The organism is Streptomyces sp. NPDC006140, from assembly GCF_040628815.1.
Classification (GTDB): domain Bacteria; phylum Actinomycetota; class Actinomycetes; order Streptomycetales; family Streptomycetaceae; genus Streptomyces.
In genome coordinates, this window is the sequence record NZ_JBEXTS010000014.1 from 169,542 (window position 1) to 224,604 (window position 55,063).

Sequence of the window (55,063 nt, forward strand, 5' to 3'; positions counted from 1 at the left end):
ACCTCATCCGCCCCGGTCAGAGGCTCACGGTAGGGGTCGAAGCGGACGAGGAGTAGCCGGTGGGACAGAGCGGAAACGGCGGCGGAAGTCGCCCCGAAACCGCGCGAGTTCGCGTCATGTTTCGCGGCGAATGTCCCGTATAAGTGCGGTGAGAGATAGATCTCAGAAGCCCTGATCGTCTTTGAAATTCCGGCGATCACGTGCCTACGGTCATGACCGCTCGCCACCGCGAGCCCCGGCTGCCGCAACGCCGAATCCTGCCAGCGGCCGCACGGGAACAGTCGTCGCGTCAAGCGCCGTAGGCAGGAGCGGGGGACCCAAGGTAGGCGCCCGACCGGACAGTTGTGCCGGAAGGGCTCGGGGTGAAGCCGCGTCCCGGGAGGGACGCGGCCGGGCAACTCAACCGGCCCGAACCCGACAGCTCACCTCGCAGGCGTCGGTGAGGGGATCCATCCATGCTGTTTTCCGGCAAGGGCAAGCACCGTCGTCCGTCCAAGGCCACTCGCGCCATCGCCGTCGCCGGTGTCGCCGGCGCCGCCGTCGCCGCTCCGCTGATGGCGGCCGGCAACGCCTCCGCCGCCACCGCCTCCGAGTGGGACGCCGTGGCCCAGTGCGAGTCCGGCGGCAACTGGTCCATCAACACCGGCAATGGCTACTACGGCGGTCTGCAGTTCTCCGCCTCCACCTGGTCGGGCTACGGCGGCACCAAGTACGCCTCCACCGCCGACCAGGCCACCAAGGCCCAGCAGATCGAGATCGCCGAGAAGGTCCTCGCGAGCCAGGGCAAGGGTGCCTGGCCGGTCTGCGGCAAGGGCCTGTCGAGCGCCGGCTACACCGGCGGCGGCTCCACGCAGAGCAGCGGCTCCACGGAGACCCGCCAGACCGAGCAGCAGGCGGCCTCCCGCTCCGAGGAGCGCCCGGCCCAGACCCAGAAGAGCCAGAAGACCGTCACCACGCCGACCGGCAAGAAGGTCAAGAAGGGCGACGGCGAGTACAAGGTCGTCAAGGGTGACACCCTCAGCTCGATCGCGACCGAGCACAAGGTCGAGGGCGGCTGGGAGAAGCTGTTCGAGCTGAACAAGGACATCGTCACCGATGCCAACCTCATCTACCCGGGCCAGCAGCTGCACCTGAAGTAAGCAGCGGCCTGCCCCCGTCCCCACGGGCTCCCCGCCCCGGCGCGTGTTCCCCCGTACGCGCCGGGGCGGGGTCTTTTCTGCCCCGGGCTCTCCGCCCGATCTTTCGGCCGGTCTTTGCAACCCCGCTTTGTTCCGTTCGGAAACAATTTACTCTCGGTTCTGTCCATGGGATGGGCGACCCGGTGGCCGATCGCCCGGAGCCGGTTAGGCTCATGTCGCGAGCCACCACGGCCCGCACCTCGCCGGGTCCACGCGACCCGCGTACCCGCGTCACATGAAGAAGGAGATGCTCGTGCCGTCCATCGACGTCGTCGTAGCCCGGGAAATCCTGGACTCCCGAGGCAACCCCACGGTCGAGGTCGAGGTCGGCCTCGACGACGGCAGCACCGGTCGTGCCGCCGTCCCGTCCGGCGCCTCCACGGGCGCCTTCGAGGCCATCGAGCTCCGCGACGGCGACTCGAACCGCTACCTCGGCAAGGGTGTGGAGAAGGCCGTCCTCGCGGTCATCGAGCAGATCGGCCCGGAGCTGGTCGGCTATGACGCCACCGAGCAGCGCCTGATCGACCAGGCCATGTTCGACCTGGACGCCACCGACAACAAGGGCTCGCTCGGCGCAAACGCCATCCTCGGCGTCTCGCTCGCCGTCGCCCACGCCGCCTCCGAGGCCAGCGACCTCCCCCTCTTCCGTTACCTGGGCGGCCCGAACGCGCACCTGCTGCCGGTGCCGATGATGAACATCCTGAACGGCGGCTCGCACGCCGACTCCAACGTGGACATCCAGGAGTTCATGATCGCCCCGATCGGCGCGGAGTCCTTCTCCGAGGCGCTGCGCTGGGGCGCCGAGGTCTACCACACGCTGAAGAAGGTCCTGAAGAGCAAGGGCCTGGCCACCGGCCTCGGCGACGAGGGCGGCTTCGCCCCGAACCTCGGCTCCAACCGCGAGGCCCTCGACCTCATCCTCGAGGCCATCAAGGAAGCCGGCTACACCCCGGGCGAGCAGATCGCCCTGGCGCTCGACGTCGCCGCGTCCGAGTTCTACAAGGACGGCTCCTACACCTTCGAGGGCAAGACCCGCTCGGCCGCCGAGATGACCGAGTACTACGCCGAGCTGGTCGAGGCGTACCCGCTGGTCTCCATCGAGGACCCGCTGTTCGAGGACGACTGGGAGGGCTGGAAGACCATCACCGACAAGCTCGGTGACAAGGTCCAGCTCGTCGGCGACGACCTGTTCGTCACCAACCCCGAGCGCCTCGCCCGCGGCATCGAGGAGGGCGCGGCCAACGCGCTCCTGGTCAAGGTCAACCAGATCGGCTCCCTGACCGAGACCCTGGACGCCGTCGAGCTGGCCCAGCGCAACGGCTTCAAGTGCATGATGTCCCACCGCTCCGGCGAGACCGAGGACGTCACCATCGCCGACCTGGCCGTCGCCACCAACTGCGGCCAGATCAAGACCGGCGCCCCGGCCCGCTCCGAGCGCGTCGCCAAGTACAACCAGCTGCTGCGCATCGAGGAGATCCTCGACGACGCCGCGGTGTACGCCGGCCGCTCGGCCTTCCCGCGCTTCAAGGGCTGACCCCGGCCACAAGAGGCAGCGTCGTACGTACGTCCCCGTACCCGGTCCCGTACCGTGTCCGGGGACGTACGCGCGTATGACGGCGGAGCGGGAGGCGGACACATGGCCGTGAAGGACCGGGACCGGTTCTCCACCGCGACCAGGATCCGGCTGCTCGGTGAGCAGACCGCGGCCCGGGTCTACCGCTCCCAGACCAAGCGGCAGGCCCGCCGCTCCCGGCTGACCGGCCGGGCCGCGCTGCTCGCGCTGGTGATGTGCTCGCTGATCGTGGCACTGGCCTACCCGATGCGGGAGTACGTCTCCCAGCGCGCGGAGATCGACGACCTGCAGCGCGAGCAGCAGCAGGCCCGCCAGCGCGTCGAACGGCTGCGCGACATGAAGGCGCGCTGGCAGGACGACGCCTACGCCGAGCAGCAGATCCGGCAGCGGTTGCACTACGTCATGCCGGGGGAGACGGGGTTCATCGTCGTCGACCCGCACGCGGCGCAGCAGTCGCGCGCCGACCTCGGGGCGGCCGACCGTCCCTGGTACGCGAACATCTGGGACGGGGTCGACAAGTCCGACGCCTCCGACCAGTAGATGTGACCCCAGAAAACGTGACCCCAGAGAAAGACAGCCTGAAGACAGTCATGGAAACGCCCCCGCCGACCACTCCGCGCACCGAGCCCACCGACGCGGACGTCGAGGCCTTCAAGCAGCAGCTCGGTCGGCCCCCGCGCGGCCTGCGGGCCATCGCGCACCGCTGCCCCTGCGGACAGCCCGACGTCGTCGAGACGGCCCCGCGGCTGCCGGACGGCACGCCGTTCCCCACGCTGTACTACCTGACGTGCCCGAAGGCGAACTCCGCGATCGGCACGCTGGAGGCGAACGGCGTGATGAAGGAGATGACCGAGCGGCTGGCCTCGGACCCGGAGCTGGCGGCCTCCTACCGGGCGGCGCACGAGGACTACATCCGGCGCCGTGACGAGATCGAGGAGCTGAAGGACTTCCCCAGCGCCGGCGGCATGCCGGACCGGGTGAAGTGCCTGCACGTGCTGGTGGCGCACTCGCTGGCCGCGGGCCCCGGGGTGAACCCGCTGGGCGACGAGGCGCTGGCCATGCTGCCGGAATGGTGGCGCAAGGGCGCCTGTGTGACGACCGCCGAGGAGGATGCCCAGTGACCCGTGTCGCCGCCGTGGACTGCGGTACGAACTCCATCCGGCTGCTGGTCGCCGACGCCGACCCGGCCACCGGCGAGCTCGTCGACCTGGACCGCCGGATGACGATCGTCCGGCTGGGGCAGGGCGTCGACCGCACCGGCCGGCTCGCCCCCGAGGCACTCCAGCGGACCTTCGCGGCGTGCCGCGAGTACGCCGGGATCATCAAGGAGCACGGGGCGGAGCGGCTGCGGTTCGTGGCCACCTCCGCCTCCCGGGACGCCGAGAACCGGGACGAGTTCGTCCGCGGGGTGCTGGACATCCTGGGCGTCGAGCCCGAGGTGATCTCCGGGGGCCAGGAGGCCGAGTTCTCCTTCACCGGCGCGACCAAGGAGCTGGCCGGGCGCGACCACCTGCCCAAGCCCTACCTGGTGGTGGACATCGGCGGCGGTTCCACCGAGTTCGTCGTCGGCGAGGACCAGGTCCGGGCGGCCCGGTCGGTGGACATCGGCTGCGTCCGCATGACCGAGCGGCACCTGGTCCGGGACGGCGTGGTGAGCGACCCCCCGACCGAGGAGCAGATCGCGGCGATGCGGGCCGACATCGAGGCCGCGCTCGACCTCGCCGAGGAGACGGTCCCGCTGCGCGAGGCGCGGACGCTGGTGGGCCTCGCCGGGTCCGTGACGACCGTGTCGGCGATCGCCCAGGAGCTGCCCGAGTACGACTCGGAGGCCATCCACCACTCCCGGGTCTCCCGCGAGCGGGTCCGCGAGATCACCGAGTGGCTGCTGCGCTCCACGCACGCCGAGCGGGCGGCCGTGCCGTCCATGCACCCGGGCCGGGTCGACGTGATCGGGGCGGGGGCCCTCGTCCTCCTGTCGATCATGGAGCGCATCGGCGCGGAGGAGGTCGTCGTCAGCGAGCACGACATCCTCGACGGCATCGCCTGGTCGGTGGCCTAGCCCGCTTCTGAGCAGGCATGGATCACGAATGAGCGCGTTCGAGGGGTCCTCAGGGGCCCCTCGGCGACAGCCCGTCGGAAAAGTTCGTGAAGTTCTTCACAAGGAATTCGGCCCTCCCGGGCGACGAGAAGGGCCGCGTTGACCCGTCCGGGGGCCGAACGGCCCTTTGAACATGTTCAGAAGCATGGTATGGAGGGGTCCGGGAAGGAGCCCGGAACCGGACTCCGGGAGGGACTCACAGGGGCTCTTTCCACCCAGAGAGGCAGCTCACGCGGCATTGACAACGGTCCGGGGTGCACAAACGATCCCGGTTGTCACCATGACGTGGATCACGCGGGCCGCGGAGGATAACACACACCCTGCGCAAGCTTGTGAAGGGGCGCACGAGCCACCCCCCTGAAGCGGGTGGATACTCGATGGCATGAGCACCACGGAGCGTCCCAGGATCCTCGTAGTAGGCGGTGGGTACGTAGGCCTGTACGCAGCTCGGCGCATCCTCAAGAAGATGCGTTACGGCGAGGCGACCGTCACGGTCGTCGACCCCCGGTCGTACATGACCTACCAGCCCTTCCTCCCCGAAGCCGCCGCCGGCAACATCTCCCCGCGCCACGTCGTCGTCCCGCTGCGACGCGTGCTGCCCAAGGCGGAGGTCCTCACCGGCCGGGTCACCACCATCGACCAGGACCGCAAGGTCGCCACGGTCTCCCCGCTGGTCGGCGAGGCCTACGAGCTGCCCTTCGACTACCTGGTGATCGCGCTCGGCGCGGTCTCCCGCACCTTCCCGATCCCCGGCCTCGCCGAGCAGGGCATCGGCATGAAGGGCATCGAGGAGGCCATCGGCCTGCGCAACCACGTCCTCGAGCAGCTCGACAAGGCCGACTCCACCACGGACGAGGAGATCCGCCGCAAGGCCCTCACGTTCGTGTTCGTGGGCGGCGGGTTCGCCGGTGCGGAGACCATCGGTGAGGTCGAGGACATGGCCCGCGACGCGGCCAAGTACTACAAGAACGTGTCCCGTGAGGACATGCGCTTCATCCTGGTCGACGCCGCCGACAAGATCCTCCCCGAGGTCGGCCCCAAGCTCGGCAAGTACGGCAAGGAACACCTCGAGGGCCGCGGTGTCGAGGTCTACCTGTCGACCTCCATGGACTCCTGCGTCGACGGCCACGTGGTGCTGAAGAACGGCCTCGAGGTCGACTCCAACACGATCGTCTGGACCGCCGGCGTCAAGCCCAACCCGGTCCTGTCCCGCTACGGCCTGCCCCTCGGCCCGCGCGGTCACGTCGACTGCGAGACGACCCTCCAGGTCAAGGGCACCGACTACATCTGGGCCGCCGGCGACAACGCCCAGGTCCCGGACCTGGTCGGCCGCAAGGCGGGCAACGAGAACGCCTGGTGCCCGCCGAACGCCCAGCACGCGCTGCGCCAGGCCCGCGTCCTCGGCGACAACGTCCTGTCCGGCATGCGCGGCTTCCCGCAGAAGGACTACGCGCACGCCAACAAGGGCGCGGTGGCCGGCCTCGGCCTCCACAAGGGCGTCGCGATGATCGTCATGGGCAAGATGAAGATCAAGCTCAAGGGCCGTCTCGCCTGGTACATGCACCGTGGCTACCACGGCCTGGCGATGCCGACCTGGAACCGTAAGATCCGCGTCTTCGCCGACTGGACCCTCGGCATGTTCCTCAAGCGCGAGGTCGTCTCGCTCGGCGCCATCGAGACGCCGCGCGAGGAGTTCTACGAGGCCGCCAAGCCGGCCCCGGTCGCCGCCGCGCCGAAGGAGAAGACCGAGGAGAAGGCCAAGGCCTCCTGACCTCCGGTCGGACATCCGCCTGACGAAGGGCCTCCCGCCATCCGTGGTGCGGGAGGCCCTCCGGCGTGTTTTGCCCATACATGACGCGTGCCGGGGACTGCGCCGAAGCCCCGCAGGTGTTTACGTGGTGTCGGACATTCCGGGATTCCCCGTCACGGAGGTGTACACCATGGCAGACGCCGCGCCGCGGCTGCAGGGCCTCTTCACACAGTTGCTGGGAGCACCGCTCCCGGTGCGCATCCGCGCCTGGGACGGTTCGCAGGCGGGCCCGCCGGGCGCGCCGACCCTGGTCGTACGCAACCGCCGCGCCTTGCGCCGCCTGCTGTGGAAGCCGGGCGAACTGGGCCTGGCCCGCGCCTGGGTGGCGGGCGACCTCGACATCGAGGGCGACCTCTACACCACGCTCGACCTGCTGGCCGGCCTGATCTGGGAGCGCGGCGAGGACGCCCGCACCCTCGCCCAGGCCCTGCGCGACCCCGAGGTCCGCGCCGCCGTACGCGGACTCGTCAAGCTCGCCGGCCCTCCGCTGCCGCCCGCACCGCCCCGCGAGGAGACCCGCAGCCCTCGCCGCCACCTGCACACCAAGCGCACCGACAGACGCGCCATCAGCCACCACTACGACGTCGGCAACGACTTCTACGAGATCGTCCTCGGCCCGTCCATGGTGTACTCCTGCGCCTACTGGCCAGCCCCGGACAGCACCCTCGAACAGGCCCAGCGCGACAAGCTCGAACTCGTCTGCCGCAAGCTCGGCCTGAAGCCCGGTCAGCGGCTGCTCGACGTCGGCTGCGGCTGGGGCTCGATGGCCATCCACGCCGCCCGCGAGCACGGCGTGAGCGTCGTCGGCGTCACCCTCTCCCAGGAGCAGGCCGCCTACGCCCGCAAGCGCGTCGCCGACGAGGGACTCACCGACAAGGTCGAGATCCGCGTCCAGGACTACCGCGACGTCCGCGACGGGCCGTACGACGCCGTCTCCTCCATCGGCATGGCCGAGCACGTCGGCGCCGGCCGGTACCTGGAGTACGCCGCCGACCTGTACGACCTGCTCAAGCCCGGCGGGCGGCTGCTGAACCACCAGATCGCCCGCCGCCCGCAGCGCGACGAGTCGACGTACAGCGTCGACGCGTTCATCGACTCCTACGTCTTCCCCGACGGCGAGCTCCAGCCCGTCGGCAGCACCGTCACCCTGCTGGAGCGGGCCGGCTTCGAGGTGCGCGACGTCGAGTCGATCCGCGAGCACTACGCCCTCACGCTGCGGCAGTGGGTCGCCCGCCTGGAGGCCGACTGGCAGCGCGCCGTCCGGCTCACCAGCCCCGGCCGCGCCCGCGTCTGGCGCCTGTACATGGCCGCCTCCGCGCTCGCCTTCGAGCACAACCGCATCGGCGTCAACCAGGTCCTGGCCGTGCGCACCCCCGAGTCGGGGGAGTCCGGCATGCCGCTGCGCGCCCGCACCTGGAACTGAGAACGAAGCAGGGCCCCCTTTCCCGGCGGCGGGAAAGGGGGCCCTCCTGGTGTCTGCCGTCCGCTACTCGGCCTTGATCGCCTCCAGCATGTTCAGCCGAGCCGCGCGCCGGGCCGGCCACAGCGCCGCGAGGACGCCCACCGTCGCGGCCAGCAGGAGGAAGACGCCGATCCGCGCCCAGGGCAGGACCAGCTCGTACGTCGCCATCTTGGAGGCCAGCAGCTCCCCGGCCGCCCAGCCGAAGAACACGCCGAGACCGATGCCCAGCACCGCGCCGAACAGCGAGATCACCAGGGACTCCAGGCGGACCATCCGCTTGATGCCCTTGCGGTCCAGGCCGATCGCGCGGAGCATGCCGATCTCCTGGGAGCGTTCGAAGACCGACATGGCCAGGGTGTTGATGACGCCGAGGACCGCCACGATCACCGCCATGGCGAGCAGGCCGTAGACCATGTTCAGCATCAGGGTGAACATCTGCGCGATCTCGTTGGAGATGTCGTCCTTGGACTGCACCTTGATGGCCGGGTTGGTGCCGAGGGCCTTCTCCAGCTTGTCCTGCACCGCGCCGGAGGCGCCGTCGGAGGTCTTCACCATGACCTTCATGTTGTACGGGTCCGACTCGTGCGGGGCGAGGGTCTTCTCGTCGAGCAGGATGCCGCGCAGGAAGTCGTTGCTCTCGTAGGTCCCGGCGACCGTCAGCCGCTCCTTCTTGCCGTCCCCGAAGGAGACGGTGAAGCCGGAACCGGCCTTCCAACCGTAGGACTTGGCGGTCTCGCTGTCCACGACGACGTCCGTGCCGCCGACCTTGAGGGAGCCGTCGTCGACCTTCGGGCCGATCAGGTCGCCGAGCGCGGCGCCGTTGACGCCGGTCAGGTACTCGCTCTGCCCGTCGATCCGGGACTCGGCGTTGAGCATCGGGCTGGTGGCGGTGACGTCACCGGCCTGCTTCAGCTTCTTCTCGACGTCCGGCGACAGCGGGTTGCCGTTCGCCATGGACACCACGTAGTCGGCCTTGATCGACGCCGACGCCATCTTCTCGATGGCCTGCTGCAGGCTGCCCGCCATCACCGTCATCCCGGTGATCAGGGTCAGGCCGATCATCAGCGCGGAGGCGGTGGCGGCCGTACGGCGCGGGTTGCGCACCGAGTTCTGCCGGGCCAGCTTGCCGGAGACACCGAAGGCGCGCAGTGCCGGCGCCGCGGCGGCGATCAGCGGGCGGGACAGCAGCGGGGTCAGGATGAACACGCCGATGATCAGCAGCACCGCGCCGAGGCCCATCGGCATCTGGCCGTCCGAGCCGTCCATGGTCGTGGCGACCAGGACCACCGCGACGCCCGCGGCCGAGACCAGCGCGCCCAGCGTGTTGCGCAGCACCAGCGACTTGGTCGTGGCCTTGGCGTGGACGCTGTTCATGGCGGCCACCGGCGGGATCTTCGCGGCCCTACGGCCCGGCAGCCACGCCGCGAGCATGGTCACCAGGATGCCGACCGCGAGCGCGGCGAGGATCGTCGCGGGCTTGATCACCAGCGGCCCGTCCGGGACGGTCGCGTCGAACGTGCCCATCAGGGAGCGCAGTCCGGCCCCGATGCCGATGCCCGCGAGCAGACCGGCCACGGCGGCGACCGCGCCGACCACGAACGCCTCGATGAGCACCGACCGCGTCACCTGCCGGCGCGAGGCGCCGACCGCCCGCATCAGCGCCAGCTCCCTGGTGCGCTGGGCGACCAGCATGGTGAAGGTGTTGGCGATGATGAACGTGCCGACGAACAGGGCGATGCCGGCGAAGACCAGCAGGGCCGTCTGCATGCCGCTCATCGACTCGGCGATCGACTTGGCCTGGTCGTCGGCGAGCTGCTTGCCGGTGGTGGTCGAGACGGTGCCCTTGGGCAGCGCCTTGTCCAGCTCCGCCTTCAGCGCGGCCTGCGAGACGCCCGGCTTCGCCTTGACGACGATCTGGTCGTAGACGCCCGGCTTGCCGAGCAGCTTCTGGGCGGTCGCGGTGTCGAACAGGGTGAGGCTGCCGCCGGCCGCGACGTTGCCGTCGTCGGTGGTGAAGATGCCGGTGATCTTCGGCGTCAGGACCGGTCCGTCGACCGACATGCGCACGGTGTCACCGACCTTGTAGCCGGCGCGCTTCGCCGTCTCGGAGTCGATGAGGATCTCGCCGCGGCCCTTGGGGGCGTGCCCGCTGACCAGGGGGTAGCGGGGGTCCTTGGTGCCCCAGTAGTTGCCGCCCTGCGACTGGAAGCCCTCGCCGATCAGCTTGCCGTGCTTGTCGGCGATGGCGGTGAAGTTCTGCACGACCCCGATGGCGGAGGCGGCACCGGGCACCCGCTCGCTCGTGTCGAGCGTCGCCTGGGTCAGTTCGTGGAGCTTGCCGATCCGGTCGCCCTCGGATTCCTGGTACTCCGCCGTCACGGCGACGTCGACCTGGTCGAAGCCCTTGGCGGAACTCTTCTGGAACGCGTCGGAGATGGTGTTGGTGAAGACCAGGGTCCCCGACACGAAGGCCACGCCGAGCATCACGGCGAGCACGGTCATCAGGAGCCGGGCCTTGTGCGCGAGCACGTTGCGCAAGGCGGTACGGAACATGGGTTCTTCTTCTCAGTCCTGTCGGTCCTGACGGGGGATCAGCTGGTGCGGCCCTTGGCGTCGAACGCCTTCATGCGGTCCAGGACCGACTCGGCCGTCGGGCGGTACATCTCGTCGACGATCCGGCCGTCCGCCAGGAAGATCACCCGGTCCGCGTAGGCGGCGGCCACCGGGTCGTGGGTCACCATCACCACCGTCTGGCCCAGCTCCCGCACGGAGTTGCGCAGGAAGCCCAGCACCTCGGCGCCCGAGCGCGAGTCGAGGTTTCCGGTGGGCTCGTCGCCGAAGATGATCTCCGGCCGGGAGGCCAGCGCGCGGGCCACGGCGACGCGCTGCTGCTGGCCGCCGGAGAGCTGGGAGGGCCGGTGGCCGAGCCGGTCCGCCAGGCCCACCATCCGGATGACGGAGTCCAGCCACTGCTGGTCCGGCTTGCGGCCCGCGATGTCCATCGGGAGGGTGATGTTCTCCAACGCGGTCAGGGTCGGCAGCAGGTTGAACGCCTGGAAGATGAAGCCGATCTTGTCCCGGCGCAGCTTGGTCAGCTGCTTGTCCTTCAGGGAGCCCAGCTCGGTCTCGCCGATGCGCACGGACCCGGAGGAGAACGTGTCGAGACCGGCCACGCAGTGCATCAGGGTCGACTTGCCGGAGCCGGAGGGGCCCATGATCGCGGTGAACTCGGCCTGCCGGAAGTCGACGGAGACCCGGTCCAGGGCGACCACCTGGGTCTCACCCTGTCCGTAGATCTTCGACAGATCCGTGGCGCGCGCGGCCACGGTGGTGGCCCGGTCGGCGAGGGATGCGGTGGTCACGGGATGGCACTCCTGACGGGACGACGGTGTTGGGGAAGGACGTGTTCCATCGTCCGGGTGCCACACCGCCGTGTAGTCACCCGTTGTTCCGGTTCCGGGGGCCGACTGCGGGCTGACCCAGCCGGGCAGTGTCATACCTGGGGATGACGAACGCCCCTGAGGGGTCCCCGGTTGTCGGAGGCCGCGTGCGCGTCGTGTCGAGAACAGGTGGAGTGCCCTCGTTCGGGCGGTGAAATTCCGTCATTCCGCATACACGGCCGACGGCCGCGCGTAAGGCTATTGGCAAGTGCGGATGGCGCGTTCCGTGTGCTGATGCACCCTCAGACGTCAATAAAATAAGACAACATCGGTCCGCCCTTCCGCTGTTCGGGGGACCCGTCCCGATAGTCTCGGAACCTCGATGCGGAGCCCATGGCCTGCCCGGATGGTGGAATGCAGACACGGCGAGCTTAAACCTCGCTGCCCCTTCGCGGGCGTGCCGGTTCGAGTCCGGCTCCGGGCACCTTCCGATCCCTGTGTGGTCCATTGAGAAGTTCGCGGCGTGCCCGTTGACAGCGGTCGCATGCCGTCAGACACTCACATCCAACAATGGTGAAGAAAATTTCACCACACGAACGGATGAGAAGAGGGCGTCCGATGCGCACCACCGTCGGCATCATCGGAGCCGGCCCCGCCGGCCTCCTCCTCGCCCGGCTGCTGCACAACGCCGGCATCGACTCGGTCGTCCTGGAGAGCCGCGACCGCGACTACGTCGAGCGGCGACAGCGGGCCGGGATCCTGGAGCAGGGCACGGCCGACGTGCTGCGCGCGGCCGGCGCCGGGGCCCGCATGGACCGCGAGGGACTGCGCCACGACGGCATAGAGCTGCGCTTCGACCGCCGCCGCCACCGCGTCGACTTCCCCGCCCTCACCGGCGGCCGGTCCGTGATGGTCTACGCCCAGACCGAGGTCTGCAAGGACCTCATCGCGCTCCAGCTCCGGGAGGGCGGCCCGCTGCTCTTCGAGGCGGAGGCGCTGGCCGTGGAGGACGCGGGCACCGACGCCCCCCGCGTCCGCTTCCGGCACCAGGGCCGCGAGGACGTCCTGGAGTGCGCGTACGTCGTCGGCTGCGACGGCTTCTGGGGCGTGGCCCGCCAGGCCATCCCGGCCGCACTGACCCAGGTCTTCGAACGGACGTACCCCTTCGGCTGGCTCGGCATCCTCGCCGACGTACCCCCCTCGCACGACGAGCTGGTCTACGCCCGCCACGACCGCGGCTTCGCCCTGCTGTCCATGCGCTCGCCGTCAATCTCCCGCCTCTACCTCCAGGTGCCCGACGGCACCGACGCCGAGGCCTGGAGCGACGAGGCGATCTGGGACGAACTGGAGCGCCGCTTCGAAACGGCCGACGACTGGCGCCTGGAGCGCGGCCCGATCACCCAGAAGTCGGTCACCCCCATGCGCTCCTACGTCCACGAGCCCATGCGCCACGGCCGCCTCTTCCTCGCCGGCGACGCCGCGCACATCGTGCCGCCGACCGGGGCCAAGGGGCTGAATCTCGCCGTCGGCGACGTCGTGACGTTCGCCCGGGCCCTGATCCACCAGCAGGAGACGGGCTCACCGGAGCTGCTCGACGCCTACTCGCCGACCTGCCTGCGCCGCGTCTGGCAGGCCGAGCGGTTCTCCTACGACATGACGACCCTCCTGCACCGCACCCCCGACGCGAGCCCCTTCGACGACCGGCTCCAGCTCGCCCGGCTGGAGCGCATCGCCTCCTCCCGCGCCGCCGAGACCGACCTGGCCGAGGGGTACACGGGCTTCCCGTTCGGGTGACGTAGGGCCGGCGTCAGCGGATGATCTCCGACCGGTTCCGGACGTGTCGCAGCTTGGTGATGAATGAGCCCCTCCGGTGAGGGGAATCACGAAGCGGCGTAGCGTGTTGCGCAGCACGACGAGGGAAAGATCCTCCCCAAGCAGTAGGGTCATTCCTTTGCCTACCTATTACTCTTGAGCCAAGGCCACGCAGTGTGGCCATGGAGGAGTGAAATGAGGAGCAGAAACCCGGTCTTCTCGCGACGGGGGTTCAGCCGCGACAACGGCTACGCGGGCTTCAACACCGCGCCGCAGGCCGGGGGTCCCGCTGTCGCCACCCAGGGCAACCCGTACGCGCAGCCGACGGGCAACCCGTACGCGCAGAACCCGTACGCGCAGAACCCTTACGCCCAGCAGGACCTGCAGTACGGCGCGCCGCCGCAGGCCCCGGCCACCACCGGCCGGATGACCATCGACGACGTCGTCCTGCGCACGGCGAGCACGCTCGGTGTGCTCATCCTCACCGCGGCGCTCTCCTGGGCCCTGCTTCCGGTCGACGACGCCAACATCAGCCGTAGCTACGGCATCGGTATCGGCGCCGCGCTGATCGGCATGGTCCTGGCGTTCGTGCAGTCCTTCAAGCGCAAGGCCTCGCCCGCGCTGATCCTGACGTACGCCGCGTTCGAGGGTGTCTTCCTCGGCGTCGTGTCCAACATCGTCGACAACCGCATCGCCGACGGCGCGGCCATGCAGGCCGTGATCGGCACCATGGCGGTCTTCGCCGGTGTGCTGATCGCCTACAAGGCCGGCTGGATCCGCGTCAACCGCCGCTTCTACGGCTTCGTGATGGCGGCCGCGCTCGGCTTCATCCTGCTGATGACCGTGAACCTGCTGTTCGCGGTGTTCGGCGGCGGTGACGGCCTCGGCTTCCGCAGCGGTGCCCTCGGTGTCGTCTTCGGCATCATCGGCATCATCCTCGGCGCCTGCTTCCTCGCCCTGGACTTCAAGCAGGTCGAGGACGGCGTCGCCTACGGCGCCCCGCGCGAGGAGGCGTGGCTCGCGGCCTTCGGCCTGACGCTGACGCTGGTGTGGATCTACATGGAGTTCCTGAGGCTCATCTCGATCCTCAACAGCAACGACTAGCCCTGATCCGTCGTGCGCGAAGGGCCCCGGCTTCCGGCCGGGGCCCTTCGTCGTCGTCCAGGCCTACGCCACGGAGCGGTGCGCGCCTAGGGGGTGTCCGCAAAGTCCCGCCTGCCCTGCGGGCGAACGACGCGACTTTGCGGACACCCCCTAGGGCCTGTCGTGTGGATCACGCCGCAGACGCGGGGTCTGGCACGCACATCTGCCGCGTTGTCGTCGGTTGCCGATGCTCCGCATCGCCGCCCTCCTCCGCCTTGCAGCTGCACGCACCAGACCCCGCTCACCGGCGCTGAAAAGCACCGTCGCATTCCTGCGACCTGATCCAAACGACAGGCCCTAGAGCAGTTTGCGCGCGGCCCTCCTCAGGTCGTACTCGTGGATGATCGCCTTGGCGTGGCCGTACGCCAGATTGTGTTCGTGCCGGAGCCAGCTGACCTTTTCCTCGAAGCGGAAGAGTGCCGGGCCTTCTTCGACGGTGCGCAACCAGTCGGAGATCTCACGACCGGTGCAATGGGGGATGCGGGCGAGCATGTTGCGGTGGGTCTCTTCGGAGAAGACTTGGGACATCGGCGCCTCCGGACGCATGGGATGTAAGCCGGTCCTTCAGGTCACGGTGCCTGAGTGTTCGCCCGTTGGCAACAGTCCCGGTGCGACGCGTACGCTCGCGGCGTGGTTGATACGACGCCTCTGACCCGTGCGGTGGAGCACTTCGCCGATCGTTTGAGGGCCGCGCCCCAGAGCCGGTTGCAGCGGGGCGCTGCCGCTGAGGCTCTCGGGCTGGCCCGGGAGTTGGCCCGGAGGGCCCAGGTTCTCGAGGGTGTGGAGCCTCGGGAGATGCCGGATGCGGGGATGTTTGCGGCCGCAGATCAGATCACCGTGGCCGGGCATGATCTGGCGGTGGTGATTCCTGGTGACGCCGATGTCGATGAGGCGGTGCGGCTGGTGGAAGAAGCGCAGAAGCGGGCGGGTGTTTGAGCTTCGTTCGCGGGTGCGGGTCGTGGCCGGTTGCTCGCGCAGTTCCCCGCGCCCCTGACGGGGCGCTCCCCTAAAGGGACGCTATGACCCGGTCGGCCAGGATGTAGACGTTCTCCTCGCCGCACTCGAACGTCAGGGTGTAGGCGCCGGAGATGCCCGAGCCGCCCAGGAGGGTCGGTGTCACGCCGGCCCGGAGGGCGGCGGCCAGGCGTTCCGCCGTCTCGCGGTGGCCCGGGGTCATGCACAGGGTCGTGCCGTCGGCGAAGACGTAGACGTCGAGGGTGCCGAGGGGGCCGGGGCGGACGTCCGTCAGTTCCACGCGGGACGCGGCCAGCTCCTCCAGGGTGGCGACCGTGCGCTCGTGGTCGTTCACGGCCGGCGACGGGTTCGGCACGAAGTCCGGGTGGGAGGGGTGACGGCGGCGGGCCGCGGCCAGCTCGGCGGACTCGCCGGCCGGCTCCTCGGTGTCCGCGCCGGGCTCGGACACCGGCTCCAGACCCGCGAAATCGGCCTGCCGGGGCAGGAACAGATCGGTGTCGGGCAGGCCCAGCAGGGACGGCGCGTCGGAGGCGTCACGGGCTTCCTGGGCGGCCCAGAAGGCGCGCGCCTCGGCGAGTTCCCGCTCCCGCTCCTCGGCCAGTGCCGCCGCCACGGCGGCCCGTATCTCGTCGGTGTCGGCCGTCGTACGGGCGGCGGGCAGCAGTGCGCGGGTGGTGGCGGCACGGCTCTCGGCCAGCGCGGTGTGCAGGGCCGCGACCTGACGGCGCAGCTGCAGGACGGTGCGCAGGACGGCGACGCCCACGGCGCCCGTGGCGGCCGTGGTGACCAGCAACGCGATCGGCATGGCGCTCACTGACGTACTCCCGGTTCAAAGTCGACCCCCGACTTCCTACATCAGCTTGAAGGGCGGACTAACCAGCTGTCAGTGCGTAACGTCACGAAACGGACAGGGCTTCGGGTTCGGGGGAGGGGGTGTGGCTGCTGTGACCTGGGCTTCTCTCCGTGCCAAGGGAGATAGGTCACATCCTGGGGGAGATTGGATCACAAAACGGCCCAGAACCCCGGTGTTTCCAGGGTCCTGGGCCCAAGCCTCACAGCGTGTGCTATGGCGACTACGGTGCGGCGCTCAGCTGAGGCGCTCGATGACCATGGCCATGCCCTGGCCGCCGCCGACGCACATGGTCTCCAGGCCGAACTGCTTGTCGTGGAACTGGAGGGAGTTGATGAGCGTGGTGGTGATGCGGGCGCCGGTCATGCCGAAGGGGTGGCCGACGGCGATGGCACCGCCGTTGACGTTCAGCTTCTCCAGCGGGATGCCGAGGTCGCGGTAGGAGGGGATCACCTGGGCGGCGAACGCCTCGTTGATCTCCACCAGGTCGATGTCGTCGATGGTCAGCCCGGCCCGCTTCAGGGCCTGCTTGCTCGCCTCCACCGGGCCGAGGCCCATGATCTCGGGGGAGAGGCCGGAGACGCCGGTCGAGACGATCCGGGCGAGCGGGGTGAGGCCCAGCTCGCGGGCCTTGGTGTCGGACATGATGACGAGCGCGGCGGCGCCGTCGTTCAGCGGGCAGCAGTTGCCGGCGGTGACCAGGCCGTCGGGGCGGAAGACGGGCTTCAGGCCCTGCACGCCCTCCAGGGTGACGCCGGCGCGCGGGCCGTCGTCCTTGGCGACGACCGTGCCGTCGGGGAGCGTCACCGGGGTGATCTCGCGCTCCCAGAAGCCGTTCTTGATGGCCTCCTCGGCGAGGTTCTGCGAGCGGACGCCGAACTCGTCCATGTCCTGGCGGGTGACGCCCTTGGCGCGGGCCAGGTTCTCGGCGGTCTGGCCCATCGCGATGTACGGGTCGGGCAGCAGGCCGTCCTCGCGCGGGTCGTGCCAGGTGGAGCCCTCGGACTGGGCGGTGGCGGCGGTGCGGGCCTCGGCCTCGGCGAAGAGCGGGTTGTGCGTGCCGGGCATGTCCGAGCTGCCGTTGGCGTACCGGGAGACCATCTCCACGCCCGCCGAGATGAAGACGTCGCCCTCGCCGGCCTTGATGGCGTGCAGGGCCATGCGGGAGGTCTGCAGGGAGGACGAGCAGTACCGGGTGATGGTGCAGCCCGGCAGGTGGTCCATGCCCATCTGCACGGCGACGACGCGCCCGAGGTTGTGGCCCTGCTCGCCGCCGGGCAGGCCGCAGCCCAGCATCAGGTCGTCGATGTCCTTCGGGTCCAGCTCGGGGACCTTGGCGAGGGCGGCCTGGACGATCGTGGCGGTGAGGTCGTCCGGGCGGAGGTCCTTGAGGGAGCCCTTGACGGCGCGGCCGATGGGGGAGCGGGCGGCTGAGACGATCACGGCTTCGGGCATCACGGCTCCATTGACGTACCGGGTGGTCTGGCTGGGCTGTCTGGGAAGTTACCCGTACGTATGGGCTGGGTCACGGGTGTCGCGGTGTGACCCTGACCGCAGTTTTCTAAGCGCTTGCTTTTCCCGGGCGGGTCCTCTCAGTTCGACGGCGCGGCGGGGGCCGGTTCCTGCTCGGGCAGCCGCCGGCGCCGGCGGCGCTTCAGCAGGGCCCACGGCCCCCTCGGGCCGGACGGCATCGCCGCCGCGACCTCCGTGCCCGCCTCCGAGGCGGCCTCCGCGGCCGCCCGTGCCACCGGCAGGAAGCCCTCGCGGCGCGAGGCGTCCGGGCGCTCCTCCTCGGCCGGCCAGAGCCCGAGCGCGGCGCAGACGGTCGGCAGGACCGCCATCGCCGCCGTCGCGTAGCCCTCGGCGGACGGGTGGTAGCTGTCGGGGCCGAACAGCTCCCGCGGGTTCTCGGCGAACTCGGGGCCCAGCAGGTCGCCCAGGGACACGGTGCGGCCGCCCTGTTCGACGACTCCGATCGTCTGGGCGGCCGCCAGCTGGCGGGAGGCCCGTCGGGCAAGCCAGCGCAACGGCTGCCGGACCGGCTCGATCGTGCCCAGGTCCGGGCAGGTGCCGACCACGACTTCCGCGCCGGCCGTGCGCAGCCGCCGTACCGCCGAGGACAGGCAGCGGACCGAGCGGGTCGGGGGCATGCGGTGGGTGACGTCGTTCGCGCCGACCATGATCACGCAGATGTCGGGCACCGGATCGGGCGCGGCCAGCACCAGGGCCACCTGGCGGTCCAGATCGTCCGAGCGGGCCCCCGGCATCGCCACCGTGCGCAGCTCCACCGGGCGTTCCGCCAGGGCCGCCACGCCCGAGGCGAGCAGCGCTCCCGGGGTCTGCCCGGCGCGGTGCACGCCCTGGCCGGCCGCCGTGGAGTCACCCAGCATGGTCAGCCGCAACGGCGGCTGCTCGGTGGAGACGGCGTACGTACGGCCGTACAGCCCGTCCGCGTTCGGCACGTGCGGCGACGTGCCGTTGCCCACCCGGCGCCGCGCCAGCTGGACCTCCGCCAGCACCAGCCCCACGGCGGCCGCCCCGGCCAGACCGATCCCGCCGCCGCCGTACGCGGCGCCGGCCGCGATCCGCCGGGCCACCCTCGCCCTCGACATGCTCGTCATGCGTCGCCGCCACCTCCTCGAACCCGTACACCCAGTGCTTGCCCCGTACGGACCGTCGCCCAATCTCAACGGGCAGTGAACGACCGTCACGGACCACCGGCAGGGCCTAGGCTGGCGGCACCACTAAGACCAACTTCTGCGGCATCCGGAGACAACGGTGCAGTTCCACGACTCGATGATCAGCCTCGTCGGCAACACCCCGCTGGTGAGGCTCAACAGCGTGACCAAGGGCATCAGGGCGACCGTCCTGGCCAAGGTGGAGTACTTCAACCCCGGCGGTTCCGTGAAGGACCGCATCGCCCTGCGCATGATCGAGGCGGCGGAGGAGAGCGGCGCCCTCAAGCCCGGCGGCACGATCGTCGAGCCGACCAGCGGCAACACCGGCGTCGGGCTCGCCATCGTGGCGCAGCAGAAGGGGTACAAGTGCATCTTCGTGTGCCCCGACAAGGTGAGCACCGACAAGATCAACGTGCTGCGCGCGTACGGCGCCGAGGTCGTCGTGTGCCCGACCGCCGTGGACCCCGAGCACCCGGACTCGTACTACAACGTCTCCGACCGGCTCGTGCGCGAGACGCCCGGCGCCTGGAAGCCGGACCAGTACTCCAACCCCAACAACCCGCTCTCCCACTACCACTCCACCGGCCCCGAGCTGTGGGAGCAGACGGAGGGGAAGATCACCCACTTCGTGGCGGGCGTGGGCACCGGCGGCACCATCTCCGGGACCGGGCGCTATCTGAAGGAGATCAGCGACGGCAAGGTGAAGGTCATCGGCGCCGACCCCGAGGGCTCCGTCTACTCGGGCGGCTCCGGCCGGCCGTACCTCGTCGAGGGTGTCGGTGAGGACTTCTGGCCCACCGCCTACGACCGCACCGTCGCGGACGAGATCGTCGCCGTGTCCGACAAGGACTCCTTCCAGATGACCCGCCGCCTCGCCAAGGAGGAGGGCCTGCTGGTCGGCGGCTCCTGCGGCATGGCGGTCGTGGCCGCGCTGGAGGTCGCCGCGCGGCTCGGCGAGGACGACGTCGTGGTGGTCCTGCTGCCGGACAGCGGCCGCGGCTACCTCAGCAAGATCTTCAACGACGAGTGGATGGCCGACTACGGCTTCCTGGAGGACGCCGGCCCGAGCGCCCGCGTCGGCGACGTCCTCGCCGACAAGGAGGGCGACCGCATGCCCTCCCTCGTCCACATGCACCCCGAGGAGACGGTCGGCCAGGCCATCGACGTGCTGCGCGAGTACGGCGTCTCGCAGATGCCGGTCGTCAAGCCGGGCGCGGGCCACCCCGACGTGATGGCCGCCGAGGTCGTCGGCTCGGTCGTGGAACGCGAGCTGCTGGACGCGCTGTTCAGCAAGAGCGCCTCGCTCGACGACCCGCTGGAGAAGCACATGTCCGCCCCGCTGCCCCAGGTCGGCTCCGGTGAGCCGGTCGCGGACCTGATGGCCGTGCTGGGCAAGGCGGACGCGGCGATCGTCCTCGTCGAGGGCAAGCCGACCGGTGTGGTCAGCCGGCAGGACCTGCTGTCCTTCCTTGCCCGGACGGGGAAGTGAGGGAGAACCTCCGGTGAACCGCCCGTGAACCGGGTGAACTTGCGGCGTCCGCGATCTTCGCGGACTTCGCGGAAGTGGTACGAGCGCGTCACGTCCGCGCAGCACCCGCTTAACACGCGTCCTGCACATTAGGGGGTGTCGGCAGGGCGGGAGCGGCTCCCCGCCCCGGCCGGCGCCGTAGGCGTCAAGGACCTCCGGAGCGGCTCCCGGACCTCCACCGACGCCACGGACGCGGGGGCCCGGCCTGACCAGGCCCGCGTCCTTCGCGGGGACCGCCGTCGTCCCGCCCCCCGTTCACGGGGGTGCGGCGGTCCCCGCGCATCTTCTTCGTACGGGCGTCAGCGGGCGGGTTTCCTTTGCGGCGTCAGCCGGCCTGTGTTCGCTCGCGGGCTTCAACCGGCCTGTTTCGCTCGCGGGCGTCAGCCGGCCCGGCTCGTCACCCAACTCCCCAGCAGTGCGAGCCGCTCCGCCGTCTCCGAGCCCGGCTCGGGCGTGTACGCCACGATCGTCTGGTCCGGGGCGGCCGGGATCGTGAGGGTCTCGTAGGGGAGGGTCAGCAGGCCCGCGACCGGGTGACGGATCTGCTTCACCCCGTGGTCGCAGGGCTTGACCAGGTGGTCGGCCCACAGGCGGCGGAAGTCTTCGCTGGCGGCGGAGAGTTCACCGACGAGCCGGCCCATCGCGGCGTCGTCCGGGTGGTGCCCCGCTTTCAGCCGGAGGTGGGCGACCGTCTGGGCGGCGATCGCCGGCCAGTCCGGGTAGAGGTCGCGGGCGGTGGGGTCGAGGAAGACGCGGCGGGGCATGTTGCGCTCGGCGGGGGCCTTGTCGCCGAAACCGACCACGGCGTCACCGAGGGCGTTCCAGGCGAGGACGTCCATGCGGTGGTCCAGCACGTACGCCGGGTTGCGGTCCAAGCCGTCCAGGATGAGCTGGACCCCCGGGCGCACCGGGGACGCGGACGCGGCCTGCCGGGTCGCGGACTCCCCGGACGCGGCCGGACCGCCCTCGGACCGCCTACGGGGCCGGGCGACCGCCCGCAGATACGCGTGCTCCGCCTCGTCCAGCCGCAGCACCCGCGCGATGGAGTCGAGCACGGCGTCCGACACTCCCCCGGACTTCGTGCGGGAGGCGCCCCCAGAGCCCCTGCCCTGCTCGAGGCGGATGTAGTAGTCGACGCTCACCCCGGCCAGCTGCGCCACCTCCTCACGACGCAGACCCGGGACCCGGCGGCGGCCGTACGAGGCCAGCCCCACCTCCTCGGGCTGGATGCGGGCGCGGCGCGAGCGCAGGAAGTCTCCCAGTTCTCCGTCCATGGGGCCGAGCCTAGGCGGCCCGGGGCCGGCGAACCTGGTACTGCCGGACCCAGGAAAAGCGCCGCCCTGGGTACGGCCGCCGGGAGAGCCGAGGGTGGTGGACGCCGCCGGGGAGATGCCCCGGCCATCACCGAGGGGAACACTCCATGCCGTACGAGAACCTGGCCGGCCGTACTGCCGTCGTCACCGGAGCCGCGAGCGGCATCGGCGAGGCCGTCGCCGTGCTGCTGGCCGCCCAGGGGGCGCGGGTCGCGCTGCTGGCCCGGCGTGCGGAACGGCTCGCGGCGATCGCCGGGAAGATCCGCGCCGACGGCGGGCAGGCCCTGGCCGTCGTCGCGGACGTCACCGACGAGACGTCCGTGGCCGACGCCGCCGACCGGATCCACGCCGAGTACGGGCCCGTCGACCTGGTCGTCAACTCCGCGGGCGTCATGCTGCCGCACCCCGTCGACGCCCGGCGCGCCGACGAGTGGCAGCGGATGCTCGACACCAACGTCGCCGGCGTGCTGCGGATGATCGGCGCCTTCACCACCGACCTGGTGGGCGCCGCCCAGGACGGCCGCAGCGCCGACATCGTGAACATCTCGTCCATCGCCGCGCACGTCAGCTTCCCGAACTACGCGGTGTACGGCGCGAGCAAGGCGGCCGTCACCTATCTGTCGGAGTCCCTGCGCGGCGAGTTCGGGCCGCGGGACGTCCGGGTCACCAACATCGAGCCCGGGTTCGTCGAGAGCGAGCTGCGCACGCACATCGCCGACGCCGAACTCTCCCGGCAGGTGGAGGGCATGCTGGACGAGGTGGGCGCGCTGTCCGCCGAGGAGCTGGCCGACCTCGTGGCCTATGTGACGAGCCGCCCGCGCCGGGTCAACCTGCGGCAGATCGTCGCGCTGCCGACCCGGCAGGTCTGAACGGCGCGGGCCCGCTCAGTCCTCCCAGTCGCCCTTCTGGGAGGACTTGCGGCGGCCGAACAGGCCCGGGTTGGTCCGGGCGGCCTGGACGACGTTGACGCCGACGATGCCCGCCCAGGCGACGAGCAGCCCGGGCATGTCAGCCACGCCCCCGCCGATCGCGGACAGCGGCACCGCGAGGACGAGCGAGACGATCCCGAAGCCGAAGCGCTCTCCCCAGGAGTCCGTGGCCCCCGGCGACCGGGAGTCCCGGGCCGTCTGCAGCTGCTGCTCGGCGAGCTGCCGGCGCACCCGCCGGTCCACCGCGCCGTCGATCCGCTGGTCGACCTTCTCCAGGAACGAGTCGACCAGCGCGGACTCGTACTCCTCGCCCAGCTCCCTGCGCGCGTGCAGGGTGGCGTCGAGTTCCTTCTTCAGGTCGGTGTCCCGCGCGTCCATTCCGGTCATGCCTCCACCGTAGGAAGCGCCGGCGCCGGCCGCACTGGGGTTAGCCCCCCGGTCGGACTGGGGGAACGCCCTGCCGTCGCTTGCCGGGCTGCATATGCTCATGCAGAATCCTCAGCTACTGAATAGGCGAGGGGGAGCACGTCATGAGCGCGACCGACAGCCCTGCCGCGCGGCTGCAGGCGCTCTTCGAGGGCCACCGGCTGACGCCGACCCAGCGGCGCATCGCGCACAGCATGGTGCGCCGCGCCGCCGACGTGCCGTTCCTGTCGAGTGTGGAGCTCGCCGAGCTGGCCGGGGTCAGCCAGCCCTCCGTGACCCGCTTCGCCGTGGCCCTCGGCTTCGACGGTTACCCGGCCCTGCGGCGCCACCTGCGCGAGGTCGCCCCGGCCGAACCCGCGGCGGAGGCGGGGTCCGCCAACGAGTACCAGCAGGCCGTCGAGGCCGAGATCGAGAACCTGCGGCACCTCGCGGAGGCGCTGGCCGACCCCGGACCCGTGCGGCGGGCCGGGCGCCTCCTCGCGGCCTCCCGCCCGCTCCCCGTTCTCGGGCTGCGGGCGGCGGCCGCCCAGGCGCACGGCTTCGCCTACTTCGCCGCCAAGGTCCACCCCGACGTGCGGCTCCTCAACGAGGGCGGCACGATGCTCCACGACCGCATCGACGCCGCCGCCCGGGCCGGCGCGACCGCACTGCTCTGCTTCGCGCTGCCCCGGCACCCCCGCGAGGTCGTCGACGCCCTCGCCTACGCCAGGGAGGCCGGGCTGACCGTCGTCACGGTCGCCGACTCCGCGTTCGCGCCCGTCGCCAAGGTGTCCGACCTGCTGCTGCCGGCCGCCGTCGGCACCGGCCTCGCCTTCGACACGGCCTGCGCCCCGATGCTGCTCGGCCGGGTCCTGCTGGAGGCGATGTGCGACGACCTGCCCGAGGCGCAGTCCCGCCTGGAGGAGTTCGACACGAAGGCGGCGGCGCGGGGTCTTTTCGTCGACTGACGGCACGCGCTGCGGATTCTCGGACTCCGGATTTTCAGGTTCGTCTCACGTTGCATCGCTAACGTGCGTCTCCTACAACACTCTTCAGACGCTTCGGGTACCGGACGGAGGCTGATCGACATGCGTGGAGGACATGGACTGGCCCGGGTGGCCGTCGTCGTACGGGCGGGTGCCGCACCCTTGTGGTGGCTGGGAGTGCTGGCGGCCGGTGTCGGCCTGCTCCCCGAAGGGCTCACCGGCCGCCGCATCGGGGTGCTGACGGGAGCGGCCCTCTTCCTCCTGGCCGCGGCCGTGGTGTGCGCAGCCCGCCGCAAGCGCTACACGGCCCTGGCCGCCTCGGCCGCCCGGGCCGGCAAGCACGACGTGCTCCAGGACCGCGCGGTCACGGCACGCAACTGGCGCCGCGTCCACCGCTGGTGGCTCCTCCTGGCTTTCCTGGCCGCCCTGGGCACCTCCTTCGCCCTGCCGGCCGCGGGCGGCATGTTGCTGGCCGGCTGGGGAGCGGGCCTGTGGCTGAAGGCGGCGTGGCTGGGCCGCCGTGAGCGCGCGGACGAGGTGCTGCTGTGGGTCCGCGTGGACTGGCTGCGCGCGGGCGTGGCCCACCCGACGGGCAAGCAGGTCAAGGCGTTCCGCAGCACGGGCATCGCAGCGGGCGACGCGGCCCCGGGTGGAACGCGGCGGAAGACGCCGGCCCTCGTCTGACCCCTTGGAGGCGCGGGGAACTGCGCGACCGGCCACGACGGGCCCGCACCCCGCGCCCCACGGCACCCCTCACGGCGCTCCCGTCAGCCCATCCGCCTGCGCCCCACCGGACTCGGCGACGACCTCCTCCACGGTCTGCGCGCGCCGCACCACGGCGAACCGCCCCCCGGGCCAGAACCCGTACACCGCGGGCCGCACCAGCGAGTTGTACGCGTAGTGATGCGCGAAGTAGTACGCCCCCGTGTCCAGCGCCGCCGCGTAGTCCCCCTGCTCCAGCAGCGGCATCGACCGCCCTTCCGCCAGCAGATCCCCGGCGAAGCACGCCGGCCCGGCCACGTCCTGCACCACGACGGGCCCATCCTTCACCCGGCCCTTCGCGTCGTACGCCGCGATCCGCAACGGCCAGCTCCCCGGCGCGTACACGGTCCGCGCGGCCACCTGCACCCCGGCGTGCGTCACCGCGACCGCCCGCCCGCCGGAGGCCTTCGCGTACTCGACCCGCGCCACCACCGTCCCGTGCTTCGCCAGCAGTGACCGCCCGAACTCGGTGACCAGCCCGTACCGCCCGTCGAACAGCCCCGGCACCGCCTCGGCCAGCATCCGCGCGTACTGCCCGTACGTCGGCGTCGTCGCGTCCGACGCGAAGTTCACGGGCAGCCCGCCGCCGATGTCGAGCGTGTCGACCTGCTGTCGCCCGGCCCGCCCGTTGATCTCCTCCGCGAGTTCGTACGTCTCCGCCACGCCCCGCACCATCAGCGACAGCGGGATCCCCTGGGAGCCCGTGTGCGCGTGCAGCCGGGTCAGCCACGGCCGGTCGAGGTACGCCCGCACGACCCACTCCCGGGCCCCCTCGTCACGCAGCGCCACCCCGAACTTGGAGGTGGCCGTCGCCGTCGACAACGCCTCGATGGAACCGCCGCCGACCTGCGGGTTCACCCGGATCCCCAGAGGTGAGCGGCTGGTCCGCGACCGCAGCAGCGCGTCGATGCGCGCCAGCTCCTGCGGATTGTCCGCGTTGACGGCGATGCCCAGGGCCAGCGCCTCCCGCAGCTCGGCCGGCGTCTTCGCGGGCGAGTCGAGCACCGTCATGGCCGGCGGCAGCCCGGCCGCCCGGGCCAGCGCCAGTTCCCCGGGGCTCGCCACCTCCGCGCCGACGCCCTCCTCGCGCAGCAGCCGCAGCACCGGCACCAGCGGGGTCGCCTTCACCGCGAAGGCGTGCAGCACGGGCGTGCCCGGCGCCACCACCGCGTCGAACGCCGCCCGCAGCTCCGCCGCCGACTCCCGGATGCCGGTGACGTCCAGCAGCCCGACGATGGGGCTGTCGGGCCCCAGCAGGCCCTGCTCCACCGCCGCCCGCACCGCCTCGTCCCGCCGGGCCGCCCGCCCGGCCCCGGCCCCGGCGCCGTCCGTGCCGTCCGTGCCGTCCGTGCCGTCAGGCTCTTCCGTCTCGATGTGTGCGCCCATGCGTCCAGCCAAACACCCACGGCACGGCCGCGCCGACCCCCCGACGTATTGACTAGCTCTATTCATAAGTCCAGGATGTGAATAGACGCAGCAACATCCGCCGGGAGAGCCACCAGGAGGCAGACCATGTCCGGACCCCGCCCCGTCCGAGCGCCGCGCGGCACGCAACCGAGCGCCCTGGGATGGCAGCAGGAAGCCGCCCTGCGGATGCTGCAGAACAACCTCGACCCGGAGGTCGCCGAGCACCCCGACCAGCTCGTCGTCTACGGCGGCACCGGCAAGGCCGCCCGGGACTGGCGCTCCTTCGACGCGATGGTCCGCACGCTCCAGGGCCTGAAGCAGGACGAGACCATGCTCGTCCAGTCCGGCCGCCCGGTCGGCGTCATGCAGACCCACGAGTGGGCGCCGCGCGTCCTCATCGCCAACTCCAACCTCGTCGGCGACTGGGCCACCTGGGAGGAGTTCCGCCGGCTCGAACAGCTGGGCCTGACCATGTACGGCCAGATGACCGCCGGCTCCTGGATCTACATCGGCACCCAGGGCATCCTCCAGGGCACCTACGAGACCTTCGCCGCCGTCGCCGCGAAGAAGTTCGGCGGATCGCTGGCCGGCACGATCACGCTGACCGCCGGCCTCGGCGGCATGGGCGGCGCCCAGCCCCTCGCCGTGACCATGAACGACGGCGTCGCCCTGTGCATCGACTGCGACCCGCGCGCCATCGAGCGCCGCATCGAGCACCGGTACCTGGACGTGAAGGCCGACAGCCTCGACCACGCGCTCCAGCTGGCGACCGAGGCCCGCGACGCCCGCCGCCCGCTGTCCATCGGCGTCCTCGGCAACGCCGCCGAACTCGTCCCGCAGCTCCTCGCCATGGGCGCGCCCATCGACATCGTCACCGACCAGACCTCGGCGCACGACCCGCTGTCCTACCTCCCGCTCGGCGTCGACTTCGACGAGATGGCCTCCTACGCCGCCAAGGACCCGGCCGGCTTCACCACCCGGGCCCGCGAGTCCATGGCCCGCCACGTCGAGGCCATGGTCGGCTTCATGGACGCCGGCGCGGAGGTCTTCGACTACGGCAACTCCATCCGCGGCGAGGCCCGGCTCGCCGGATACGACCGGGCCTTCGCCTTCCCCGGCTTCGTCCCCGCCTACATCCGCCCCCTCTTCTGCGAGGGCAAGGGCCCCTTCCGCTGGGCGGCCCTCTCGGGCGACCCGGCCGACATCGCCAAGACCGACAAGGCGATCCTCGACCTCTTCCCGGAGAACGAGTCCCTGGCCCGCTGGATCAAGATGGCCGGGGAGCGGGTGCACTTCCAGGGCCTGCCCGCCCGTATCTGCTGGCTCGGCTACGGCGAGCGGGACAAGGCCGGTGAGCGGTTCAACGACATGGTCGCGAGCGGGGAGCTGGCCGCCCCGGTCGTCATCGGCCGCGACCACCTCGACTGCGGCTCCGTCGCCTCCCCCTACCGGGAGACCGAGGCCATGCTCGACGGCTCCGACGCGATCGCCGACTGGCCGCTGCTGAACGCGATGGTGAACGTCGCCTCCGGGGCGTCCTGGGTGTCCATCCACCACGGCGGCGGCGTCGGCATGGGCCGCTCGATCCACGCCGGGCAGGTGACGGTCGCCGACGGCACCCCGCTCGCCGGGGAGAAGATCCGCCGCGTCCTCACCAACGACCCGGGGATGGGCGTCATCCGGCACGTCGACGCGGGCTACGACATCGCCGAGTCGGTCGCCGGCGAGCGCGGTGTCCGGGTCCCGATGCGCGAGGGTGACGAGGCGTGACCTTCCACAGCATGTGGGCGGAGCTGCTGCCGATCGGCCGCAGCTCCGCCTCCGGCGGCTACCGCCGCTTCGCCTGGACCGGCGCCGACGCGGACTGCCGGGCCTGGTTCCAGGAGCAGGCCGAAACCCGCGGGCTGACCTACGAGACCGACCGCAACGGCAACCAGTGGGCCTGGCTCGGGGACCCCGCCCGCGGCGACGCCGTCGTCACCGGGTCCCATCTGGACTCCGTGCCCGACGGCGGTGCCTTCGACGGGCCCCTCGGCGTGGTCTCCGCCTTCGCCGCGCTGGACGAACTGCGCGACCGGGGCGCGCGGTTCACCCGCCCCCTCGGCATCGTGAACTTCGGCGACGAGGAGGGCGCCCGGTTCGGGCTCGCCTGCGTCGGGTCCCGGCTCACGGCCGGGCAGCTCACCGTCGCCGACGCCCACCGGCTGACCGACGGGGACGGCACCACCCTGCCCCGGGCCATGGAGGCCGCCGGTTACGACCCGGACGCCATCGGGCCCGACCCCGAACGGCTCGCCCGCATCGGCGCCTTCGTCGAACTGCACGTCGAGCAGGGCCGGGCCCTGGACCTGTCCGGCGACCGGGTCGGCATCGCGAGCGCCATCTGGCCGCACGGACGCTGGCGCTTCGACTTCCGGGGCGAGGCCAACCACGCCGGCACCACCCGGCTCGCCGACCGGCGCGACCCCATGCTGTCCTACGCCGAGACCGTCCTCGCCGCCCGCCGCGAGGCCGAACTCGCCGGGGCCGTCGCCACCTTCGGCAAGATCGCCGTCGAGCCGAACGGCGTCAACGCCATCCCCTCCCTCGTACGCGGCTGGCTCGACTCGCGCGCCGCCGACCAGGACAGCCTGGACGCCGTCGTCGCCGGCGTGGAGAAGGCGGCCGGGGAGTACGCCGCCGCCCACGGGGCCGATCTCGCCGTCGTCCGCGAGTCGTTCACCCCCGTCGTCGAGTTCGACCACGCCCTGCGTGACGAACTCGCCCGCATCCTCGGCACGGACGCCGGCCTCACGGTCCCCGTCCTCGGCACCGGCGCCGGACACGACGCCGGGATCCTGTCCGGGAGCATCCCGACCGCCATGCTGTTCGTGCGCAACCCCACGGGTGTCTCCCACTCGCCGGCCGAGTCCGCGACCGAGGACGACTGCGTGGCCGGGGTGCTCGCACTCGCCGACGTACTGGAGGGACTGGCGTGCAGGTGACGCAGACGTACTGGCTGGAGCACGCCTGGCTCGACACGCACGTCGAACCGGGCGTCGCCCTCGACGTGCGGGACGGCCGCATCACGGCCGTCCGGACCGAGGTCGACGCGCCGCCCCCCGGCGCCGAGATCCTCCGCGGACTCACCCTGCCCGGCCTGGCCAACGCCCACAGCCACGCCTTCCACCGCGCCCTGCGCGGCACGGCCCAGGTCGGCTCCGGCACGTTCTGGACCTGGCGCGAGGTCATGTACTCCGTCGCCGCCCGGCTCACCCCGGACAGCTACCACGCCCTCGCCCGCGCCGTGTACGCCGAGATGGCCCTGGCCGGCATCACGGCGGTCGGCGAGTTCCACTACGTCCACCACGCCCCCGGCGGCACCCCCTACGCCGACCCCAACGCGATGGGCGAGGCCCTCGTCGCGGCCGCCGCCGACGCCGGGATCCGCATCACCCTCCTCGACACCGCCTACCTCTCCTCCGGCTTCGGACAGCCCCCCACCGCCCACCAGCTCCGCTTCTCCGACGGCACGGCGGACGCCTGGGCAGAACGCTGTTCAGTTCTCAAGGAACGGGATCACGCGCGGATCGGAGCGGCGATCCACTCCGTGCGGGCCGTGCCCGCCGAGCAGCTGGCGACCGTGGCGCGCTGGGCCGAGGAGCGGCGGGCCCCGCTCCATGTGCACCTGTCCGAGCAGACCGCCGAGAACGACGCCTGCCGCGAAGCCCACGGCTGCACCCCGACCCAGCTCCTCGCCCTGCACGGTGTGCTCGGGCCGCGCACCACCGGCGTCCACAACACCCACCTCACCGCCGAGGACATCTCCCTCATCGGCTCCAGCGGCACCGGCACCTGCATGTGCCCGACGACCGAGCGGGACCTGGCCGACGGCATCGGACCCGCGGTCGCCCTGCAGAACGAAGGCTCCCCGCTCTGTCTCGGCTCCGACAGCCACGCCGTGATCGACCTGTTCGAAGAGGCGCGGGCGATGGAGCTGAACGAGCGGCTGCGCACCCGCACCCGAGGTCACTGGACGGCGGCGGCCCTGCTGCGGGCGGCCTCGGCCGACGGCCACGCCGCCCTCGGCTGGGACGGCGCGGGCACCCTGGAGCCCGGCGCGCTCGCCGACTTCACGACGATCGCCCTCGACTCGGTCAGGACGGCAGGGCCGCTTCCGCGGCTCGGGGCCGAGACGGCCGTATTCGCCGCGTCGGCAGCAGACGTGTCGCATACGGTCGTGGCAGGCCGGCACGTCGTACGGGACGGGGTCCACACCCTCGTGCCCGATGTGCCGCGCGCCCTCGCGGACGCCGTCGCAGCCCTGCGCGGATGACCCCGGGCCGCCCGCCCGCGCGGCCCGCCCCCGCCCCCGGACCCGACCCCACCGCCGACCAGGCCACCAAGGACGCCATGAGCAACGCGACGACCGTCAGCCCCGCCCACTCCGCGAGCACCGCAAGCACGCTCATCACCAACATCGCAGCCCTGGTCACCAACGACCCCTCCCTAGGTGACGGTTCCCCCCTCGGACTGGTCCAGGACGCGGCCGTCGTCATCGAAGGCGACCGCATCGCGTGGACCGGTGATCACAGCAAAGCACCCGCCACTGACAATCGGGTCGACGCCGGCGGCCGGGCGGTCATCCCCGGCTTCGTCGACTCCCACTCCCACCTCGTCTTCGCGGGCGACCGGACGCAGGAGTTCAACGCCCGGATGTCGGGGCGGCCCTACAGCGCGGGCGGCATCCGCACGACGGTCGCGGCCACCCGGGCGGCGAGCGACGAGGAACTCGAGGCCAACCTCACCCGATACCTCCGCGAGGCCCTCCGCCAGGGCACCACCACGCTCGAGACCAAGTCCGGCTACGGCCTGACCGTCGAGGACGAGTCCCGGGCCCTGCGCATCGCCGCCGCCCACACCGACGAGGTCACCTACCTCGGCGCGCACATCGTCTCGCCGGACCACGCCGAGGACCCGGCGTCGTACGTCGCCCTCGTCACCGGCGAGATGCTCGACGCCTGCGCCCCGTACGCCCGCTGGATCGACGTCTTCTGCGAGCAGGGCGCCTTCGACGGCGACCAGGCCCGGGCGATCCTCACCGCGGGCAAGGCCAAGGGGCTGCACCCCCGCATCCACGCCAACCAGTTGTCGTACGGCCCGGGCGTACGGCTCGCCGTCGAACTCGACGCCGCGAGCGCCGACCACTGCACCCACCTGACGGACGAGGACGTGGACGCGCTCGCGAACAGCGACACCGTCGCCACCCTGCTGCCCGGCGCCGAGTTCTCCACCCGCGCGGAGTGGCCGGACGCCCGCCGCCTGCTCGACGCGGGCGCCACCGTCGCCCTGTCCACCGACTGCAACCCGGGCTCGTCCTTCACCTCGTCCGTCCCCTTCTGCGTCGCGCTCGCCGTACGGGACATGGGGATGACCCCGGACGAGGCCGTCTGGTCGGCCACGGCGGGCGGCGCGGCGGCCCTCAGGCGCACCGACATCGGCCGCCTCACCCCGGGCGCCTACGCCGACCTGGCGCTCCTCGACGCGCCGAGCCACGTCCACCTCGCCTACCGGCCGGGCGTCCCGCTGGTCAGCGGCGTGTGGCGGCGCGGGGAACGCGTGGTGTGAAGCACCGGCCATAATGCGGTGGCACGCCGGCGGACGGCCGGCGCCACCGGAGGGCGGGGACGGATGGCAAGGCACTGGTCGGCACCGCTGCTGGTGAACCTCCTGCTCGGAGTTCCGGGCGTGGTGCCGTTCTGGCTGATCTGGTACGTCATGGCCAACGGGCCGCTGGCCGCGCTCGGCTGGACCACGCGGGAACCCACGGAGAACGACGGCATGGCCCTGTGGCTCGTGATCGTCGTCCCCGTCGTCACGCTGTACGGACTGATCTGGTGGCTCGCCAACACGCCGCTCCGGCGCCGGACGACCCTCGCTCCGCACCGCTACTGGCTGCTGAGCCTGGCCGCCCCGCTCGTCCCGACGGCCGCGCTGATCCTCAACTCCTGAGGAACGGACGGCGGAAACTCCTGAGGAACGGGCGGCGGAACGCGCCTGGGGGCGGGCCCTGAGCCCGCCCCCGAAGGACACGATCACCCGGTGAGGATCACTCCTCGACCGTGAGCCCCTTGCGCAGCCGTACCAGCGTCCGGGACAGCAGACGCGAGACGTGCATCTGGGAGATGCCCAGTTCCTCGCCGATCTCCGACTGGGTCATGCCGGCGACGAACCGCAGCGACAGGATCTTCCGGTCGCGCGGCGGGAGTTCCGCTATCAGCGGCTTCAACGACTCGACGTACTCGATGCCCTCGAGTCCGTGGTCCTCGTAGCCGATGCGGTCCGCGAGCGCGCCCTCGGAGTCGTCCTCCTCCGGCTGGGCGTCCAGCGAGGAGGCGGTGTAGGCGTTCGACGCGGCCATGCCCTCGACGACCTCGTCGTTGGAGATGCCGAGCCGCTCGGCCAGTTCGTGCACCGTCGGGGCGCGGTCCAGCTTCTGCGCCAGCTCGTCACCGGCCTTGGCCAGGTCGAGCCGCAGCTCCTGGAGCCGCCGCGGTACGCGCACGGACCACGAGGTGTCGCGGAAGAAGCGCTTGATCTCGCCGATGATGGTCGGCATCGCGAACGTGGGGAACTCGACACCCCGAGACAGCTCGAAGCGGTCGATCGCCTTGATCAGGCCGATGGTGCCGACCTGGATGATGTCCTCCATCGGCTCGCTGCGGGAGCGGAACCGGGAGGCGGCGAACTTGACCAGCGCGAGGTTCAGTTCGACGAGTGTGTTGCGGACGTACGAGTACTCACGGGTGCCTTCCTCCAGCGACTCGAGGCGCTCGAAGAGGGTCTTGGACAGGGCCCGTGCGTCCACCGCGTCGACTTCTTCGTACGGGGGGATGTCCGGAAGTCCGGCGAGAAGGTCGTCCTGTGTGACGAGCATCTCGTCCTGCTCGATGGGATCCAGCTGTTCCGGAGGGGGTGTCGACGTCGCTTTCTGGGTACGCGATGCGTCGAGCCGGGGTGACATGATGTCCTCCATCGTTCTCGGCATATGGCTGCCGGAGCCAGTACGTGCACTGCGGTGTGCGGCGCCTCCAAAGCCGGCCGTGTCGGTTACGTGTCCTTACTAGGCCTACCCGCTTTCCCGAGCCCACCGCAAGTGCGTTCTGTGGGCATATGTCCGTTTGTGTGTAGTTGTTCGGGTGTCGAAGCGTGGCGGGAAGGCGTAGTGTTCGAGGGCGTCAGCAACAGTCACGACGTCGGGAGAGAGAGACGGCATGGACCGCGGGACGGTCGGCAGCGCACAGTCTGGCCGGCTTCTGGTGGAGGTGCGGGAAGAGGGCTCTAGCGCCGTCGTGACCCCGGCGGGTGAGCTGGATCACCACACCGCCGATCTGTTGCGCGAGCCGCTCGACGACTGCCTCGCCAAGGGATTCAAGCGCCTGGTCATCGACTGCGCGCGCCTGGAGTTCTGCGACTCCACGGGGCTGAACGTGCTCCTCGGTGCCCGACTGAAGGCGGAGGCCGCCGGTGGCGGCGTGGCGCTGGTCGGAATGCAGCCGGTAGTGGCACGCGTGTTCGAGATCACGGGAGCGGACGCGGTCTTCAGCGTCCACGACACCCTCCAGGCGGCCCTGGCCGACGAGTCGGGCTGACGGCGGTGCCCCGGCGCGCCGCGACCCGGCCGTCCCTCTGTGACCGGCGTCCTACCCCCGTCACGCCCTTCATCCCGAATACGGGGGTGTTCTGCGGGTCCGCCCGGGCAGGAGACATCCTGAACCTGTCGGATGCCAGGGTTGCGGGGGCGCCGTGAAACCGACGTGCCGCGCACTGCGTGACTGACTGTGTACTGAATTTTTTCAATCGTGAACTGGTGAATCGGTGAGGTGAAGCGCTGATGAGCACCACCCGGCCTTACTCGCCGGGCGACCGCGGGCCGGAGCCCAGCGGCGCTTCCGGGGCGTCCGAGGGTGGCGTGGCGGCGACGTCCGGAGCCGCGGCGCCGCCGGGGGGCCGGCAGGTGCGCCGGCTGAGCTTCGACGGCGAGAGCGGCGTGGTCCCGCTCGCGCGCGACTTCACCCGGCAGGCGCTGTACGCGTGGGGCTGGCTGCCCGCGGCCTCCGCCGACCAGCGGGCCGCCGCCGAGGATGTGCTGCTCGTCGTCTCCGAGCTGGTCACCAACGCCTGCCTGCACGCCGAGGGGCCGGACCAGCTGCGGATCACCTGCGACAACAAGGTGATCCGCATCGAGGTCTCCGACCGGGGCACCGGCCAGCCGGCTCCCCGGACGCCCCACCGGGCGGGACGCCCGGGCGGCCACGGCATGTTCATCGTCCAGCGGCTGTGCCTGGACTGGGGCGTCGTGCGCACGCCGGGGGTCGCCGGCAAGACGGTGTGGGCGGAACTGGGCGCACCGGCCTGACCCCGGGCGGCCTCCTGGCCCGGGGCATCACCCCGGCCCGGGCAGCGGCCTCATGGAGCGGACGGGCGGGCATCGGACCCCCGACCTCACGGCATCTCCTCCCCGCATCCCCTCAAGCGTCACTCCCCACGCCCCGGATCGCCACAGATCCGGAGTGCCCTGTGTCTTCCTTCCTCAACTCCCCGGGCGTACCTTGACGGCCCGATCTGATGCGCCGTCAGGAACAGGAAGGGGAGCGGCACCGTGTCGTACCGGAAACGAACCGCCGCGCTCGCGTCCGCCGCGGCCCTGGCCGGCTCGGCGGTGTGGATGGCCGCCCCCGTGGCCCGGGCCGAGGTCGTCGACGTCAACTACCAGTGCAAGACGCCGATCGGTGACAAGAGCGCCGTCTCGCCCATCGACATCAAGGGCGTCAGGAGCGGCAGCGGCTACCGGATCACCATGTCCTGGCAGAAGGGCGTCTCCTCCAGCCCGGTCGAACTCGGCAAGGGCGCGATGACGCCGAGCGCCACGATCGCCCTGGGCGGTGCCGACAGCGGCACTCTGACGGTGACCGGCCCCGCCAACGGCGCCGCGATCCCGGCCAACACGCCCATCAAGATCAACGACCTGAGCGGGACGTACACGCCGAAGAAGAGCGGCGAGGTCACGTTCACGGCGGGCGTGCTCACCATCAAGGCGCTCGGTACGACGACCACGTGCACCCCGACGAACGACCCGGGCCCGTCCCTGACCCTCGACGTCACGGCCGCGGGCGGCGGTACGACCGGCTCAGCCCAGGGCGGTGGCTCGGGGTCCGGCTCCGACACCGGTGCCGAACTCCCGCGGACCGGACCCGAGGACTCGGCCGTCGCCCTCGGCACCCTCGGCGGCACGGTGCTGCTCGCCGGCGCGGCGGGCGCGCTGTGGCTGACACGCCGTCACCAGGGGGCCCGGGCGAGCCGGTGAGGGCACGCCCGCGCCAGTGAACACGCGGCCGCACGCCTGCCCGCAGGGCTGGTCCGAGGCCGGGCTCGCCGAAGCCGCACGCACGCCGAAGCCGTACGCACGCCGAAAGCGGTCGCTCGCCGAAAGCGGTCGCTCGCCGAAAGCGGTCGCTCGCCGAAAGCGGGCGCTCGCCGAAAGCGGTCGCTCGCCGAAAGCGGTCGCTCGCCGAAAGCGGGCGCTCGCCGAAACCGCACGCTCGCCGAAACCGGGCGCCCGACCGCTGCCCCGCCCACGCCGAACCCCGCCCACCCCGACGCCGCCCAGGCAGCTGCCGCACCCACGTCGCCCCCTGCCCGCCCACCCGACCGACCGCAGGAGCCCTCGATGCCCTACGCCGGCCGTCTTCCCCACCTGTCACTGCCGGTTCTGCTGGCGCTCCTGCTGGTGCTGGCCGGCGCCGGGCCCGTCGGGGCGGTGGATCGGCCCGTCGTCGAGTTGTCCAGGGCCCAGGCCGGGGCGGGCGGCGCGGTCACCGTCAGTGGCAGCGGCTGGCGGCCGCGGGCCCTGCTGACGCTGCTGGTGTGCGGGCAGGCCGAGCCGGACCGGGGCGTGACCGGCGGCACCAACTCCTGCGCCAACGCCGACGGCCGCGCCGTCACCACCGACGCCGAGGGGCGTTTTTTCCGCCGGGAACTGCCCGTCGTCGAGCCGCCGGTGCCGTGTCCTTGCGTGGTGCACGTGGCGACGGTGACCGGAGCCGGGGCCGAGGCCGACGCCGCCCTCGAAGTCGCCGGGCACGCCGTCGAGCCGCTGCCCGCGGAACGGTCCGGTGGGCGGCTGTCCCTGCTCGCGGACACCCGGCTGCGCGGCTCCGGCGGGCTGCTGACCTGGTTCGGCTCCCCGCCCGCCCGGACCCTGGAGGTCACCGTCGGCAACGTCGGCACGTCCCCCGTGCGCAACCCCGTCTTCCAGGTGGGCACCGCGCACGGCGTGTTCGCCCCGCAGTGGCAGGACCAGCGCTGGCGCGGCACGATCCGGCCCGGCGGGAAGGCCCGTATCGAACTGCCCGTGGAACTCGCGGGCGGGGCGCACGGCGACTACACCGTGTCCCTGAAGTACGGCGGCAAGGTCCTCGCCGAACACCCCTGGGGCGTGGGCCGCCCCTGGGGCGTGACGCTGTTCTGGGCCCTGGTCCTCCTGGTCGTGCCGGCGGCGCTGTTCCGCGCGGGCCTGGCCGTGGTCGACCACGTACGGCCGCGCCGCCCCGGCCACGCGGCCCGCCCCGCCCGCCGCCTGCGGCTGCCCGCCGCCCGCCGGCCCCCGGCCCCGCCGTGGTTCGCACCGGACGCCGACCCGCCAGGACCGCGAAAACCATGAAAGAAACCGTGAAGGAAAGCCATGAAAGAGGAAAGAAGAAGGGCCGCCGCACCCGAGGTGCGGCGGCCCTTCCCGGTCCGGTGCGGCGCCCGTGTCAGTGGACGTCGCCCATCAGGGACTTGACCTTCCGGCGGTACATGTACACCGCGATACCGGCGAGGGCGGCCAGCACGGCCTCCACGGCGACCGCGCCGGTGCCGCTCAGGTCGACACCGCCGACGGCCGGGTTGGACAGCAGACCCGTCACCGAGTCACCCGCCGTGACCGCGAGGAACCAGACGCCCATCATCTGGCTGGCGTACTTGGCCGGGGCCATCTTCGTCGTCACCGACAGGCCGACGGGGGAGAGGCACAGCTCGCCGACGGTCTGGATCAGGTAGATGCCCACCAGCCACATCGGGCTGACCAGCGTGTCGCCGTCGGCCATGCCCATCGGCAGCAGGAAGAAGAAGAACGAGACACCGATGAAGAACAGCGCCGCGGCGAACTTGGCGACGGTGCTCGGCTCCTTGCCCTTGCGGTTCAGCCACAGCCAGAACCAGGCGAAGACCGGGGCCAGCGCCATGATGAACACCGGGTTCAGCGACTGGTACCAGGAGGACGGGAAGTCGAACCCGAGCAGCGAGCCGGAGGCCTTCGTCTCACCGAACGCCTGGACCGTGGATCCGCCCTGGTCGTAGATCATCCAGAACACGGCGGCCGCGACGAAGAACCAGATGTAGCCGGTCATCTTCGACTGCTCGACGTCGCTGAGCTCCTTGTCGCGCTTGATGCGGATCAGCACGCCGGCCGGGATGACCAGGCCGATCACCGTCAGCGGGATCATCGCCCAGTTGAGCGTGAAGTGGCCGGTGAAGCCGACGACGCCGTAGAAGACGGTCGCGACGATCAGCCACAGCAGGCCCTTGCGCAGCCAGGACGCGCGCTCCTCGGCCGCCAGCGGCTTGGGCACGACGTTGCTCTGCGGGCTCAGATCGCGGGTGCCGAGGAGGAAGGCGATGAGGCCGATGCCCATGCCGACCGCGGCCAGGCCGAAGCCGAGGTGCCAGCTGACCTGCTGGCCGACGGTGCCGATGATCAGCGGCGCGAAGAAGGCACCCATGTTGATGCCCATGTAGAAGATCGTGAAGCCGCCGTCACGGCGCGGGTCGTCCGGCCCGTCGTAGAGGTGGCCGACCATCGTGGAGATGTTGGCCTTCAGCAGGCCGGAGCCGAGCGCGACCAGCGCCAGACCGGCGAAGAAGGGCGCCTGGCCGCCGGGCAGGGCCAGCACCAGGTGACCCGCCATGATCGTCACGGCCGCGATCGCCACCGTCCTGCGCGGTCCCCAGACCCGGTCGCCGAGCCAGCCGCCGGGCATGGCGAGCAGGTACACCATCGACAGGTACACCGAGTAGATCGCCGTCGTGGTGGCGAGGTCCATGCCGAGACCGCCGCCCATGCTGCCCTTCTTGGCGTCCGGGCCGCCGGAGAGCAGGTACACGACGAGCAGGGCCCGCATGCCGTAGAAGCTGAACCGCTCCCACATCTCGGTCATGAAGAGGGTGGCCAGTCCGCGGGGGTGGCCGAAGAAGGTCTTCTCGGAGCCGGGGGTGCCCGGGCGGGCCGAGTCCTTCGTCAGGCTGGACGCCATGGTCGTTCCTTGCTGCTCGGGACGCGCCCCGCGAACAGCGGTGGTGCGCCCGGTGGGGGCTGCCGGCACCGGTGCGTACGGCCGTCCGCCCGACGCCTACGGGGGTCCGCTCCGGGTCACGGAGCGGTGGGCGGTCGCCACCGGGATCCACACCTCTACGCGCGTCGCCGCACGACGAGGCCCGGCCACAGGTCGTTTTCGGATGGGGGCCGGCGGGAAACCGGCCCGGACACAAAAGAGACCTCCAGGGCAAACAGCCTCCGAAGGTCGCCGTGGTGCTACAGGCGTTGATTCACCATACGGCAGGACACTGCCGCATATGGAAGGACTTGAGACACGGATCACAGGTGTCGGGGGAACCGCAGGCCCCCTTTCCAAGGTCCTTACCAGGATCGCACCCCAAAGGCAGAGGTTCGGAAGCGTTCCCGCGCAACGTAAGAAATGGGTGTGCGCTCGGTAAGAATCAAGCCTTCCGGTCACACCCCAGCTCAGGGCCGCGCAGGTCTACCATCACCTCATGACCCGAGTACTGCTCGCCGAGGACGACGCGTCCATCTCGGAGCCGCTGGCCCGTGCTCTGCGCCGGGAGGGCTACGAGGTCGAGGTGCGTGAGGACGGACCCACCGCTCTCGACGCCGGAATGCAGGGCGGCGTCGACCTGGTCGTGCTCGACCTGGGTCTGCCCGGCATGGACGGTCTGGAGGTGGCCCGTCGCCTGCGTGGCGAAGGCCACAGCATTCCGATCCTCATCCTGACCGCCCGCGCCGACGAGGTGGACACCGTCGTCGGCCTCGACGCGGGCGCCGACGACTACGTCACCAAGCCGTTCCGGCTCGCCGAGCTGCTCGCCCGCGTCCGGGCCCTGCTGCGGCGCGGCGCCGCCGAGCCGCAGCAGCCGCCCGCCACGCACGGCGTGCGCATCGACGTCGAGTCGCACCGCGCCTGGATGGGCGAGGAGGAGCTCCAGCTCACCGCCAAGGAGTTCGACCTGCTGCGGGTGCTGGTGCGCGACGCGGGCCGCGTCGTCACCCGCGACCAGCTGATGCGCGAGGTCTGGGACACGACCTGGTGGTCGTCGACCAAGACCCTCGACATGCACATCTCCTGGCTGCGCAAGAAGCTCGGCGACGACGCGGCCAACCCGCGCTACATCGCCACCGTGCGCGGTGTGGGCTTCCGTTTCGAGAAGAGCTGAGCCGCGGAGCACGGTGATCGGGTAACAGGACATGCGCCGCCGACTGATCCAGTCCACGCTCGCCGTGGTCCTCGTCGTGATCGCCGTCTTCGGCGTCTCGCTCGTCATCGTCGAGACCCGGACGATCAGCAACAGCGCCCAGGAGCGGGTGGAGTCCGAGGCCGTCCGCCTGGCGAGCATCGTCGACAGCCGGCTCTTCGGCGCGCAGCAGGTCGACGCGGAGGTCCTGCGCGACCAGGTCACGCAGGACCGCTACTACGCGGTGATCCGCATCCCCGGCGAGGCGCCCATCGAGGTCGGCACCAAACCGGCCGGCGAGGTCATCAGCGAGACCGCGTCCGGCGAGGAGGGCGAGACGGTCACCGTCCAGGAACCGCGCTCGTCGGTGACCCGGGAGGTCGGCCGCACGCTGCTGATCATCGCGCTGGTGGCGCTGCTGGCGGTGGTGGCCGCGGTGCTGCTCGCCGTGCGCCAGGCCAACCGGCTGGCGTCGCCGCTGACCGACCTCGCGGAGACGGCCGAGCGGCTCGGCTCCGGCGATCCGCGCCCCCGGCACAAGCGGTACGGCGTGCCCGAGCTGGACCGGGTGGCGGACGTGCTGGACGGCTCCGCCGAGCGCATCGCGCGCATGCTGACCGCCGAGCGCCGCCTCGCCGCCGACGCCTCCCACCAGCTGCGCACGCCGCTCACGGCGCTGTCCATGCGGCTGGAGGAGATCACCCTCACCGACGACCCGGACACGGTGAAGGAGGAGGCGACGATCGCGCTGACCCAGGTCGAGCGGCTCACGGACGTCGTCGAGCGGCTGCTGACCAACTCCCGCGATCCGCGCACCGGCTCCGCCGTCACCTTCGACCTCGACGAGGTCATCCAGCAGCAGCTCGCCGAGTGGCGGCCGGCCTACCGCAGCGCGGGCCGGGCCATCGTCAGCTCCGGCAAGCGGCATCTGGAGGCGGTGGGCACGCCCGGCGCCGTCGCGCAGGTTCTGGCCGCGCTGATCGAGAACTCCCTCATGCACGGCGGCGGCACGGTCGCGCTGCGCACCCGCGTCACCGGCAACCAGGCCGTCATCGAGGTCACGGACGAGGGTCCCGGGGTCCCCGCCGACCTGGGCGCCCGCATCTTCGAGCGGGCCATCAGCGGCCGCAACTCCACGGGCATCGGCCTGGCCGTGGCCCGCGACCTCGCGGAGGCCGACGGCGGCCGCCTGGAGATGCTCCAGACCAAGCCGCCGGTCTTCGGCCTGTTCCTGTCCCGCACGCCGGTGCGCAAGGACCTGGGGAACGACGAGGAGCCGATGGTCCGCTAGGGGCCCGCCCCTGGCGCGGCTAGGGCCTGTCGTTTGGATCACGTCGCAGGGAAGTGACGGTGCCGTTCACTGCCGGTGAGCGGGGCGTGGTGCGTGCAGCTGCAAGGCGGAGGAGGGCGGCGATGCGGAGCATCGGCAACCGACGACAACGCGGCAGATGCGCGTGCCACGCCCCGCGTCTGCGGCGTGATCCAAACGACAGGCCCTAGGGCACCCGCTGCTTCGTCCGGGACTGGCGGGCCCGTTCCCGCTTCAGGATCGACTCGGCGTCCGTCACGGCCTCCCGGGCGGGCAGCGCGCGGAACACCCAGGTGCGGTACGACCAGAAGCGGAACAGGGTCGCGATGCCGATGCCGAGGAACTTGAAGATGTTGTTCTGCAGCGGGGTGTCCCAGCCGAAGCCGTACGTGGCCGTGTACAGGACACCGTTCTCGATGACCAGCCCGACCGCGCTGAACAGCAGGAACAGGCTCATCTCGCGCGTACGGCGGGTCTTGTCGCGGTCGCGGTAGGTGAAGTAGCGGAAGCCGACGTAGTTGAAGATGATCGCGACGACGGTCGCGATGACGCTCGCGCGCACCACCTGGAGGTCGGTCACATGCCGTACCAGGTTGAACACGAGGAGATTGACGAGCACGCCGGCCCCGCCGACCGCGCCGAACTTGGCGGCTTCCCGACAGATCCGTCGGAGCCGCGAGGCACCATGTCCCATGGTCGTGCAGGCCCCCGTCCGTCGGTTGGCGTCAACCCAGCCATGCTAACCACCCTCCCGCGCGATCTTCCTGCGGACGGCGGTGGACGGCCGGAGATGGTCCGGGCAGGGCCGGGCGGGGGCAGGAAACCGGCCACCTTGGCGCGGCCGATACCCTGGGGGAGTGACGTTCCCGGTAGTCGGCATGGTCGGCGGGGGCCAGCTCGCTCGTATGACACACGAGGCAGGCATCCCGCTGGGCATCAGGTTCAAGCTTCTCAGTGACACCCCGCAGGACTCCGCTGCGCAGGTCGTGAGCGATGTCGTCGTCGGCGACTATCGCGACCTCGACACGTTGCGCGAGTTCGCCCGAGGGTGCGATGTGATCACCTTCGATCACGAACACGTACCCACCGAGCACCTCCGTGCCCTGGAGGCGGACGGCATCCCCGTGCGTCCCGGCCCGGACGCGCTGGTGCACGCCCAGGACAAGGGCGTGATGCGGGCGAGACTCGACGCGATCGGCGTGCCCTGCCCGAGGCACAGGATCGTCTCCGATCCGCAGGACGTGGCGGCCTTCGCCGCCGAGGGCGACGGCTTCCCTGTCGTACTCAAGACCGTCCGCGGCGGCTACGACGGCAAGGGCGTGTGGGTGGTGGACTCCGTGGAGGAGGCCGCTGACCCGTTCAAGGCCGGTGTGCCCGTGCTCGCCGAGGAGAAGGTCGACTTCGTCCGCGAGCTCGCCGCCAACGTCGTCCGCTCCCCGCACGGCCAGGCCGTGGCCTACCCGGTCGTGGAGTCCCGCCAGGTCAACGGCGTGTGCGACACGGTCATCGCCCCGGCGCCCGACCTGGAGGAGGCCCTCGCCCTGGAGGCCTCCGAGATGGCGCTGAACATCGCCAAGGAGCTCGGCGTCGTCGGCCACCTCGCGGTCGAGCTGTTCCAGACCCGCGACGGCCGCATCCTCGTCAACGAGCTGGCGATGCGCCCGCACAACTCCGGCCACTGGTCGATGGACGGCGCCGTCACCAGCCAGTTCGCCAACCACGTCCGCGCGGTCCTGGACCTGCCCCTGGGCGACCCGCGCCCGCGCGCCAAGTGGACGGTGATGGTCAACGTCCTCGGCGGCGACTTCCCGGACATGTACTCCGCGTACCTGCACTGCATGGCCCGCGACCCGCAGCTGAAGATCCACATGTACGGCAAGGACGTGAAGCCCGGCCGCAAGGTCGGTCACGTCAACACCTACGGCGACGACCTGGACGACGTGCTGGAGCGCGCCCGTCACGCTGCCGGCTACCTGAGAGGCACCATCACCGAATGAGCCCTGTTGTTGGCATCGTCATGGGGTCGGACTCCGACTGGCCCGTCATGGAGGCCGCCGCCAAGGCCCTCGACGAGTTCGAGATCGCCTACGAGGTCGACGTCGTGTCCGCGCACCGTATGCCGCGCGAGATGGTCGCCTACGGCGAGCAGGCCGACGAGCGCGGGCTCAAGGTGATCATCGCCGGGGCGGGCGGCGCCGCCCACCTGCCCGGCATGCTCGCCTCCGTGACACCGCTGCCGGTCATCGGCGTGCCCGTGCCGCTGAAGTACCTCGACGGCATGGACAGCCTCCTGTCGATCGTGCAGATGCCGGCCGGCGTCCCGGTCGCCACGGTCTCGGTCGCCGGCGCCCGCAACGCCGGTCTGCTCGCGGCCCGCATCCTCGCCGCGCACGACGAGGACCTGCGCGCCCGCATGCGCGAGTTCCAGCAGGAGCTCAACGACCAGGCCACCGAGAAGGGCAAGCGCCTGCGCTCCAAGGTCGAGGGCACGGGCGGCTTCGGCTTCGGCGCGGGGAAGTGACGACGATGACCTCCCGGGAGGCAGCCCGGGAACTCCTGCGGGAGTTCCCGGTCGTCGACGGACACAACGACCTGCCCTGGGCGCTGCGCGAGCAGGTCCGCTACGACCTCGAAGCGCGGGACATCGCCGCCGACCAGTCCGCCCACCTGCACACCGACCTCCCGCGCCTGCGCGCGGGCGGGGTCGGGGCGCAGTACTGGTCGGTGTACGTCCGCACGGACGCGCCCGACCCGGTCGCGGCCACCCTCGAACAGATCGACTGCGTACGGCAGTTGCTGGCCCGCCACCCGGAGGACCTGCGCCCCGCGCTGACGGCCGCCGACATGGAGGCCGCGCGCCGCGAGGGCCGGATCGCCTCCCTCATGGGCGCGGAGGGCGGCCACTCCATCGCCAACTCCCTGGGCACCCTGCGGGGTCTGTACGGCCTCGGCGTGCGGTACCTCACGCTCACCCACAACGACAACGTGGACTGGGCGGACTCCGCGACCGACGAGCCGCGGGCCGGGGGCCTCACCGCGTTCGGCCGCGAGGTCGTACGGGAGATGAACCGGCTCGGCATGCTCGTCGACCTCTCCCACGTGGCCGCGACGACGATGCGGGACGCGCTCGACACGAGCACCGCCCCGGTGATCTTCTCCCACTCCTCCGCCCGGGCCGTCTGCGACCACCCGCGCAACATCCCGGACGACGTCCTGGAACGTCTGCCCGCCAACGGCGGCATCGCCATGGTCACCTTCGTCCCGAAGTTCGTGCTCCAGGCGGCCGTCGACTGGACCGCCGCCGCCGACGAGAACATGCGCGCCCACGGCTTCCACCACCTCGACACCACCCCGGAGGCCATGAAGGTCCACCGCGCCTTCGAGGAGCGGCACCCGCGCCCGGTCGCCACGGTGGCGACGGTCGCCGACCACCTGGACCACATGCGCGAGGCCGCCGGCATCGACCACCTCGGCATCGGCGGCGACTACGACGGCACGGCCTTCACCCCCGACGGCCTCGACGACGTCTCCGGCTACCCGAACCTGATCGCGGAACTCCTCGACCGCGGCTGGTCGAAGGCCGACCTGACCAAGCTGACGTGGAAGAACGCGGTCCGCGTCCTGGACGCGACGGAGGCCGTGGCCCGGGGGCTCCAGGGGACGCGTCCCCCGTCCAACGCCCGCATCGAGGACTTGGACGGCTGACGGCCGGGGGATCGTTGACCTTGGCCGGTGTGTACGCATGTGGTGCCGCTCCGCGGCCAAGGCCGTGCAGCTCCTGTTGAACGGCCGTTAGGGCGGGTAGGACCTTCATACGCGTGCAGCGCTCTTCTGGGGCGGGTCTGGTCTTGGTACGGGCGAGAGGGGGCGGCGTGGCTGAGGAGCAGAGTCCGTTTTCCTGGCGGCGGAGTAGCTACAGCGGCGGAGGCGGCAGCAATGACAACCAGTGCTGCGAGATGGCCGCGTTCCCCGAAGGGGTCTGGATAAGGGATTCCAAGCAGCCGAACGGCAGGGTGCTGACCTTCACGCCGGAGGCCTGGCGCAGCGCGATGGCGTGGCTGTCCGCCCCGGAGCACCCCGGGCGTGACCATGAATGACTCGGATTCCGCCGGACGCGGCATGGGCAGCCGAAGCCGTGAGCGGTCTGCCACCAGGGAGCCGGGTCTCTTCGGCTACTGCCTGGTGACCGGCACGCTGGCAGCGGCCTGCGGGGCAGCCGCCTCACTGCTGGGCGAAAGCCTCTCGGTGCGACTCGCCCTGTGGCTGACGGTACTGATCGGCTTGTCGGCCGCCGCGAGCTGGTGGTGGGCGCAGTCGCCGGCTACAGCCCGCCAGTGGACGGTGGATCTTCTGGTGCGTCCGGCAACGAGGGACGCACGGTCTCGAAGAGCTTGATGAACGTCCTGACCAGGAGCGGCCCTCCGCTGACACTGCCGAGCCAGCACATCTCCGGCGGCACGCCCATCCGGATGCCGGCGTAGGCCACCAGCGCGGAGACGGCGGCGGAGAACAGGACCAGTGCGGCCAGATTGCGGATGACGCGTATCACGTCGTCGACGTGGGCCCGCCTGCGCCGTATGGGGTTGTCGGTTTCCGCCTTTTTCAGCCGCAGCAGACGGGCACACGCCTCCCGGCTGCCGAGTCCCTGCGGGACCGGCGTGGCGTGCTCGTGCTGCTGCCCGGGCCCAGGGGTGGCCTGGTGTGGGGTGACGTTGCTCCCGCTTCTGGAACTCGACTCCGGTCCACGGCGCTTCTTCCTCCCCTTGTCGGTCGTCATGGCTACCCCTGGGCCCCCGGTGGCACGCTGAACCGACGTCAGGTGCGGTGGAATTGTTCGATGAGTTCGTCCAGCAGCGCGACCGTCTCGTCCTCGGTCAGCGCCTTGCCGCGCAGGTCCTCGAAGCACTCCTGGTACCGGGCGACCAGTTCCCGGTCGTCCCGGTTCGTCAGAGTGCCTCCCGGGCCCGCCACATAGAGCACGTCTTCGTCATCCCGGAAGCCCAGGAGGAAGAAGCTGCTGTCCAGACTGTCGTGTGCGCCGGCGGTGAAAGGCAGTGCCCGCAGGGCGGCACGCTGCCCGTCGATGAGTTCCTTGAGGAACAGCAACTGGCGGCGCATGGTGGCCGGTCCGCCGACTTGGCGGCGCAGAGCCGCTTCGTCGATGACCATTTCCACTTCCGGGCCGTCCTCGTGGAGAACGCGCTCCTGCCGGGCGATACGCAGGTCGATGCGCTGCTGGGCCCTGGCGTCTGACTGGCCCGCCTCGAACAAGGCGGTGACATAGTCCGAGATCTGCAAATGACCGGGGATGAGGCTGGGGTGGTAACCCCGGATGGCGTTCGCGGCACTCTCGTAGCCCAGGTACTGGGCGAACGGCTGGCTGATGACGTTGTTGTACTCGGACCACCAAGCCTGGCCCTTGCTGCCCCGGGCCGCCTCCTCCAATTCCGCGACGAGTTCCGGGTCATCGACGCCGTACTCGAGGAGCATCGCCCGCAGATCTGTGACGGACAGACTCACCGTGCCCGCCTCGATCCGGATCAGCTTGGACAACGACCACTCGAGCACGTCGGCTGCCTGCCGTTGGGTCAGCCCCCGCTTGTCGCGGGCCGCTTTGAGGGCGAGACGCAGCTTGCGGCGGTTGAGGCTCGGGTCCACGGACCTGGGCATGGCGCTCCTTCGGGAGAGTGACGGCGGCGAACAGCACTTGGCGTGCCGAAACTTTCCCATCCTACGCGGTCGATTCGACTGTCATCCGAAAGAGTGACTCGAATGGCCGTACGCTTGACGCTGCCGTCGGTCTGGAGATACCCGAACGACACATGTCTAATCGACCTGAGCTGGAGTAGACCTACCGAGTGGCACAGGTCACATCCCCGGTCGCAAGCAGTGTGAAGTCCTGGGACCCACGCGTCCACAGGAAGCCGCGAGGCGCACCGGCGCCGTCCCCCGAACGCCCCGCCCGCCAGGAGCAGCCCACCGCTCCGTGCGACGGTGACCGTACTGCACGACGACCGTACGGAGCCGCCATGGCAGACCTCCAGGACGACCTGCGCCCCACCACCGCGGCCGGCGAGCTCGACGACCTGGCCGAGCCGTACCCCGAGGAGGCCGTGGTCACGGCGGAGTCGTACGAGCCCGTCTCCGACCCGGACGACGCGCCCCTGACCCGGGCGCACGCCATCCTCGCCGCGCACCCCGTCGCCGACGGCTACAACGGACTGCCCTGGGCCCTCAAGCGCCTGTCCTACTACGACCTGGAACTCGGCGAGAGCACCGTCGCCACGGACGTGCCGCGCCTGCGCGGCGGCCACGTGGGCGCCCTGTTCTGGTCGCTGCACCTGCCCGAGGGCCTCGACGGCGACCGGGCCGTCGGCGCCACGCTGGAGCAGCTGGACCTGGCCAAGACCGTCGTCCGCACCTGCGACGAGGGCCTGCGGCCCGCCTGTACGGCCGGACAGGTCGCGGACGCCCGCAACTGCGGCCGGGTCGCCGTGCTCCTCGGCCCCGCCGGGGCATCGGCCGTGGGTGACTCGCTGGGCATCCTGCGCCAGTTGCACGCCCTCGGCCTGCGCGTCCTCACCCTGACCGGGGTCTCCTGGGCGAGCGAGGCGGGGCTGACCCGGTTCGGCGAGGAGGTCGTGCGCGAGATGAACCGGCTCGGCGTGATCGCGGACCTCTCCGGCGCCTCACCGCCCACCGTCCGCCGCGTCCTGAGCCTCTCCCGGGCACCCGTGCTGTGCAGCCGCTCCGCCGCCCGGGCGATCCGCCCCCACCCGGTCAACCTCCCCGACGAACTGCTGGCGGAGCTGGGCGAGGCCAAGGGGCTGTGCCTGGTGCCGCTGACCGCCGAGCAGACCGGCCCGACCGTCCGCGACGTCGCCGACCACCTCGACCACATCCGCGAGGTCGCCGGAGCGCACTGCGTCGGGCTGTCCGGCACCTACGACTCCGGAGCCGCCCACCCGCAGGAACTCGGCGACACCTCCTGCTATCCGCGGCTGATCGCCGAACTCCTCCGACGCGGCTGGGACGAGGCCGATGTGGCCCTTCTGACCTGGGGCAACGTCCAACGCGTGCTGCGCGGCGCCGACTTCACGGCCCGCGCGGCCCAGCAGCGGCGCGAGCAGTCGACGGCGACGATCGCGGAGCTGGACGGGTAACGCGGGGACGGGGCACGCGGGGACGGGGCACGCGTGGACGGGGCACGCGTGGACGGGGCACGCGGGGATGGGTGACGCGCCCGGGCCGCCTCAGCCGTGCTCGATCCGGCACAGGCAGAACGGATGCCCCACCGGATCGGCGTACACCCGGAAGTCCTTCTTCTCGTAGTCCTCCCGGTCCAGCACCCGCGCCCCCAGCGCCAGCACCCGCTCCTCCGCCGCGTCGATCTCCTCCCACGTCGACCCGGCGTCGAAGTCCAGGTGGAACTGCTGGGCGTTGCGGTCGGCCCGCGGCCACTCCGGCGGGGTGTACCCGGGCGAGCGCTGGAAGGCGAGCCGCGGCCCGTCGGGGACGCGCAGCACCACCCAGTCGGGGTCGTCGTCCTCCGGCGTGCCCCCGCCGACCCGCGCGTAGAAGCGGGCCAGCTCGCGCGGATCGGGGCAGTCGAGGACCACGGAACGGAAACGTGCCACGGCGGACATGGAGCCTCCCGGTCTCAGCAGGCGCAGAGGCAGAACGGGTGCCCGGCCGGGTCGGCGTAAACCCGGAACGTGCGCTCCCGGTCCTCGGCGTCCAGCGGCTTCGCACCCAGCGCCAGCACGCCCTTCTCGGCCGCGTCCAGATCCTCCACCACCAGGTCGAGGTGGAACTGCTGGGAGTGCTCGGGCGAGGGCCATCGCGGCGGCACGTACCCGGCAGCGGCCTGGAACGCCAGCGCCGGGCCGCCCGGCACCTTCAGGTCCACCCACTCGTCCTCCCCGTCGCTCTCCACCGTCGGCGTGCCCCCGAGCACGTCGGCGTAGAAGCCCGCCAGTGCGCGCGGGTCGGGACAGTCCAGGACGACGACACCCATCTTGGCGAGAGCCATGACTTCCTCCTCGAAGCCGCTGTTACCCGCAGGTCCGTTACCGACACACTGCGGGCAACCGGTAACCGTTACTCCATGCTCCCCCACAGGCAGTAACCTCGCAAGGGGAAACGCGAGAGGTACGGTCCAGCCATGACGGAGAGATCGCCTGCACCCGGCGGCCTGGCCCTGGTCGAGACCCTGGTGAACACGCTGGACATCGAGTCGGGCGCCGACGCGCTCGACACGCCGGAAGGCCGGGCCCGCATCGGGATCACCGGGGACGACGAGGCCGAAGAGGCCCGCGCCCTGCGCGAGTCACTGCGCGCCGTCCTCCTCGCCCACGCCGGCCACCCGCCCCACCGCGAGGTACCCCCGCTCGGCGAACTCCTGGCCGCCGCCCCCCTCGTCGTCACGGTCGACCCGGCGGACGGCTCGGCCGCCCTCGCCCCCGCCGACGGCCACTCCCTGCACGCACGCGTGGCCGCCGCCGTCGCCGACGCCCTGGTCGCCGGCACCTGGACCCGCCTCAAGGCCTGCGAGGCCGCCGACTGCCACTGGGCGTACTACGACCGCAGCCCCGCAGGCCGGGGCCGCTGGTGCTCCATGCAGGTGTGCGGGGCCCGCGCCAAGATGCGCCGCTACCGCGCCAAGGGAACATGACACACCCCGCACCCCGGCCCAGTGGGGCAGAATGCAACAAGACGCCGGTTCGGCCGACTGAGCCTCGGCCGAACCGGCGTCACCTGTTCTCGTATCCCTACGCGCTCACGCCCTGGGACGCCCCATCGCCCGGTACGTCCAGCCCGCCTTGCGCCAGCGCTCCGGATCCAGGGCGTTGCGACCGTCCAGGATGACCCGGGCCGCCGCCACCTCCCCGAGCGCCTCGGTGTCCAGCTCGCGGAACTCCCGCCACTCCGTCAGATGCAGCACGATGTCGGCGCCCCGCACCGCCTCCAGCGCCGAGTCGGCATAGCCGAGCGTCGGGAAGACCCGGCGGGCGTTGTCCATGCCCTTCGGGTCGTACACCGTGACCTGCCCGCCCTGGAGATGGATCTGCCCCGCCACGTTCAGCGCGGGCGAGTCCCGCACGTCGTCCGAGTCCGGCTTGAAGGTCGCCCCCAGCACCGCCACCCGCTTGCCCAGGAACGGCCCGCCGCCCAGCGCCTGCCGGGCCAGCTCCACCATCTGCCCGCGCTGGCGCATGTTGATCGAGTCGATCTCCCGCAGGAACGTCAGCGCCTGGTCCGCGCCCAGCTCACCCGCCCGCGCCATGAACGCCCGGATGTCCTTCGGCAGACAGCCACCGCCGAAGCCGATCCCGGCCCGCAGGAACTTCTTGCCGATCCGGTCGTCGTAACCGATCGCCTCCGCCAGCTTCGCGACATCACCACCCGCGGCCTCGCACACCTCCGCCATCGCGTTGATGAAGGAGATCTTCGTCGCGAGGAAGGAGTTCGCCGACGTCTTCACCAGCTCGGCGGTCGGGAAGTCCGTCACCACGAACGGCGAGCCCTCCGCGATCGGCGTCGCGTACACCTCCCGCAGCAGCTTCTCGGCCCGCTCGCTGCGCACACCGACCACGATCCGGTCCGGGTGCAGCGTGTCGTCGACCGCGAAGCCCTCCCGCAGGAACTCCGGGTTCCAGGCCAGCTCGGCGTCCTCCCCGGCCGGCGCGTTCGCCGCCAGGTAGGCCGCCAGCCGGTCGGCGGAGCCCACGGGCACGGTCGACTTGCCGACCACCAGCGCGGGCCCGTGCAGATGCGGCGCCAGCGAGGCGAACGCGGAGTCGACGTACGACATGTCACAGGCGTACTCGCCGTGCCGCTGCGGCGTGTTCACACAGACGAAGTGCACATCGCCGAAGGCACCGATCTCGGCCCAGTCCTGGGTGAAACGCAGCCGCCCGCTGGAACCCTCGAACCCGGGGACGTGCTTGCGCAGCAGCTCGTCCAGACCCGGCTCGTACATCGGGGCCTCGCCCCGCTCCAGCATCTCGATCTTCTCGCGCACGACGTCCAGCGCGAGCACCTCGAAGCCCAGCTCGGCCATGGCCGCCGCGTGTGTCGCACCGAGATAACCGGTGCCGATCACGGTGATCTTCAGGGCCATGGGTGCTCCAGGGGTCTACGGCATGTGGTGCGCGCCCGAGCATAGCCGGGGCATGGCGGCGCGCTTCACTGGGCAACTTCTCGGCTGTCGCCTAGCTCACGTATCACTCCCGTGGGCGACCCCATAAACTTTTGATTACTTAACGGTAGTTAGCGCCACCATCGCAGCGTTTTGGAGCGTGAGAGACCTTGGCCGGATCGGCTGACTTCGACCTGTACCGCCCGTCCGAGGAGCACGACATGCTCCGCGACGCCGTCCGCTCGCTGGCCGAGGCGAAGATCGCGCCGCACGCCGCCGCGGTGGACGAGGAGGCCCGCTTCCCGCGCGAGGCGCTCGACGCGCTGGTGGCGAACGACCTGCACGCCGTGCACGTACCCGAGGAGTACGGCGGCTCGGGCGCCGACGCGCTCGCCACCGTCATAGTGATCGAGGAGGTCGCCCGCGTCTGCGCCTCCTCCTCCCTCATCCCCGCGGTGAACAAGCTGGGCTCGCTCCCGGTGATCCTCTCCGGCTCCGAGGAGCTGAAGAAGAAGTACATGGCCCCGCTCGCCAAGGGCGACGGCATGTTCTCCTACTGCCTCTCCGAGCCCGACGCCGGCTCCGACGCCGCCGGCATGAAGACCAAGGCCGTCCGCGACGGCGACTTCTACGTCCTCAACGGCGTGAAGCGCTGGATCACCAACGCAGGCGAGTCCGAGTTCTACACGGTGATGGCGGTGACGGACCCGTCGAAGCGCTCGAAGGGCATCTCGGCCTTCGTCGTCGAGAAGTCCGACGAGGGCGTCTCCTTCGGCGCCCCCGAGAGGAAGCTCGGCATCAAGGGCTCCCCGACCCGCGAGGTCTACCTCGACAACGTCCGCATCCCCGCCGACCGCATGATCGGCGAGGAGGGCACCGGCTTCGCCACGGCCATGAAGACCCTCGACCACACCCGCATCACCATCGCCGCCCAGGCCCTCGGCATCGCCCAGGGCGCCCTCGACTACGCCAAGGGCTACGTCCAGGAGCGCAAGCAGTTCGGCAAGCCCATCGCCGACTTCCAGGGCATCCAGTTCATGCTCGCCGACATGGCCATGAAGATCTCGGCCGCCCGCGCCCTGACCTACCAGGCCGCCGCCGCCTCCGAACGCGGCGACGCCGACCTCACGTACCAGGGCGCCGCCGCCAAGTGCTTCGCCTCGGACGTGGCGATGGAGGTCACGACGGACGCGGTCCAGCTCCTCGGCGGGTACGGCTACACGCGGGACTACCCGGTGGAGCGCATGATGCGGGACGCCAAGATCACGCAGATCTACGAGGGCACGAACCAGGTTCAGCGCATCGTCATGGCCCGCAACCTGCCGTGACGCACGCTTGGCGGATTGGTTCCTTCCGCCCCGTGGCGGGCGGCGCCGCACAGGCGTAGGACGGAAGGGCACGGGGACCGACCCCCGGCCCCCGCCCGTCCCCGGGAGGAACCATGACCCAGCAGCCCACCACGGCCACCCCGATGAGCAAGGAGATGCAGGACTGCGTCCAGGCGTGCATGTCCTGCCACAGCACGTGCGAGGAGACGATGAGCTCCTGCATGCAGATGGGCGGCCAGGCCCAGATGCAGGTCATGCGCGCGGTCATGGACTGCGCCGAGATGACCCGGCTGTGCGCGGACATGATGATGCGCCGCTCGCCGCTCTCGGCCGAGATGTGCGCGATGTGCGCCCGCGCCTGTGACATGTGCGCCGAGGCGTGTATGTCCATGCCGGACGACGCCCAGATGATGCGCTGCGCCGAGGCGTGTCGCAGCTGCGCCGAGATGTGCCGCAAGATGGCGGCCGCCACGATGTGAGGACCGCCTCACAGCGAAGGGGGCACCCGCCGGGTGCCCCCTTTTCGCCGCTCGGAGATCAGTTGCCCGAGACGGTGACCTTCTCGTCGTTCTTCAGTTCGTTCACCAGCGTCTTCACCTTCGCGGTGTCCCACTGGAGGTTGCCGTTCGCGGAGCTGCCCGCGATCGGCATGTTCATCGACTTGCCCTCGCCGCCACTGACGCCCTTCATCGCCCAGAACATGGACGCCAGGTCGAACAGGCCCATGTCCTTGTCGACCACGAGGGAGTCCAGGCCGGCGCCCATGGTCGGGTACAGCTTGAAGGGGTTCAGGATCGTGCTCGGGGTGGCGACCTGGTTGGCCAGGGCGGAGAGGAACTTCTGCTGGTTCTTCGTACGGTCCAGGTCGGAGCCCTTGAGGGCGTAGCGGGTGCGGACGAAGGCCAGGGCCTGCTCGCCGTTGAGGGTCTGCTTGCCCTTCTTCAGGTCCGCGCCGGACTTGGTGTCCTTGATGTCCTGCGGGATGTCCATCTCGACCCCGCCGACCGCGTCCACGATGTTCGCGAAACCGCCGAAGCCGATCTCCACGTAGTGGTCGATGTGCAGACCGGTGTTGGCCTCGACCGTGCGGACCAGCAGCTCCGGGCCGTCCTCGGCGTACGCCGCGTTCAGCTTCGTCTGGCGGCCGGTGGCCGGGTAGAGCTTGCCGGAGTCGGAGCCCTTGTACGACGGGATCGTGACGTTCGAGTCACGCGGCAGCGAGATCAGCGTCGGGCCGTTGCTGCCGGTGTGCAGGATCATCATCGAGTCCGTGCGCTTGCCCTCGGCGGAGCCGGTGTGCAGCTTCTTCTTCTCCTCGGCCGACATGCCCGCGCGGCTGTCCGAGCCGACGATCAGGTAGTTCGTGCCCTCGCCCGCCTCCGGCCGGTCGATGACCTTCGACAGGTCGACGTCGCGGTTGAGCTTGGAGTCGGCCCAGAAGTACGTGGCGACGCTCGTCACGGCCAGGACCGTCACCAGCGTGATTGCCGTCACCTTGATACGGCGGCGCCAGTTCGGCGCGGGACGCGGGTCGTACCCGCCGCCGCCCGGGCCGCCGGGGCCTCTGCCGCCGGGGGAGCCGTAGACCTGGCCGGTGTTGTAGCCGCTGTCATAGGTCGACGGCGGCTCGGCGTAGCCGCCGTCCACGTACGACGGCTGCTGCGGCACGCCGCCGGCGTACTGCGGTGCGCCGCCGTAGGCATCCTGCCCGGGCGACGCCGCCGGACCGCGGCGGACCTGCCGCATGACACGGGCGCTCTCGGGCTGTGCGCTCGAGCTTCCGCGTCCGTACCGGCTGCCGCGGTTGTCGTCGGACCATCCCTCGGGCCAATTGTTCATGCGCCCCAGTGTGCAGGTCCCCATGGTCCGCCATACAAGAGTCGTCGGAAAATCAGAGCACGGCTGTGGCGAAGCTGACACAAAACCCCCTCATGCCGCCTCGGCATAAGGTAGGGGCCATGACAGACCAGGCCCCAGCTGCGGATTCCGGCGCCACGGATATCCCGGGCAAGCCGACCTCGGCCTCCCGCACCACCCTCAGCCACATCATGACCCACAACGACACGAACCTGCTGGGGACCGTGCACGGCGGCGTGATCATGAAGCTGGTCGACGACGCGGCCGGGGCCGTGGCCGGGCGGCACTCCGGCGGCCCGGCCGTCACCGCGTCCATGGACGAGATGGCGTTCCTGGAGCCGGTCCGCGTCGGCGACCTCGTCCACGTCAAGGCGCAGGTCAACTGGACCGGCCGGACGTCCATGGAGGTCGGCGTCCGCGTCCTGGCCGAACGCTGGAACGAGTCCGCGCCACCGACGCAGGTCGGCTCCGCCTACCTCGTCTTCGCCGCGGTCGACGCCGACGGCAAGCCCCGCCGGGTCCCTCCGGTCCTCCCGGAGACCGAACGCGACAAGCGCCGCTACCAGGAGGCCCAGATCCGCCGCACCCACC

53 protein-coding genes, 1 tRNA gene and 1 riboswitch (2 of these 55 only partly in view) are annotated in these 55,063 nt (G+C 71.1%); of the genes, 36 read left to right on the forward strand and 18 right to left on the reverse strand.

Going from position 1 to position 55,063, the window contains the following annotated elements; all coding sequences use genetic code 11:
* The 8 genes from ABZ386_RS31740 to ABZ386_RS31775 all read left to right on the forward strand — a co-directional run.
* Window positions 1-56: the final stretch of a transglycosylase family protein gene (locus tag ABZ386_RS31740; protein ID WP_358967011.1), read on the forward strand. The gene continues 922 nt to the left of window position 1, outside the view; the window shows 56 of its 978 coding nt (coding positions 923-978); the start codon falls outside the window, past its left edge; its stop codon occupies window positions 54-56.
* Between the two features lie 228 nt (window positions 57-284).
* Window positions 285-451, forward strand: a riboswitch (cyclic di-AMP (ydaO/yuaA leader).
* 4 nt (window positions 452-455) lie between these two features.
* Window positions 456-1,139 (forward strand): transglycosylase family protein, encoded by a 684-nt coding sequence (locus tag ABZ386_RS31745; protein ID WP_351347673.1) that lies wholly within the window; start codon window positions 456-458, stop codon window positions 1,137-1,139.
* 292 nt (window positions 1,140-1,431) lie between these two features.
* The gene (gene eno, locus ABZ386_RS31750; RefSeq protein WP_114257439.1) at window positions 1,432-2,712 is read left to right on the forward strand and encodes a phosphopyruvate hydratase; all 1,281 of its coding nucleotides are present in this window, start codon (window positions 1,432-1,434) and stop codon (window positions 2,710-2,712) included.
* Window positions 2,713-2,814: 102 nt separating this feature from the next.
* On the forward strand, window positions 2,815-3,291 hold the full coding sequence (locus tag ABZ386_RS31755) for a septum formation initiator family protein (RefSeq protein WP_351347675.1): 477 nt from the start codon (window positions 2,815-2,817) through the stop codon (window positions 3,289-3,291).
* 50 nt (window positions 3,292-3,341) lie between these two features.
* A complete protein-coding gene (locus ABZ386_RS31760) occupies window positions 3,342-3,872 on the forward strand; it encodes a DUF501 domain-containing protein (protein WP_351347677.1) in 531 nt (176 codons plus the stop codon).
* On the forward strand, window positions 3,869-4,810 hold the full coding sequence (locus ABZ386_RS31765) for a Ppx/GppA phosphatase family protein (RefSeq protein ID WP_351347679.1): 942 nt from the start codon (window positions 3,869-3,871) through the stop codon (window positions 4,808-4,810). The genes ABZ386_RS31760 and ABZ386_RS31765 overlap by 4 nt, the downstream gene beginning before the upstream one ends.
* Before the next feature lie 421 nt (window positions 4,811-5,231).
* Window positions 5,232-6,620, forward strand: a complete 1,389-nt coding sequence (locus ABZ386_RS31770) for an NAD(P)/FAD-dependent oxidoreductase (protein ID WP_114253394.1) — start codon at window positions 5,232-5,234, stop codon at window positions 6,618-6,620.
* Window positions 6,621-6,789: 169 nt separating this feature from the next.
* Window positions 6,790-8,082 (forward strand): cyclopropane-fatty-acyl-phospholipid synthase family protein, encoded by a 1,293-nt coding sequence (locus tag ABZ386_RS31775; RefSeq protein WP_351347681.1) that lies wholly within the window; start codon window positions 6,790-6,792, stop codon window positions 8,080-8,082.
* Window positions 8,083-8,145: 63 nt separating this feature from the next.
* Here the strand turns inward: ABZ386_RS31775 and ABZ386_RS31780 are convergent, their stop codons facing one another.
* Together ABZ386_RS31780 and ABZ386_RS31785 are read right to left on the reverse strand one after the other, a co-directional pair.
* Complete coding sequence (locus ABZ386_RS31780) at window positions 8,146-10,674, reverse strand: ABC transporter permease (protein WP_358967014.1); 2,529 nt, start codon at window positions 10,672-10,674, stop codon at window positions 8,146-8,148.
* Between the two features lie 38 nt (window positions 10,675-10,712).
* Window positions 10,713-11,483 carry an ABC transporter ATP-binding protein gene (locus ABZ386_RS31785; RefSeq protein WP_358967017.1) on the reverse strand — a complete coding sequence of 257 codons (771 nt, stop codon included), beginning with the start codon at window positions 11,481-11,483 and terminating at the stop codon, window positions 10,713-10,715.
* A 418-nt stretch (window positions 11,484-11,901) separates the two neighbouring features.
* Between ABZ386_RS31785 and ABZ386_RS31790 the strand changes: the two genes are divergently transcribed.
* The 3 genes from ABZ386_RS31790 to ABZ386_RS31800 all read left to right on the forward strand — a co-directional run bounded on the left by ABZ386_RS31790 (window position 11,902) and on the right by ABZ386_RS31800 (window position 14,417).
* Window positions 11,902-11,985, forward strand: a tRNA-Leu gene (locus ABZ386_RS31790).
* Between the two features lie 134 nt (window positions 11,986-12,119).
* A complete protein-coding gene (locus ABZ386_RS31795; protein ID WP_356618913.1) occupies window positions 12,120-13,295 on the forward strand; it encodes a 4-hydroxybenzoate 3-monooxygenase in 1,176 nt (391 codons plus the stop codon).
* A gap of 213 nt (window positions 13,296-13,508) precedes the next feature.
* Window positions 13,509-14,417 carry a Bax inhibitor-1/YccA family protein gene (locus tag ABZ386_RS31800; protein ID WP_351348130.1) on the forward strand — a complete coding sequence of 303 codons (909 nt, stop codon included), beginning with the start codon at window positions 13,509-13,511 and terminating at the stop codon, window positions 14,415-14,417.
* A gap of 336 nt (window positions 14,418-14,753) precedes the next feature.
* Here the strand turns inward: ABZ386_RS31800 and ABZ386_RS31805 are convergent, their stop codons facing one another.
* Entirely contained in the window at window positions 14,754-14,984 is a 231-nt protein-coding gene (locus ABZ386_RS31805) for a DUF4287 domain-containing protein (RefSeq protein WP_059424410.1), read from the reverse strand.
* A gap of 102 nt (window positions 14,985-15,086) precedes the next feature.
* On the opposite strand from ABZ386_RS31805, the gene ABZ386_RS31810 reads away from it, so the two are divergent.
* Window positions 15,087-15,392 carry a hypothetical protein gene (locus tag ABZ386_RS31810; RefSeq protein ID WP_355719908.1) on the forward strand — a complete coding sequence of 102 codons (306 nt, stop codon included), beginning with the start codon at window positions 15,087-15,089 and terminating at the stop codon, window positions 15,390-15,392.
* 70 nt (window positions 15,393-15,462) lie between these two features.
* Here the strand turns inward: ABZ386_RS31810 and ABZ386_RS31815 are convergent, their stop codons facing one another.
* The 3 genes from ABZ386_RS31815 to ABZ386_RS31825 form a co-directional block, all read right to left on the reverse strand.
* Complete coding sequence (locus tag ABZ386_RS31815) at window positions 15,463-16,245, reverse strand: hypothetical protein (RefSeq protein ID WP_351348135.1); 783 nt, start codon at window positions 16,243-16,245, stop codon at window positions 15,463-15,465.
* A 273-nt stretch (window positions 16,246-16,518) separates the two neighbouring features.
* Window positions 16,519-17,736, reverse strand: coding sequence for an acetyl-CoA C-acetyltransferase (locus ABZ386_RS31820; protein ID WP_351348137.1), 1,218 nt, complete (start codon window positions 17,734-17,736; stop codon window positions 16,519-16,521).
* Window positions 17,737-17,873: 137 nt separating this feature from the next.
* Window positions 17,874-18,902, reverse strand: a complete 1,029-nt coding sequence (locus tag ABZ386_RS31825) for an SGNH/GDSL hydrolase family protein (protein ID WP_351348139.1) — start codon at window positions 18,900-18,902, stop codon at window positions 17,874-17,876.
* Window positions 18,903-19,059: 157 nt separating this feature from the next.
* On the opposite strand from ABZ386_RS31825, the gene ABZ386_RS31830 reads away from it, so the two are divergent.
* Window positions 19,060-20,448, forward strand: a complete 1,389-nt coding sequence (locus ABZ386_RS31830) for a cystathionine beta-synthase (protein WP_114253379.1) — start codon at window positions 19,060-19,062, stop codon at window positions 20,446-20,448.
* Window positions 20,449-20,867: 419 nt separating this feature from the next.
* On the opposite strand, the gene ABZ386_RS31835 is transcribed toward ABZ386_RS31830, so the two are convergent.
* Window positions 20,868-21,761, reverse strand: coding sequence for a helix-turn-helix transcriptional regulator (locus ABZ386_RS31835; protein ID WP_358967020.1), 894 nt, complete (start codon window positions 21,759-21,761; stop codon window positions 20,868-20,870).
* 146 nt (window positions 21,762-21,907) lie between these two features.
* On the opposite strand from ABZ386_RS31835, the gene ABZ386_RS31840 reads away from it, so the two are divergent.
* A complete protein-coding gene (locus tag ABZ386_RS31840) occupies window positions 21,908-22,669 on the forward strand; it encodes an SDR family oxidoreductase (protein ID WP_351348143.1) in 762 nt (253 codons plus the stop codon).
* Window positions 22,670-22,684: 15 nt separating this feature from the next.
* Here ABZ386_RS31840 and ABZ386_RS31845 read toward each other — a convergent pair whose 3' ends face one another.
* Window positions 22,685-23,107, reverse strand: coding sequence for a hypothetical protein (locus ABZ386_RS31845; protein WP_355719930.1), 423 nt, complete (start codon window positions 23,105-23,107; stop codon window positions 22,685-22,687).
* 152 nt (window positions 23,108-23,259) lie between these two features.
* Between ABZ386_RS31845 and ABZ386_RS31850 the strand changes: the two genes are divergently transcribed.
* Together ABZ386_RS31850 and ABZ386_RS31855 are read left to right on the forward strand one after the other, a co-directional pair.
* The gene (locus tag ABZ386_RS31850; protein ID WP_114253371.1) at window positions 23,260-24,102 is read left to right on the forward strand and encodes a MurR/RpiR family transcriptional regulator; all 843 of its coding nucleotides are present in this window, start codon (window positions 23,260-23,262) and stop codon (window positions 24,100-24,102) included.
* A 120-nt stretch (window positions 24,103-24,222) separates the two neighbouring features.
* Window positions 24,223-24,804: a hypothetical protein gene (locus ABZ386_RS31855; RefSeq protein ID WP_356506442.1), complete on the forward strand. Its 582-nt coding sequence runs from the start codon at window positions 24,223-24,225 to the stop codon at window positions 24,802-24,804.
* Window positions 24,805-24,873: 69 nt separating this feature from the next.
* On the opposite strand, the gene ABZ386_RS31860 is transcribed toward ABZ386_RS31855, so the two are convergent.
* Window positions 24,874-26,268: a diaminopimelate decarboxylase gene (locus tag ABZ386_RS31860; RefSeq protein ID WP_351348148.1), complete on the reverse strand. Its 1,395-nt coding sequence runs from the start codon at window positions 26,266-26,268 to the stop codon at window positions 24,874-24,876.
* 126 nt (window positions 26,269-26,394) lie between these two features.
* Between ABZ386_RS31860 and hutU the strand changes: the two genes are divergently transcribed.
* The 5 genes from hutU to ABZ386_RS31885 all read left to right on the forward strand — a co-directional run bounded on the left by hutU (window position 26,395) and on the right by ABZ386_RS31885 (window position 32,280).
* Window positions 26,395-28,059, forward strand: a complete 1,665-nt coding sequence (hutU, locus tag ABZ386_RS31865) for a urocanate hydratase (protein ID WP_355719922.1) — start codon at window positions 26,395-26,397, stop codon at window positions 28,057-28,059.
* A complete protein-coding gene (locus ABZ386_RS31870; protein ID WP_358967023.1) occupies window positions 28,056-29,273 on the forward strand; it encodes an allantoate amidohydrolase in 1,218 nt (405 codons plus the stop codon). The genes hutU and ABZ386_RS31870 overlap by 4 nt, the downstream gene beginning before the upstream one ends.
* Window positions 29,264-30,604, forward strand: a complete 1,341-nt coding sequence (locus ABZ386_RS31875; protein WP_351348154.1) for a formimidoylglutamate deiminase — start codon at window positions 29,264-29,266, stop codon at window positions 30,602-30,604. The genes ABZ386_RS31870 and ABZ386_RS31875 overlap by 10 nt, the downstream gene beginning before the upstream one ends.
* Entirely contained in the window at window positions 30,601-31,896 is a 1,296-nt protein-coding gene (gene hutI, locus ABZ386_RS31880; RefSeq protein ID WP_351348156.1) for an imidazolonepropionase, read from the forward strand. Before ABZ386_RS31875 ends, hutI begins: the two co-directional genes overlap by 4 nt.
* Window positions 31,897-31,959: 63 nt before the next feature.
* Complete coding sequence (locus ABZ386_RS31885; RefSeq protein WP_114253357.1) at window positions 31,960-32,280, forward strand: hypothetical protein; 321 nt, start codon at window positions 31,960-31,962, stop codon at window positions 32,278-32,280.
* A gap of 97 nt (window positions 32,281-32,377) precedes the next feature.
* On the opposite strand, the gene ABZ386_RS31890 is transcribed toward ABZ386_RS31885, so the two are convergent.
* Complete coding sequence (locus ABZ386_RS31890) at window positions 32,378-33,304, reverse strand: RNA polymerase sigma factor SigF (protein WP_351348158.1); 927 nt, start codon at window positions 33,302-33,304, stop codon at window positions 32,378-32,380.
* Window positions 33,305-33,542: 238 nt separating this feature from the next.
* Between ABZ386_RS31890 and ABZ386_RS31895 the strand changes: the two genes are divergently transcribed.
* From ABZ386_RS31895 to ABZ386_RS31910, 4 genes are all read left to right on the forward strand, one after another.
* On the forward strand, window positions 33,543-33,920 hold the full coding sequence (locus ABZ386_RS31895; RefSeq protein WP_114253355.1) for an STAS domain-containing protein: 378 nt from the start codon (window positions 33,543-33,545) through the stop codon (window positions 33,918-33,920).
* Window positions 33,921-34,162: 242 nt separating this feature from the next.
* Window positions 34,163-34,687 carry an ATP-binding protein gene (locus ABZ386_RS31900; protein WP_358967026.1) on the forward strand — a complete coding sequence of 175 codons (525 nt, stop codon included), beginning with the start codon at window positions 34,163-34,165 and terminating at the stop codon, window positions 34,685-34,687.
* Between the two features lie 243 nt (window positions 34,688-34,930).
* Window positions 34,931-35,635, forward strand: a complete 705-nt coding sequence (locus tag ABZ386_RS31905) for an LPXTG cell wall anchor domain-containing protein (RefSeq protein ID WP_356506447.1) — start codon at window positions 34,931-34,933, stop codon at window positions 35,633-35,635.
* Between the two features lie 363 nt (window positions 35,636-35,998).
* Window positions 35,999-36,991: a hypothetical protein gene (locus ABZ386_RS31910; protein ID WP_358967029.1), complete on the forward strand. Its 993-nt coding sequence runs from the start codon at window positions 35,999-36,001 to the stop codon at window positions 36,989-36,991.
* A 94-nt stretch (window positions 36,992-37,085) separates the two neighbouring features.
* Here the strand turns inward: ABZ386_RS31910 and ABZ386_RS31915 are convergent, their stop codons facing one another.
* Window positions 37,086-38,624 carry an oligopeptide:H+ symporter gene (locus tag ABZ386_RS31915; RefSeq protein ID WP_351348165.1) on the reverse strand — a complete coding sequence of 513 codons (1,539 nt, stop codon included), beginning with the start codon at window positions 38,622-38,624 and terminating at the stop codon, window positions 37,086-37,088.
* A gap of 517 nt (window positions 38,625-39,141) precedes the next feature.
* Here ABZ386_RS31915 and ABZ386_RS31920 point away from each other — a divergent pair.
* Entirely contained in the window at window positions 39,142-39,819 is a 678-nt protein-coding gene (locus tag ABZ386_RS31920) for a response regulator transcription factor (protein WP_010034575.1), read from the forward strand.
* Between the two features lie 31 nt (window positions 39,820-39,850).
* Window positions 39,851-41,128, forward strand: coding sequence for an ATP-binding protein (locus ABZ386_RS31925; RefSeq protein WP_351348168.1), 1,278 nt, complete (start codon window positions 39,851-39,853; stop codon window positions 41,126-41,128).
* 205 nt (window positions 41,129-41,333) lie between these two features.
* Here the strand turns inward: ABZ386_RS31925 and ABZ386_RS31930 are convergent, their stop codons facing one another.
* On the reverse strand, window positions 41,334-41,840 hold the full coding sequence (locus ABZ386_RS31930) for a GtrA family protein (RefSeq protein WP_351348170.1): 507 nt from the start codon (window positions 41,838-41,840) through the stop codon (window positions 41,334-41,336).
* A gap of 163 nt (window positions 41,841-42,003) precedes the next feature.
* On the opposite strand from ABZ386_RS31930, the gene ABZ386_RS31935 reads away from it, so the two are divergent.
* From ABZ386_RS31935 to ABZ386_RS31950, 4 genes are all read left to right on the forward strand, one after another.
* Entirely contained in the window at window positions 42,004-43,143 is a 1,140-nt protein-coding gene (locus ABZ386_RS31935; RefSeq protein WP_351348172.1) for a 5-(carboxyamino)imidazole ribonucleotide synthase, read from the forward strand.
* Window positions 43,140-43,667, forward strand: a complete 528-nt coding sequence (gene purE / locus ABZ386_RS31940; RefSeq protein ID WP_232840497.1) for a 5-(carboxyamino)imidazole ribonucleotide mutase — start codon at window positions 43,140-43,142, stop codon at window positions 43,665-43,667. The genes ABZ386_RS31935 and purE overlap by 4 nt, the downstream gene beginning before the upstream one ends.
* Before the next feature lie 5 nt (window positions 43,668-43,672).
* On the forward strand, window positions 43,673-44,851 hold the full coding sequence (locus ABZ386_RS31945) for a dipeptidase (protein ID WP_358967032.1): 1,179 nt from the start codon (window positions 43,673-43,675) through the stop codon (window positions 44,849-44,851).
* 167 nt (window positions 44,852-45,018) lie between these two features.
* On the forward strand, window positions 45,019-45,243 hold the full coding sequence (locus ABZ386_RS31950) for a DUF397 domain-containing protein (protein WP_356506310.1): 225 nt from the start codon (window positions 45,019-45,021) through the stop codon (window positions 45,241-45,243).
* Between the two features lie 224 nt (window positions 45,244-45,467).
* Here the strand turns inward: ABZ386_RS31950 and ABZ386_RS31955 are convergent, their stop codons facing one another.
* Window positions 45,468-45,923: a hypothetical protein gene (locus ABZ386_RS31955; protein ID WP_356506311.1), complete on the reverse strand. Its 456-nt coding sequence runs from the start codon at window positions 45,921-45,923 to the stop codon at window positions 45,468-45,470.
* Window positions 45,924-45,961: 38 nt separating this feature from the next.
* Entirely contained in the window at window positions 45,962-46,804 is an 843-nt protein-coding gene (locus tag ABZ386_RS31960) for a helix-turn-helix transcriptional regulator (RefSeq protein WP_356506312.1), read from the reverse strand.
* A gap of 371 nt (window positions 46,805-47,175) precedes the next feature.
* On the opposite strand from ABZ386_RS31960, the gene ABZ386_RS31965 reads away from it, so the two are divergent.
* Complete coding sequence (locus ABZ386_RS31965; protein ID WP_351348182.1) at window positions 47,176-48,309, forward strand: dipeptidase; 1,134 nt, start codon at window positions 47,176-47,178, stop codon at window positions 48,307-48,309.
* A 90-nt stretch (window positions 48,310-48,399) separates the two neighbouring features.
* Here the strand turns inward: ABZ386_RS31965 and ABZ386_RS31970 are convergent, their stop codons facing one another.
* Together ABZ386_RS31970 and ABZ386_RS31975 are read right to left on the reverse strand one after the other, a co-directional pair.
* Window positions 48,400-48,792 (reverse strand): VOC family protein, encoded by a 393-nt coding sequence (locus ABZ386_RS31970; RefSeq protein WP_356618897.1) that lies wholly within the window; start codon window positions 48,790-48,792, stop codon window positions 48,400-48,402.
* Window positions 48,793-48,806: 14 nt separating this feature from the next.
* On the reverse strand, window positions 48,807-49,178 hold the full coding sequence (locus ABZ386_RS31975) for a VOC family protein (protein ID WP_351348186.1): 372 nt from the start codon (window positions 49,176-49,178) through the stop codon (window positions 48,807-48,809).
* Between the two features lie 132 nt (window positions 49,179-49,310).
* Here ABZ386_RS31975 and ABZ386_RS31980 point away from each other — a divergent pair, with 132 nt between their 5' ends.
* Window positions 49,311-49,820, forward strand: a complete 510-nt coding sequence (locus tag ABZ386_RS31980) for a CGNR zinc finger domain-containing protein (RefSeq protein WP_351348188.1) — start codon at window positions 49,311-49,313, stop codon at window positions 49,818-49,820.
* 105 nt (window positions 49,821-49,925) lie between these two features.
* On the opposite strand, the gene ABZ386_RS31985 is transcribed toward ABZ386_RS31980, so the two are convergent.
* Window positions 49,926-51,269 (reverse strand): UDP-glucose/GDP-mannose dehydrogenase family protein, encoded by a 1,344-nt coding sequence (locus tag ABZ386_RS31985; protein ID WP_356506314.1) that lies wholly within the window; start codon window positions 51,267-51,269, stop codon window positions 49,926-49,928.
* Between the two features lie 188 nt (window positions 51,270-51,457).
* Here ABZ386_RS31985 and ABZ386_RS31990 point away from each other — a divergent pair, with 188 nt between their 5' ends.
* Both ABZ386_RS31990 and ABZ386_RS31995 read left to right on the forward strand, forming a co-directional pair.
* Window positions 51,458-52,615, forward strand: coding sequence for an acyl-CoA dehydrogenase (locus ABZ386_RS31990; protein WP_351348192.1), 1,158 nt, complete (start codon window positions 51,458-51,460; stop codon window positions 52,613-52,615).
* 113 nt (window positions 52,616-52,728) lie between these two features.
* Window positions 52,729-53,094 (forward strand): four-helix bundle copper-binding protein, encoded by a 366-nt coding sequence (locus ABZ386_RS31995; RefSeq protein ID WP_351348194.1) that lies wholly within the window; start codon window positions 52,729-52,731, stop codon window positions 53,092-53,094.
* Between the two features lie 58 nt (window positions 53,095-53,152).
* On the opposite strand, the gene ABZ386_RS32000 is transcribed toward ABZ386_RS31995, so the two are convergent.
* Entirely contained in the window at window positions 53,153-54,454 is a 1,302-nt protein-coding gene (locus tag ABZ386_RS32000) for an LCP family protein (protein WP_358967037.1), read from the reverse strand.
* 119 nt (window positions 54,455-54,573) lie between these two features.
* Between ABZ386_RS32000 and ABZ386_RS32005 the strand changes: the two genes are divergently transcribed.
* Window positions 54,574-55,063, forward strand: partial view of an acyl-CoA thioesterase gene (locus ABZ386_RS32005; RefSeq protein ID WP_351348198.1) — the 5' portion only. Its footprint extends 68 nt past the window's final position; only the first 490 of its 558 coding nucleotides appear in the window; its start codon is at window positions 54,574-54,576; its stop codon lies beyond the right edge, outside the window.

What these genes read in the sequence shown, in the direction of transcription:
- ABZ386_RS31745 (WP_351347673.1), top strand. Translation starts at nt 456, where the DNA reads ATGCTGTTTTCCGGCAAGGGCAAGCACCGTCGTCCGTCCAAGGCCACT.
- ABZ386_RS31755 (WP_351347675.1), top strand. Translation starts at nt 2,815, where the DNA reads ATGGCCGTGAAGGACCGGGACCGGTTCTCCACCGCGACCAGGATCCGG.
- ABZ386_RS31760 (WP_351347677.1), top strand. Translation starts at nt 3,342, where the DNA reads ATGGAAACGCCCCCGCCGACCACTCCGCGCACCGAGCCCACCGACGCG.
- ABZ386_RS31770 (WP_114253394.1), top strand. Translation starts at nt 5,232, where the DNA reads ATGAGCACCACGGAGCGTCCCAGGATCCTCGTAGTAGGCGGTGGGTAC.
- ABZ386_RS31775 (WP_351347681.1), top strand. Translation starts at nt 6,790, where the DNA reads ATGGCAGACGCCGCGCCGCGGCTGCAGGGCCTCTTCACACAGTTGCTG.
- ABZ386_RS31780 (WP_358967014.1), bottom strand. Translation starts at nt 10,674, where the DNA reads ATGTTCCGTACCGCCTTGCGCAACGTGCTCGCGCACAAGGCCCGGCTC.
- ABZ386_RS31795 (WP_356618913.1), top strand. Translation starts at nt 12,120, where the DNA reads ATGCGCACCACCGTCGGCATCATCGGAGCCGGCCCCGCCGGCCTCCTC.
- ABZ386_RS31800 (WP_351348130.1), top strand. Translation starts at nt 13,509, where the DNA reads ATGAGGAGCAGAAACCCGGTCTTCTCGCGACGGGGGTTCAGCCGCGAC.
- ABZ386_RS31805 (WP_059424410.1), bottom strand. Translation starts at nt 14,984, where the DNA reads ATGTCCCAAGTCTTCTCCGAAGAGACCCACCGCAACATGCTCGCCCGC.
- ABZ386_RS31820 (WP_351348137.1), bottom strand. Translation starts at nt 17,736, where the DNA reads ATGCCCGAAGCCGTGATCGTCTCAGCCGCCCGCTCCCCCATCGGCCGC.
- ABZ386_RS31825 (WP_351348139.1), bottom strand. Translation starts at nt 18,902, where the DNA reads ATGACGAGCATGTCGAGGGCGAGGGTGGCCCGGCGGATCGCGGCCGGC.
- ABZ386_RS31835 (WP_358967020.1), bottom strand. Translation starts at nt 21,761, where the DNA reads ATGGACGGAGAACTGGGAGACTTCCTGCGCTCGCGCCGCGCCCGCATC.
- ABZ386_RS31840 (WP_351348143.1), top strand. Translation starts at nt 21,908, where the DNA reads ATGCCGTACGAGAACCTGGCCGGCCGTACTGCCGTCGTCACCGGAGCC.
- ABZ386_RS31845 (WP_355719930.1), bottom strand. Translation starts at nt 23,107, where the DNA reads ATGGACGCGCGGGACACCGACCTGAAGAAGGAACTCGACGCCACCCTG.
- ABZ386_RS31850 (WP_114253371.1), top strand. Translation starts at nt 23,260, where the DNA reads ATGAGCGCGACCGACAGCCCTGCCGCGCGGCTGCAGGCGCTCTTCGAG.
- ABZ386_RS31855 (WP_356506442.1), top strand. Translation starts at nt 24,223, where the DNA reads ATGCGTGGAGGACATGGACTGGCCCGGGTGGCCGTCGTCGTACGGGCG.
- ABZ386_RS31860 (WP_351348148.1), bottom strand. Translation starts at nt 26,268, where the DNA reads ATGGGCGCACACATCGAGACGGAAGAGCCTGACGGCACGGACGGCACG.
- hutU (WP_355719922.1), top strand. Translation starts at nt 26,395, where the DNA reads ATGTCCGGACCCCGCCCCGTCCGAGCGCCGCGCGGCACGCAACCGAGC.
- hutI (WP_351348156.1), top strand. Translation starts at nt 30,601, where the DNA reads ATGACCCCGGGCCGCCCGCCCGCGCGGCCCGCCCCCGCCCCCGGACCC.
- ABZ386_RS31885 (WP_114253357.1), top strand. Translation starts at nt 31,960, where the DNA reads ATGGCAAGGCACTGGTCGGCACCGCTGCTGGTGAACCTCCTGCTCGGA.
- ABZ386_RS31890 (WP_351348158.1), bottom strand. Translation starts at nt 33,304, where the DNA reads ATGGAGGACATCATGTCACCCCGGCTCGACGCATCGCGTACCCAGAAA.
- ABZ386_RS31895 (WP_114253355.1), top strand. Translation starts at nt 33,543, where the DNA reads ATGGACCGCGGGACGGTCGGCAGCGCACAGTCTGGCCGGCTTCTGGTG.
- ABZ386_RS31900 (WP_358967026.1), top strand. Translation starts at nt 34,163, where the DNA reads ATGAGCACCACCCGGCCTTACTCGCCGGGCGACCGCGGGCCGGAGCCC.
- ABZ386_RS31910 (WP_358967029.1), top strand. Translation starts at nt 35,999, where the DNA reads ATGCCCTACGCCGGCCGTCTTCCCCACCTGTCACTGCCGGTTCTGCTG.
- ABZ386_RS31915 (WP_351348165.1), bottom strand. Translation starts at nt 38,624, where the DNA reads ATGGCGTCCAGCCTGACGAAGGACTCGGCCCGCCCGGGCACCCCCGGC.
- ABZ386_RS31920 (WP_010034575.1), top strand. Translation starts at nt 39,142, where the DNA reads ATGACCCGAGTACTGCTCGCCGAGGACGACGCGTCCATCTCGGAGCCG.
- ABZ386_RS31925 (WP_351348168.1), top strand. Translation starts at nt 39,851, where the DNA reads ATGCGCCGCCGACTGATCCAGTCCACGCTCGCCGTGGTCCTCGTCGTG.
- ABZ386_RS31930 (WP_351348170.1), bottom strand. Translation starts at nt 41,840, where the DNA reads ATGGGACATGGTGCCTCGCGGCTCCGACGGATCTGTCGGGAAGCCGCC.
- purE (WP_232840497.1), top strand. Translation starts at nt 43,140, where the DNA reads ATGAGCCCTGTTGTTGGCATCGTCATGGGGTCGGACTCCGACTGGCCC.
- ABZ386_RS31945 (WP_358967032.1), top strand. Translation starts at nt 43,673, where the DNA reads ATGACCTCCCGGGAGGCAGCCCGGGAACTCCTGCGGGAGTTCCCGGTC.
- ABZ386_RS31955 (WP_356506311.1), bottom strand. Translation starts at nt 45,923, where the DNA reads ATGACGACCGACAAGGGGAGGAAGAAGCGCCGTGGACCGGAGTCGAGT.
- ABZ386_RS31965 (WP_351348182.1), top strand. Translation starts at nt 47,176, where the DNA reads ATGGCAGACCTCCAGGACGACCTGCGCCCCACCACCGCGGCCGGCGAG.
- ABZ386_RS31970 (WP_356618897.1), bottom strand. Translation starts at nt 48,792, where the DNA reads ATGTCCGCCGTGGCACGTTTCCGTTCCGTGGTCCTCGACTGCCCCGAT.
- ABZ386_RS31975 (WP_351348186.1), bottom strand. Translation starts at nt 49,178, where the DNA reads ATGGCTCTCGCCAAGATGGGTGTCGTCGTCCTGGACTGTCCCGACCCG.
- ABZ386_RS31980 (WP_351348188.1), top strand. Translation starts at nt 49,311, where the DNA reads ATGACGGAGAGATCGCCTGCACCCGGCGGCCTGGCCCTGGTCGAGACC.
- ABZ386_RS31985 (WP_356506314.1), bottom strand. Translation starts at nt 51,269, where the DNA reads ATGGCCCTGAAGATCACCGTGATCGGCACCGGTTATCTCGGTGCGACA.
- ABZ386_RS31995 (WP_351348194.1), top strand. Translation starts at nt 52,729, where the DNA reads ATGACCCAGCAGCCCACCACGGCCACCCCGATGAGCAAGGAGATGCAG.
- ABZ386_RS32000 (WP_358967037.1), bottom strand. Translation starts at nt 54,454, where the DNA reads ATGAACAATTGGCCCGAGGGATGGTCCGACGACAACCGCGGCAGCCGG.